The sequence below is a fragment of the Rathayibacter sp. VKM Ac-2805 genome (genome assembly GCF_009834265.1).
GTDB lineage: Bacteria > Actinomycetota > Actinomycetes > Actinomycetales > Microbacteriaceae > Rathayibacter.
Window position 1 is genome coordinate 3500457 of the sequence record NZ_CP047185.1, and the last position, 56958, is coordinate 3557414.

Sequence of the window (56958 nt, forward strand, 5' to 3'; positions counted from 1 at the left end):
CCCCGGGCCCGAGGCCCCCGTCCCGCGGTCCGATGTCCCCCGACCCGGTCCCGCGGGAGTCTCCGGGCGTCAGCCCTTCACCGCTCCGCTCATGATGCCCGCGATGAGCTGGCGTCCGGCGAGCAGGAACAGCACCAGCAGCGGGATCACCGAGAGCACGGCGCCGGCCAGCACGATCGAGTAGTCGACGTAGTAGCCCGACTGCAGCTGCGCGAGCGCCGTCTGCAGGGTGGGATTCGTGGGGCTGAGGACGATCAGCGGCCAGAGGAAGTCGGTCCAGGCCATCATGAACGTGAAGAGCCCGAGGATCGCCATCGCCGGTCGCGCGGCAGGGACGGCGACGGTGAGGAACGTCCGGAACTGGTTCGCTCCGTCCACGCGCGCCGCCTCGATCAGCTCGTCCGGGATCACGTCGACCAGGTACTGCCGCATGAAGAACACGCCGAACGCGGTGACCAGCGTCGGCACGATCACGGCGCCGAGCGAGCCGGTCCAGCCGAGCTGCCGCATCAGGATGAACAACGGGATGATGCCCAGCTGCGTCGGGATCGCCATGGTCGCGACCACTCCGATCATCAGGCCGTCGCGCCCGCGGAACCGCAGCTTCGCGAAGGCGTAGCCGGCGAGCGTCGAGAACGACACGACCGAGAGCGTGATGATCCCCGAGACGATGATGCTGTTCAGCAGCGCCGTCCAGAACGGGATCGCGGTCAGCACCTGCGAGGCGTTGGCGAGGAAGTTGCCGCCGGGGACGAGCGGCAGGGTCTCGCTGCGGGTCGCGTTCGAGCCGCTCGCCACGACGAACGACCACCACAGCGGGTAGGTCGAGCCGAGGATGAAGGCGCTCAGCAGCCCGTAGGTGAGGAAGCCGGGCCGGTCGACGCGGCCGGCGCGGGAGGCGCGGACGCGGCGCACCGGGAAGGCGGCGGAGGTGGCGGGGGCGGTCATCGCTCGCTCTCGTTCTGGCCGAGGCCGGTGGTGGTGAGCAGGGGGTCCGCGGCGGCGATCTCGTCGGCGGTCGCGGGGCGGGCGGAGCGGCGCTTCGAGCGCTGCGAGATCCGGTTCTCGACGGAGGCGATCCGCCGCGAGATCGCGAAGTTCAGCAGGCCGATCAGCACGATCAGGAGGAACAGCAGCCACGCGATCGCGGCCGCCTCGCCGAAGTTCTGGCGGAAGAACGCCATCTCCCAGAGGTAGAGGACGGTGGTCTGGAACTGCCGGTCCGAGCCGCCGATGCCGCCCGCGTTCGACACGTCGAACAGGCGCGGCTCCGCGAAGATCTGCAAGCCGCCGATGGTGGCGGTGATGATCACGAAGATCAGGGTCGGCCGGATGCTGGGGATCGTGATCGAGCGGAAGCGGCGGAACGCGTTCGCCCCGTCGATCGCGGCCGACTCGTGCAGCTCGCGCGGCACGGCCTGCATGGCGGCGAGGAGGATGAGGGCGTTGTAGCCGGTCCAGCGCCAGTTGACCATCATCGCGATCGCGACGTGGCTGGCGAGGCGGTCGTTGGTCCACTCGATCGGGCTGATGCCCACGAGGCCGATCAGATTGTTGATCAGGCCCTCCTGGTCGCTGAAGACGCTCGAGAAGATCAGCGCGACCGCGACCGGCGAGACGATGTACGGCAGCAGGACGCTCATCCGCCAGAAGGTGCTGGCCCGCAGCGCCTGGTCGAGGGCGGCCGCGAGCAGCAGCGCGACGGCGAGCTGCGGGATCGTGGAGAGCAGGAAGATGCTCAGCGTGTTGACGATCGAGTTCCAGAAGAAGCGGTCGCCGAGCACGGCCGCGAAGTTGGCGAACCCGACGAAGTCGCCCTGGCCCTGCAGCAGCTGCCAGTCGTAGAGCGACACGACGAGCGTGTAGACCAGCGGGAACGCTCCGGTGAGCGCGAAGAGCAGGAAGAACGGCGAGATGTAGAGGTAGGGCGAGGCCTTCACGTCGAAGCGGCTCGCGCGCTGGCGGAAGGTCAGCGGGAGTCGGGGCGCCGGGCGCCGCTTCCCCGCGGGGGGCGTCGCCGTGGTCGGCGGGGTGAGTGTGCTCGTCATGGCGCTCTCTTCGAGGTCGAGTCGGAGTCGGAGGGGATGCGGCGGGGCCGGAGTCTCTCGTGCGGCGGGGCCGGCCGGGAGGAGTCGCGGGCGGCGGGGCCGGAGAGGCCTCGGCCGGCGGGCGGCAGCGTTTCTCCCGTGCGGCGAGGCGGCCCGGGATGCGGGCGGCCCGGCCGCACGGGGACCGGGAGGTCCGGTGGCGGCCGGACCTCCCGGATCGGGTGGGCGTCGTCCCGGAGGCGTCAGCCCCCGGGCGTCGGCCCGACCGGATCAGTCGACGAGCTCACCGAGGAGCTGGAGCGCCTCGTTCCAGCCCTCCTTGCCGTCGATCTCGCCGCGGTCGACCTTCTGCAGGACCGGTCCGAAGACGTTCTCCTGGATCAGCGAGTCGTCCGGGCCCTTGTACTGGGCGACGACGCCCTCGGCGCGCTGCGCGAGGATCGCGCCGGTCGGGGAGTCGTTCATGCCGGGGTCGGGAGCGGCCGCCGAGGCGAGCTCCTCCTGCGCGTCGAGGGTGCTCGGGAACGGTCCTGCCGCCTCGAACGCCTTCAGCTGCTGCTCCGGCTCGCTGAGCCACGACGCGAGCGCGGCGGCCTCAGCGGGGTGCTTCGACTGGGTCGGGACCGAGAGGAACGAGCCGCCCCAGTTGGCGGGGCCGCCGGGGAAGACGTCGGCGAAGTCCCAGCCGGTGGCCTCGGCGTTCCCGCCGCCGGCCTCGACGTTGCTCTTCAGCGTGCCGAACATCCAGCCCGGGCAGACGAAGGTGGCGAAGGTCTGGTCGGTGAACGACTTGCCCTTGTTCCAGTCCCACGCCTTCTGCGCGGCCGAGAGGCCGGAGGCGGTGGCGTCGGTCAGCTGGCCCCAGCGCTCCTCGAGCTCCGGGTTGCCCTCGATGTTCAGCTCGCCGTCGGAGGTGTAGTACCCCTCGGGCAGCTGGTTGACCATGGCGTTCCAGACGAATCCGGAGTGGTCGAACCAGGCCTTGCCGGTGGCGTCGTGGTACTTCTGGCCGGCGGCGAAGTAGTCGTCCCAGGTCGCGTCCGGTCCGCCGAGCATCTCGGCGACGGCGGCGCGGTCGGTGGGCATGCCGGCGGCCTCGAAGGCGGCCGTGTTGTAGCAGAGGCCCTCGGGTCCGATGTCGGTGCCGTAGCCGATGACGCGTCCCTCGGGGTCGGTCGCCTGCTCGTACTTCCAGTCGACCCAGTCGGCCTTGCGGTCCTCGATGCCGTGGTCGCGCAGGTCGACGAACTGGTCCGAGACCTCCATGACGGAGCCGAGCCAGCCCTCCTCGATGGCGACGACGTCGGCGAGCCCGGAGCCGGCGGCGAGCTTGGTGAACGCGTCGGTCCGCGCGTTGCCGCCGGTGTCGATGTTGTTCGGGACGATGGTGATCCCCGGGTTGGCGTCCTCGTACTCGTCGTAGAGCTCGTCGAAGCCCATGGCGTTGAACGTGGTGACGGTCAGCTCGATCTCGCCGCCCTCGGAGGCGTCGGATCCCGACGAGCATCCGGTGACGATCAGGGCGAGGGCCGAGGCGCCGGCGATCGCCGCGGCGATCCTGGTGCGTCGTGAATAGGGCACGGTCACTCCTTCGTGATGGTGGTGGGGCACCCCTGAGAGCGCTCTCACGCGTGCTGTTCCGCGTATGTGAGAGCGCTCTCACGAGGTGTGCGGCGAGCTTACGCACGCCCCCGCGGAGAGGTCAAGCGTTTTCGAGAGAGCGCTCTCATCCACTTGTTGGTCCCCGCCCAGCCGCGCGCCTCCCCGCCGCCCTCGCCCCGCGAGAACGCAGAAGTCGCGGTACTCGAACGCGAGTACCGCGACTTCCGTGGATTCACCGCCCTCTGCCGATCGAGTAGCGGCTACTCGACCAGCAGGGACGCCCTCAGCCCAGCAGCACCGCGAAGCCCTGCGCGGGCAGCTGCACGGAGACGGCTCCGGACGGCGACGTCTCGCTCACGAGCGCGCCGTCCTGCGAGTAGACGCGCAGCGTGCCGGAGCCGCCCGAGACGCCGATCGCCGTGGTGCGCACACCGTCGGTGGAGTTGCGGATCAGCTCGGTGCGGCCGCCCTCGCCTCCGACGACGAGGCGCGACACCAGCGGGCGCACCAGCAGTGCGTCCAGGCGCGTCTCACCGCTCAGGGGGCGGACCTCGACGCTCGAGGAGCCTGCCGGCACGGTGCGGCGGAGCTTCTGCGGCAGCAGCGCGCCCGACGCCTCCGTGACCCCCTGCGCCCCGACGGTCGAGCGGAGCAGGTCGAGCGGGCGCGTGCCCGACGTCCAGACGCTCAGCGGCGTGCGCTCCGTGCCGCGCTGCGGCTGGTCGATGACGGCCTCCACCACGCGGTCCTGCGAGGACGAACCGATCGGGATCGACACCGAGCGGCGCGGGTCGGTGAGCGAGAGGTACGAGCCGCTCCAGCCCGCCTCCCCGGTCCAGGACGACTCCGGGGTGACGACGGTGCCGCCGCGTGCACTCTCGGCCTCGACCAGCGTCAGCCCGTCGCGCGAGCGCTCGGTGGCGACGGAGCGGGCGCGGTCGGCGAGGTCGGGCCGCTCGTCGAGCGCGAGCATCGCGAGCAGGCCGTGGATGGTGCTCTCGGCGCCGCTGTTGCGGTTGACGGAGCCGTCGGCCTGCACGCCGTCGAAGACGACTCCGGTCGCCGGGTCGTAGACCGGCGCCCCGCTGCGGTTCAGGCCGAAGAACCAGGCGCCCTGCACGGCCGCGAGGTCGGTGAAGGCGCTGGAGCCGGTGGCGTCGGCCAGGGCGAGCGAGTTCTGCAGGCGGGAGTCAGCTCCGTACGCGATCTGCACGCGGTCGGTCGGAGTCGGGTTCCAGCCGTTGTCCGGGCCGCCGGCGGTGAGCAGCTCCGGAGCGAAGCGGGCTCCGTCGACGATCGCGGGCTCGAGGAGCGAGGAGTCGTCGAGCGCCGCGGACGAGGCGGCGAGTCCGCCGGCCATCTGCGACGACCAGGAGTGCCAGAGCGTGCGCGACTTCGTCCACGGGAGGATCGCGCCGTACGGCCACGCGGTGGTGTCCGCCTCTGTGGTCGTGGTGCGGGCGTAGGCGGCGACGCCCTCTGCGAGCTCGGCCGTGCTCGTGCGGACCGCGGAGTCGTCGGGAGCGGCCTCGAGGTAGGCGGACAGGCCGAGCAGCGCCTCCGAGGTGGCGTCGGCGCCGTCGACGATCAGCCAGGCCGGCACCTTCACGCCGTCGGCCTGCGCGTACTCCCCGTAGCGCGTGAGCACCTCGCGGTCGACCGCCGCGACGCCGAGCCGCAGCCGCTCCTGCAGGAAGGCGGCGAACTCCGGATCCGTGTCGCGGAACGCCGCGTAGCCCTCGCCGAGCGCCCAGAGCGTGCGGGCGAGCCAGTAGCTGTCCTCGGAGTCGCTCGGATCCGGCAGCTCGACCGGCTCGGCGCTCGCATTGAGCTCCCCGTCGGTCTGCATCCAGAGCACCACGTTCCCGGCGTCGTCGCCCTCGGTGGTCTGGAAGTAGGCGAGGGCGCGGAGCGTCTCGAAAGCCTTCTCGCGGCTCTCGGTCGAGCCGGTCTGCTGCCAGTGGCGGAGGTAGACGACCGCGGCACGCGAGATGTCGTCGGTGTTGAACGCGCCCTGCTCGTAGTCGCCGGTCGCCGGATCGAGGCGGCCGCCGCCCACGCGCTCGAAGGTGCCGCCGTCGCGGGCGTCGGCGTAGGTCCACGGCATCACCAGGGTCGGCTCCTCGTCGAGCCGGTAGGTGGTGTGACCGGGCTCGGGCACCGGAGTGGCGGTGTCGAGGAGGAAGTCGAGGTGCGCCGTGTTCGTCAGCGGCTCGGCCGCCTGCGCGGGGGTCGCGCCGAGGGCGAGGCCCCCGACGGTGAGGGCGGCGGCGGCCAGGACGGCCGCCGATCTGGTGAGCGTGTTCGTCATCGAACTCTCCTTGGGTGGGGGATGTGGGGGGCGGATCTCGATACGCGATGCGCTGCTACTCGATCAGCACGAGGCGCGGGCGGACTCGATCCGGGGAGTCAGCCGTCCGTGCGGACGAGGCGGGCCGCGCCGATCTTCGAGTCGGCCATGCCGTAGAAGACGTAGTGCTGTCCGTCGATCTCCTCGATCGCCGTCGGGAAGACGACGTTCGGGACGATCCCGCTGCGCTCCTCCTCCGTCTCGGCCTCGAGCAGCGGCTCGGCGGTGCGCGCGATCACCCGCGAGGGGTCGTCGCCGTCGAGGAGGATCGCTCCGGCCGAGTAGTTCACGTGCTGCTGCTGCGCGAAGGCGCTGTCGATCACTCCGGTCACCCCGTGGTGGATGAGCAGCCACCCCTCGGGTACGCGCAGCGGCGCGGGTCCACCGCCGACCTTCAGCTCCTCGAACGGGAACTCCGGGCCGGCGAGGAACCGGTGCCGGGTCCAACGCGTGAGGTTCGCCAGATCCCGGTCGACCTCGTCCACCGGCACGTAGCTGATCCAGATGCTCTGCCGCGGGTCCTCGATCCCGGCCGGGAGGCGCACGCCCTCGCCCGGCCGCGTCTCGCCGAGGTCCCACATCGGCCGGTGCAGCACCGCGAACGAGCGGGTGCCGTCGGGCGCCTCGACGATCTCGGGGAAGAACACGCAGTCCTTGTTGTGGAACAGGCCCAGGTCGATGTCCAGCGCGTCGTCGTAGGCGAAGGTCACCGGGCCGAGCCGCCGCCAGTCGCGCAGGTCCTCCGACACGGCGAGCGCCGTCCGGGGCCCGAGCGGCCCGTAGGCGACGTAGGTCATCACGTGCAGGCCGAGCGCCTCGATGAAGGTGATCCGCGGATCCTCGACGCCGGCGTTGTGCGCGCCGCGCTCGAAGCCGCGGTCGGGCGCGAGCACGACGCCCTCGCGCTCGACGCCGACGGGCACGCCGTCCTCGACGATCACGCGGGCGAGACCCACGCGGGAGACGTTGCCGGCGGCGACCATCCGGGGCAGGAGGTACAGCTCGCCGTCGGGTCCGCGGCCGCTGCCGGGGTTGAGCACCCCCTCGGCTTCGAGCTCGTCGCCCGGGGCGGGCTCCATCACGACGCCGACGCGCTCGAGACGGTAGGGGACAGTGGTGAGGGTGGGAGACATGGTCAGCCTTTCACTCCGGATCCGAGATCGGTCGAGACGAAGTAGCGCTGGAACACGATGAACAGCACCACGACGGGCGCGGCGAGCACGACGGCTCCCGCGAGGATCGCCCCGAACGGGTTGTCGGTCGACGACGCCACGTTCGAGATGTAGTTGGCCAGGGACACGGCGAGCGGCTGCAGCGACGCGTCCTTGGTGATGAGGAACGGCCAGAGGAACTCGTTCCAGGGTCCGATGAAGGTCAGCAGCACGGCGGTCACCAGCGCGGGCCGCACCAGCGGGAGCGCGATGGTCCACAGCAGCTTCAGCTCGCCGGCGCCGTCGATCCGGGCCGCCTCGAACAGCTCCTTGGGGAGCTGCAGGAAGTACTGCCGGAAGATGATCACCGCCGTCGAGTTGATGGCGAACGGCAGGATCATCCCGAGGTGGCTGTCCGCGAGGCCGTAGTCGCGCGCGATCAGCACGTAGAGCGGGATCTGCAGCAGCTGGAACGGGATGACCTGCACCAGCAGGGCCAGCGCGAACACGGCGTTGCGCCCCCGCCACTGCAGCATCGCGAGCGCGTAGCCGGCGAGGACGCCGAAGAACACCGTGCACAGCAGCACGCCGCCGGTGAAGATCCCGGAGTTGACCAGGCCGGTGAGCAGGCTGATCCGCTCGTTCACGTTGACGTAGTTGTCGAGCGTGAGGTTGCCCGGCTCCGGGATCGCTCCCGCGAGGGTGGGGTCGGGATCGGTCTGCAGGGAGCCGACGATCATGTAGTAGAAGGGGAACAGGAAGACGATCGCGCCGATCGCGAGCACGACTCCGCGCAGGATCACGGCTCCGCGGCTGGAGCCGACGGGGCGCCTCCGCGGCGACTTCTCGGGGGCTGCGGCGGCGGGCACGGCCGAGGCGGCGCCTCCGGCACTGGACAGGGTGCTCATGAGTTCCTCTCCCCCGCGAAGCGGTTCTGCAGATAGGCGATGACCAGCACCAGCAGCACCAGCACCACGCCGATGGCCGAGGCCACGTCGGGCTGCCCCTGCTGGATCCCGAGCTGGTACATCAGCAGCACGGGTGAGGCGGACGCGCCGTTGGGGCCGCCTCCGCCGGTGAGGAGATAGGGCTCGGTGAAGAGGTTCGCGCCGGTGACGGTCGAGACCAGCAGCACCAGGAGGGTCGCCGGCCGCACGCTCGGCACGGTCACCGACCAGAACTGGCGGATGCGGCCCGCGCCGTCGGTCGACGCCGACTCGTAGAGCTCCTTCGGCACGTTCTGCAGCGCCGCCAGGTACAGCAGGATGTAGAACCCGAGCTGCTTCCAGGTGACGTAGAGCGCGATGATCGGCATCGCGAGCTGCTCGTTGATCAGCCACGACGGGTTCGGCGCGAGCGGCCCGAGGAGGCTGTTGACCAGCCCGTTCCCGTTGAAGAGGAACAGCCACACACCGACGACCGCGACGCTCGCCGTGACGTACGGCACGTAGAAGCTGACGCGGAGGAACGTCCGCAGGTGCACGACCTTGTCGAGCGCCGCGGCGAGCAGGAGCGAGAGCACCACCGTCAGCGGCACGTTGATCACCAGGAAGATCCCGATGTTGCCGAAGGAGCGGATGACCTGCGGGCTCGAGAAGGCCGTGACGAAGTTGTCGAGGCCGACGAACGGCCGCTCCACCTGCACGCCGGGAGCCGCGAAGAAGAAGTCGTGGAACGCGATCCAGACCGAGTAGACGACCGGGAACGCGAAGACCGCGAGCACGAAGAGGAGGTAGGGGCTGCCGAACAGCAGCCCGAGGGGCTGGGGCCCGAGGACGCGGTGCAGGAGGCTCCGCTTCCCCGGTGCCCCGGCCGGCGCGGGCCGGCGGGTGAGGGTGGTCACGGCCGGGTCACTGCTGGCCGGCGAGCCCGGTGACGGTCTCGGCCGCTCCGTCGAGCGCCGTCTTCACGTCGCCCTCGCCGAAGATGACCGTCTTGCCCCACGCGTCGCGGATCGCCTGCAGCATCTGCACCGTGTTCGGTCCCGACGGCACCTCGATGGTGCGGCTCGCCTGGTCGCCGAAGCGCTGGTAGGCCGGGTTCGCCTCGAAGTAGTCGGCGTAGGTGGTCTGCAGGTCGGTGCGCAGCGGCATCTGGCCGGTGGTCTCGAGGAGCGAGCGGTCCTGCTCCTCGCTGGTCGCGAACTTCAGCACCTCCCAGGCCGTGCCCTTGTTGGCGCAGGCGGAGTAGAGGCCGACGTTCTTCGCGTCGCTGAAGGTCCAGGTCTCCTCCGCGGGCGTGCCGTCGGGGGTGGGCACCGACACGGAGCCCCAGTTCAGGTCGTCGTAGACCGAGACCGCCCACGGGCCGACGATCGACATCGCGGCCTGGCCATCGGCGAAGGCGTCGCCCTGGTACTGCTCGCGGCCGGCGAGGCCCTGGTCGTAGAGGCTCTTCCAGAAGTCGGCGACCTCGTAGCCGGCGTCGTCGGCGAAGGTGGCCTTCCCGTCCTCGACGAGGCTCGTGCCTCCGGTGGCCGCGGCGTAGAGCGGCATGAAGTCGAACTGGGTCTGGAAGAACTCGCTGGTGGGCGCGGGCTGAATGGCGGCGGGAGCGGCACCCGACTCGACCAGCGTCTTCGAGGTGGCGAGGAAGTCGTCGTAGGTCGACAGCGACGGGTTCTCGGGGTCGAGGCCCGCCTTGGCGAAGACGTCCTTGTTGTAGAAGATGACGACCGGGTTGCTCTTCCACGGCATCTGGAAGTACTCGCCGTCGGCGTTCTGGTACTGCTCGGCGAGGTCGCCGCTGCGGGTCTCGATGTAGTCGGCGCCGCCCTCGAAGGTGGAGAGGTCGACGAGGCCGCCCTGGCGCTCGAACTGGCCGACCGCGCTGGGGGCCGTGTTGAAGACGAGGCACGGCGCGTTGCCGGCGGTGATCGCGGCTCCGATGACCTCCTCGCTGCTCTTGCCCGCGGGGATCTCCTGCCCGGTGATCTCCTCGTCCGGGTGGTCGGCGTTCCACGCCTCGACCATCGCCTTGCCCCACATCACCTCCTGCTCGTTGTTCGAGTACCAGATGGTGATCGGGCCGGTGGCGGTGAGGTCGGTCGACGCTCCGCCGCCACCGCTGCACGCGGTGAGGGCGAGGGTCGCGAGGGAGGCGGTGGCGATCCCGGTCAGCCAGCGTCTCGTCGTCGAGGGGGCCATGGTGTTCTCCTTGTCCGGCGGGCGCGACGGTGCGCCCGCGTCTTCAGTGGGTCGACGGCCGCGGAGGAGCGGTCGAGTGGCGCACCACGAGCCCGGCGGGCTCGAGGTCGACGTCGGGGGCGCTGCCGGACTCGATGAGATCGAGCAGCGTGCGGGCGGCCTCCTCGCCCCAGCGCGCGGGGCGCGTGCGGGCCGAGGTCAGCGACGGGTAGACGTGGGCGGCGATCTCGGAGTCGTCGAAGCCGGTCACCGAGAGGTCGTCGGGGAGGCGCAGCCCGCGGGTGTGCGCGACGCCGAGGCCGGCGATGGCCATCGGGTCGTTGGCGTAGACGATCGCGGTGGGCGGGGTCGGGCTGTCGAGGAGCCGCTCCGTGGCCGCCGCGCCCTGCTGCGGGCTGAAGTCGGTGGCGACGAGCGCGATGGGCTCGAGCCCCGCGTCGGTGCAGGCCCGCGTGAAGGCCTCGCGGCGGCGGGAGGAGTGGAGCAGGTGGTCCGGCCCGGCGACGTGGGCGATGCGGCGATGGCCGAGCTCCGCCAGGTGCCGGACGGCGTCGGCGATGCCGGCGGAGTCGTCCATCACGACGGCCGGTGAGGAGGAGCCCTCGAGCCGCCCGAGGGTGACGGCCGGGATCTGCAGCTCGGCGAGCAGCGCAGGCCGGGAGTCGTCCTGCCGGAGGTCGGTGAGGAACACGCCGTCGACGCGGCGGTCGGCCGCGAGCGTGCGGTAGACGGCCTCCTCGGAGGCGCCCGGGTCGACGACGCTGAGCACCAGCACCCGGCCGCGCTCGGCGAGCACCCGCTCCACCCCCGAGATGAAGGAGGGGAAGAACGGGTCGGCCGCGATGACCGCCGGGTCGCGCGCCACCACGAGGCCCACCGCGAACGAGACGCTGGTGGAGAGGGAGCGGGCGGTGAGGCTGGGCCGGTAGCCGAGCTCGGCGGCGACGCGGAGGATCCGCTCGCGGGAGTCGGGCGAGACACCGGGGCGGTCGTTGAGCGCGAACGAGACGAGCGCCTTGCTCACGCCGGCCTCACGCGCGACGTCGAGGATCGTCGGTCTGCCCGCCATGGGAGCTCCTTCACTCGTCGCCGCATCTGAACCGGTTTTGTAAACCGGTTCAGAGCACCGTAGCAGGGAGGCGGGCGGAGGAGAAGAGGGCGCGTGGCCGGGTGTCGGGCTGGGTTCGTCGGCCGTTCTGTCGCGCCATCCGGGCGGTGGTTCCCGCCTGTCCCCTCGGCGGGGACATCGCTTGTGCGGCAGGTCGCTACCGTGGCCGTCGGCCGCGTCAGGCCTTTCGCCCGCCTCCACGAGGAGCACGGGGCTCGCCGGAAACCCGCTCGTGTCGCGTCGACGGAAGGAGGAGCTAGTGGTTCCAGGCTTCTTCGGTGGACCACCCCGGCCGAGCAGTCCCGGGCGCAGTGCCGAATGGCTGGCCTTCCACGGCACTCGCGAGGATCAGTGGTGGTTCGCCGTCGTGGATGAGGACCTGTCCGACGAGGCCTTCGCCCACCTCGCGTCTCTCGGCGACCCGGGGATTGCTGGCGGCCTGTTGTCGAACCATTCGACACCGACGGCAGTCCTCCTGACCATCGCGCGGACGCACCCCGAGCTGCAGGAGATGGTGCGCATTCACGGCAATGCGCCCTTCGAGCTGATGCGGGAGGCGCCTCTGGGGCATCTGAACCAGACGGCGCTGAATCGATTCCTCCAGCACGAGCGAGCCGACGAGGAGCAGCGACGTGCGCTCTTCGCGGCGAAGGACGCGGAGGCCGGCGTGGGCGGAGAGAGCCTGAAGTCCGTCTGGAACCGGATCAGGGATCACTCCTAGGAATCGATGGGGCCCTCTCACGTGGCTCTCGCCCGCGGCGGCTGCGTCCGCAATGGCCCGGTGCTTCAGCTCGGAGCCGTTCCGCGTCGATCCTCTCGCCGTGCCAGGTGGGCGGAGCTTCACGCCTGTCCCCGACACGAGGACGTGCCGGCCGCCGTCCGCCGCTACGGTGACTGGCATCTGCGTATGGGCGCCTCCACCCGTGGCCGCGGAGCGAGTGCTCGCAGGCCGCTCACGGAACCGAGTGGCCGCGGAGCCTGAGAGCACTCCGCGACCCGGCTCCGGCTCCGCCGCGTGGTGCTGGAGTATCCCGGTGCCCGGCGACCCCGCGGTACTTCCCCGACCCGAGAGAGAGAACGATCATGGCCCGCCCCCACACCGCCAGCCGCACCACGAGCGAGCAGCGCACCGAGCACGCCGAGCAGTACTCGGCCGGAGCGCGCTACGCGTCGGAGGCGTTCGGCACCTTCCTCCTGGTCGCCGGCGGCGTCGGCACCGCGGTCTTCGCCTCCGCCTTCCCCGACTCCGGCAACGCGCTCGGAGTCGGCTTCCTCGGCGTCGCCCTCGCCTTCGGCCTCACCGTGATGGCCGGCATCTACGCCGTCGGCCACATCTCGGGCGGCCACTTCAACCCCGCCGTCAGCATCGGCCTCGCCATCGCCGGCCGCACCGAGTGGAAGCACATCCCCGGCTACATCGTCAGCCAGATCCTCGGCGGACTCGTCGGCGCCGCAGTGGTCTTCCTCGTCGCCGCCGACGGCCCCGCCGGCTACCTCGCCGCCGCCCGCGACTCCGGCTTCGCCTCCAACGGCTACGGCGCCGCCTCCCCCGGCGGCTTCGGCCTCGGCGCGGTCCTGCTGACCGAGATCGTCCTGACCGCCGTCTTCGTCGCCGTCATCCTCTCCGTCACCGCCAAGAGCGAATACAAGGCCGTCGCGCCGCTCGCCATCGGCTTCACGCTGACACTCGTCCACCTGATCAGCATCCCCGTGAGCAACACGTCGGTGAACCCGGCGCGGTCGATCGCTGCCGCGGTGTTCGCGGGGCCGGATGCGCTGGGGCAGGTGTGGGTGTTCCTGGTCGCGCCGATCTTGGGTGCTGCGATCGCGGGGGTGGGGACGAAGGCGCTGAACCGGCGGAAGTAGGGGCGCGGACGGCTGACGCCGCGGATGGGCGGGAGGCGCAACGACTTCGATGACGCTTGGGGCACACTCATCCCGCGCCCTCCAGGTATCGCCCGAGCCGTGAGTCGGCTTTAGGCCGCGGACATGGAGACAGCAGATCAGGATGGGCAGCTGGCGGCGCACTCGGCCTGCTCGTCCATGGCGACTCAGTGCCGCTGACGCTCGCAGGCGTCGAATCGCAAGCGGTCAGTCGCAGTCAGAGGCGGGTTGCGGATCCTGAACCGCTCTGGAGCGCCATCGTTGCGCGAGCCCTGGCGGTCAGCGTCGACAGGATGAACCACACCGTCGCAAGCACAGCGACCGCTATCGCCGATGCAACTCCTGTAACGATTGCCTGAGAGCTGGCCTCGTCAGCATCTAAACTCACCGCCATCGCATTACCGAGAGCTCTGGCATTGTCCTCGCGCACCTCAGCGAGGTGCCGTTCAGCGGAGTCCGCGACCTCCGTCGCCAGGATGAACGGCTCTCGCGCTGCCGCGTCTGCAGCATCCATCTTCGCCTTCAGCTCTGCGTCGTAGCTGTACCTCGCCGGCCAGACCGGAGCGGCGATCGTTCCGTTCTCGACACCGCGAGCCACCTCGAGCTCGTACGTCTGAGCGTTCCGCTGGATCGTCCCTTCCATGTTCTCTCGCTCGATGATCTCCCGGTTCTGGGCACCCTTGTGCTTGCTCTCGGCGTCGGACAAGGCATCCGACGACTGTGCGAGCGCGACATCAGCCGCTTCGGACTGGGCGGACACGTCTGCTGCGCGGACCGCGAAGACGGAGGTCAAGACGACGCCGGCGATGACCACGAGGAGGACGACAGCAAGTGCGACACGCGGAATCAAGGAGGACCTTTTCAAGTACCTGCCTACCGCGTCGTCCCGGGAGGGGTAGGAGGACACGACGACATTCTAGGCAGCCCTCGTCCCAGCGTCCCGTTGAACGACCGATGCAACGTTGCGAAGCGTCAGAGAGCACCTACCGCGTTTCGGCCGAGGTGGGTGCCGCAATGAGACCCGCAGGCTAATGGCTGTGTCGCAATGGTCAAGCGGCGCCGGACCCTTTCCTCGTTCGGCTCCCGGAACGGTCCAACGACCTTTGGAGGAACAACACTGCAGACGCCCAGGTTCTAGGGGAACCAAGATCCTGCCGATCTCACCCTTCGTGCGAAGCGTTGCGCGGGATCGTCAGTCGCTCGGGGAGGACAGAGGTGGAATCGGAGTCGATCACAAGCTTGCGCGGTGAGGTCCAGGCTTTCACCGGGAAGGTCCTCGTCGACGGCGAGTGGACCGTCCGCGAGGGGTGAATCCTGATGGCCGAGCGCGGGCGCTCTCGGCTGGAAGACCGACATGTCCAGCAAGGCCACGCTCCTGGTCTACGGAAACCTAGCCAGTTCGGTCGTGACCGACAAGACACGCCCGTACAGCAAAAGGCCGTTGTACCTCTCACCATCACCATCCCCTTCAAATTGACGCTCGTCCACCTCGTCAGCATCCCGGTGAGCAACACGTCGGCGAACCCGGCACGCTCCATCCCCGCCGAGTATTCGCGGGGCCGGACGCGCTATGGCAGGGGTGCGTGTTCCTGGTGGCGCCGATCGTGGGTGGTGCTCGCGAAGCTATTGCAGAAGTTGACGTCGAGCCGTTCACCGTAAACGCGAACGGAGTGGCCACTGGCCGCCACCATGGGGCCGCCAGGTTGCAACGTGTCCGCGTCGGCGCCAGCGAGGATCACCGTGACTTCCGTGCCCGCCAGGACGGTCACTGTTACGCGCACCTGCCGACCCTCGAGTACCCACCGACGACAGCCTCGCCGAATGCCATCGCTAGTGGCCGGTAGGGGCGGTATCCGGGACATCAGCAGGTCCGTCAATGACGACGAGCCAGGCGGGTCCGGCGGCGCGGATGCCGGCGATTTCCTCGTCGACCCAGCGGACGGACATGCCGAGCGAGTCGAGATCTCGGGACGTGGTCGGGTTGCCGTTGGCGTCGTGGCCAGCCCTGGACTCCCACATCGTGGTCGCTCTCTGAACGACCTGGCCGAGCCTGGAAGGCGGTGTCCGCTGGAGGCGTTTTCGGTGCCGTCACCGCAAGGCCGGATGTGCTAACAGCCGTGCCTCGACTCCACCGCCAAAACGTAAACATGGACGAGCGAGAGCAGCAGAACGCACGAGCGTGCGCAGTAAGTGCAACCGGCATTGATGTTCAGCACGAGAACGCGAGGGGGCTCTTCCGTCGATGCACGAGCGACCACCGGGTACAGATTCAGACGCGCGGACGCGCCCGCGCGCGGACGCGCCCCCAAGGGACCGCGACAGACGATGCGGCGAGCGCCCGCCTCGTTCCTGTGGAGACGTCGCAAGATGCGGCAAGATTGATCCGTGCCTCAAATCTTCGACAACCTGACGCCGACGTCTCGACTGGGCGCCAACATCAGAGCGACCTTCAATGACCACTTTGAGCGCGTCGACGTAGCGACCGGCTATATCGACCTTCGAGGCTGGGACCACTTGGGCCCGTCTATTCAAGAGAAGGCCTTACCGACCGATGGTTCTCCTGTCGCACGGATACTCGTCGGCATGATCACGCCCTCAGATGCCGCCGCGATCCTTGCCGAATTACAGTATCAGGTTCAAGAACCGGCGATTGGCGCAGGAATTCCAGATATCGGAAAAGCGATTGAACAGCGATCACGCTTGGTGAAGCATCTTCGAACCCAATTGATGCGGGGTCTGCCCACCCAATCAGGACTTCAAGCGCTACAACTCTTGAAGGACCAACTTGTGGAGGGCCGCGTGCAAATAAAGGTCTACACTCGCCGTCCGCTGCATGGAAAAACTTACATATTGAGCGAGGGTATTCATCAAAATTCAACATGGGGCTACGTTGGGTCATCAAATCTGACAGCCGCCGGCCTGAGCACGAACCTTGAACTAAACATCGACGTTCCCGACAACGACGCAACGGCCAAACTCTCGCAATGGTTCGAAGAACAGTGGGTAGACAAATTCTCTCTTGACATCACAAATGAAATCATTGATCTAATTGCCGAGTCTTGGGGGGATCCCGACCAACCCACACCATATGAGGTCTATCTCAAAGTGTGTCATGCACTCTCGCAGGATGCACGCGACGGGATGGGATACGTCCTTCCAAAATCTATGGAAGACCTTCTTCTTAACTATCAAGCAACTGCGGTCAAAACACTTGCCCGACGCATTGTTCGTAGAGGCGGTACCATGCTTGGCGACGTCGTAGGCTTGGGCAAAACCCTGACTGCTGTAGCGACCTCCCTCATGCTTCAATCAGCCGAGGATTACACGACCTTGATTCTCTGCCCAAAGAATCTGGTCGACATGTGGCAACGTCACATCGACGCATACGAAATGGACGGGGCACGAGTTGTACCGTACTCAATGGCACACAAGCTTTTGCCCGATTTGAAACTGTTTAAGCTTGTAGTATGTGACGAGTCGCACAACCTTCGAAACGAAAGCACCCGCGCATATGAGGCTGTTCACTCGTACATAAAACGGAACAACTCTAAGGTGCTTTTACTTACAGCAACGCCGTACAATCTCGCTTTCACTGACGTCGCAAATCAACTTGCACTGTACATTGAGGAGGACGAAGACCTCGGGATTGTCCCGTCTGCAGCTCTCGCCAAAGATCCCAAGCTAGCCGACAAAGTTGACGGAAAAACAAACACGTTGGATGCCTTCAAACTATCCGATGAAGCAGACGACTGGCGGCGCCTTATGTCAGACCACCTCGTCCGTCGTACAAGAAGCTTTGTTAAGCGGACTGCCCAGCGAGTCACGGAAACCCTCGAAGACGGAACGACCCGCACTCGCGACTACCTCAAGTTCTCAGATGGAACAAACTTCTTTTTCCCGACACGCATTCCGCACCATCTCCCTCTTGATTTTAGCCCCGACGACCCCGCCACGAAGATGCAGGATGATACGACCCTAAACGCTGTATCGTCCCTGAACCTGCCACGCTATCGCCTGGCCGACTATGAGAATCGGCGGGCCGCAAAGAGTCCGGATGACGCTCGATACATTGAGGACATTCGGTCCGGTCAGGGTAACGTTAGTGGATTTGTCCGAACCGGTCTCTTTAAGAGGCTATCGTCGTCAGGGCATTCATTCATCTTATCCCTCGAGCGCCAAAGAGCCCGAAATGAGATTTTCCTCTACGCAATCGAGAACGAATTACCACTTCCACTTGGCAGCTTCAATGAATCTCTTATCACACTGAGCGATAAGGACATCGAGTTTGCAGAAACCGCGACCGGCACAGCCGAGCAACGATACTCCCAGATCCGTCTAAATGCACCTAAAAACACCAAATGGATTAGCAGCACAATATTTACCAGTTCGCTTCGCGCGGATCTTAAAGCAGACAATAGAACGATATCGGAGTTGTTAGCTCGATTTGGGACTTGGAGTCATTCAACCGATTCTAAGATGACAAGACTTATCGAGTTGATTCAACAGAGCCACCCGAATCAAAAGGTGCTGATTTTCAGCGAGTATCTAGACACAGCAAGGTACGTGTCGGAATCGCTTGTCTCGGCGGGTCTGGAGCGTGTCGGTCTCGCATCGGGCGAATCTACCGATCCTTCAGAAATTGCACGAAGATTTGCACCAGTAGCGAACCGCCTTCCCGGGCAGCCAGTTCATTCGGTAACCGTACCGACGGACTCGATCGATATCCTCGTGGCGACTGACGTGCTGTCTGAAGGCCAAAATCTTCAAGATGCTCACGTCGTAGTGAACTACGACCTTCCATGGGCGATCATTCGTCTCATTCAACGAGCCGGACGTGTCGACCGGGTCGGACAGCAGTCCGACGAGGTTGACGTCTACATCTTTAGCCACGACAAAATCGAAGATGAGATTAACCTCAGGAACCGCATCAAGGATCGGCTCAACGCTTCCGCTGAGGCGTTCGGATCCGACGAGCAGTTCTTCGGGACAGAACGTGAGGTGAGAATCCTGGATGATTTCTACAATGGCCGAATGAACGACGATGAGGACGAACTCGACGGCGAGGCCGATGCCGTAAGCGAAGCCTGGTTGGTCTGGACTAAAGCGCAACTAGAAAGTCCCGACGCAGCCAACCGCGCTTTGAGCTTGCCCGATCTTGTCCAAAGTACTCGTTTCGAATACGCGAATGAGAGCCATGGCGGAGTCACCTGTTTCGTACGCACCGAAGGCGGAACGGAGGCCTTCGCCACCTACAACGATTCTGACGGCACCCAAAATCTTCTGACGCAATCTGAGGCACTTCGGAGTTTCTACGCGGAACCGATAACACCGTCGACACAACGTCGTGCAGATCACTTCGAGCGGCAGACCGCCCTGGTGCGAGGTCCCCTTGCAATCGAGGCCGCCGCGATGGGCAACTTGAAGGGGATCCGGAAATGGGCTTGGAACCGATTTGGTGGCTCGCTTGGGTCGGAGTCTGCGCAGGACGCATTGGGCGCGCTACACGCGCGCTCCCTGACAGCGTATGCAACAAATCAGTTGTCTCTTGCTCGCCGCAACAGGTACTCCGACAGCGATGTACTTGATCTGCTGAACCGGCTCCATTCGGAGGACCGGCTTGTCATCGGCACAACCGAAACCGACGAGATGCGAGTAGTTTGCTCAATCGGCGTAGTGAAGGCGGACCAATGAAACTGATAGAACGCGTCAATTCTTTCCATTTTCAGACCTTATTTCTAGAAGATCTCAATTGGCACGCGCCCGATCGCAAGCCAGTAACCCTGCAGCTTGAAGACGGCTCCTTTCTAATTGCTCAGAACATATCATCGTATCTTGGATTGCGAGTTTGGGTATGTGATCAACTTCCGTCGGCAACAGCACAAGCTCTATTGGACCGCCAGATCGGTCGAGAATCCACGGACCGCCTGGTCATATTCCATAACGAGATGGATCAGATATGGCGGTGGCCATCTCGTCGCGTCCTCGACAACAGCGTCGCCTCGAAATTAACGTCCCATCGCCATCGGATCGGCGAGGTGAACAACCGCTTTGAAGCGCGACTAGAAATGATTCGTCTTCCCTCAAATGAAATACTGGACGTGAACACTGTTCTGTCGAGATTGCGTCAGGCTTTCGACATTGAATCGAGAAACGAATCAAAGCAAGCGTCAAAGCTTATGGTCGATATGTACGACGCGCTTGAACGAGCGTATCCGACCGAATACAATCGCCGCATTCGGGATCATGAAATATCGGTCACGCTCGCGCGAATACTATTCCTAATGTTTGGTGACGATACGGAAATGTGGGAGCCGAACGCATTTCGCGATTACATTAGACACCAAACGGCTTCCCAGCAGGAATTCGGACTCTCCCTCACTCGACTTTTCTCGGAGTTGAACAGGGAATATTCACATTTGTCCAGCCACGGTCTGCGCTACATCAACGGAGGCCTTTTTAAAGAGGCGATTATCCTCCCAGCTCTAGGGAACGACTTACGCGAAGCGATACTTCGCGCTTGTGCCGTTGATTGGTCAACCATTAGCCCTGCAATTTTCGGATCGATGTTTCAATCGGTCCGCGACGCAGAGACAAGAAGTCAGCTTGGGGAACACTATACGTCGGAGGAGAACATTCTCCGAACTTTGAATCCACTCTTTCTAGATGAATTAAGGGCAGAACTGGGCGCTGCTCTCTCCCGAAATACCACGATAACGAGAGTAAACTCGTTGCGCCGACTGTGGACGCGTTTGGGCAAGATTCGTTTTCTTGACCCTGCGTGTGGGTGCGGAAACTTTATCATCGTGGCGTATCGCGAGTTGCGGGACATAGAGCTTCAGGTCCTAGATGCACTCTCGGTCGAAGAGGTCGGCGAGTCGGGGATCGCCTTGGACACCGACTGGACTAGCACTCTAATGGTTCGGCTCGACCACTTCTTTGGCATAGAGGTCGACGAATGGCCGGCGCGCATTGCGGAAACGGCCATGTTCATGGTCGATCGCCAAAGCGACCTGCTTTTAAAGGACCGCTTCGGAAAGGCTCCCGAACGTCTACCTCTCAAGACCCGAGCTGAGATCTTGGTTGGTCGTTCGCTGGACGCAGATTGGGGAAAGATTGTAGGTGACGGCGAAGTTATCGTCGCCGGCAACCCACCTTATAAAGGCGGCCTAAAGCTTCTACCCGACCAACAGGCAGAGCGCACTCGTCTTTACGATTCTCTTCCCGAGAGTGCTGGGTTACGCGTCGGCCGAATCGATTACGTCTGCGCATGGTTTGCCAAGGCGGCCGATTTCAGTCGACAGGTCGGAGCCCGTGTCGCGTTCGTCTCCACGAACAGCATTACACAAGGCGAGCAGGCAAGGGTTATGGGCCCGCTTATGACACGCCTGGGTGCCAGAATCGTCTTTGCGCGCCGCTCATTTCTGTGGAGCTCCGAAGCACAAAATCCGGCTGGCGTTCACGTCGTCATCATTGGGTTCTCAGCTATGCATTCGGGTCGGGCCGCGCTTTTCGTGGGCAACGAAGTAACGCCAACGCGGCACGTTGAAATAAATTGGTGGCTTACGCCAGCTCCACATGTCGAAATTCGACCTAGACGCAGCCCGTTCATCAGCGGTCTACCTCGAATGACGGTCGGCTCACAGCCGACGGATGGCGGCTTGCTGTTGTTCAACGAAGAAGAGGCCGCTCCATTCAAGGCCGATCCAATCGCGTCAAAATATATTCGACGCTACATGGGTGCCAAAGAGCTGCTCTCTGGCAGAGTCATCTGGTGCTTGTACATGGAAGGAGCAGACCCTGCCGAGCTAGTAAGGTCCTCCTTAGTCGAAGAGCGCGTGGACGCCGTAAAGAAAGAGCGCCAAAAGTCTCCGACGCCCGCTTTCCGCGCCACGCCTGGTCACTTATTCACGCACAGAAAGCATCCCAACGTCAATTACATTGCGTTGCCCCAGAATTCGACGGATAGTCGGCGATGGATCCCTGCTGAGATCTTCGGTGTGGATGTTGTGGCATCGAATAAGGCCACGATCGTTTACCCAGCAGAGTTATGGATGCTGGGGTTTCTCCAATCTCAGATGTATCAAACATGGATCAGAGCGGTCGGCGGCCGCCTCCGGGAGGATCCGACAATCACTGCCGACCTCGCGTACAACTCATTCCCATGGCCAGAGTTGCCAACATCGAAACGTTCTCACCTCGAATCCGTAACTCGAGAGATGCTGGCAATTCGCGAACCGCTACGAGGGACCTATAGCCTCAGCGAGCTTTATAAACCATCGGATACTCCCGCAGAGCTGCTCAAGGCGCATGAGGCTATCGACCGCGTGGTTGATCAGTTATATGGACTACGTAGCCCAACAGCAGCAACTCGGGAGGCCGCGCTTTTTGTCCGGTATTCTGAGCTTGCGCAGCAATCGGGCGGCGCCTGAGGGGTATGGCCTAAGAGAAGGAGTTCTTAAAAATCCGCAGCCGCCCGTACGAGGGAGAGGAGTTTCACGGGCAGCCCAAGAACATTCTCGCATGTGGCGTTGATTATATGAGTCCGCGATGATGCTACCGTTCTTCCTCTCCAAAGGGCACACAGAGCTCCGCGGCGATGATCTGCTGCTTAGGGTTAGCCAGTCGTTCCAGGAGTGCGAGTCCCTCCTTGCTGGGCGCTCAGGTGCCGTGCCACGGCGTGCGCGCCCGTGTCGACGGCCTCGGCGAGGTCGTTATAGCTGATCCGGCACCCCGGGGAGGGCATCGAGGATGGAGTGCGCTTGCAACCGGTCGAATCGTCGGGAGTCGCTAAACGGTTCGGGGAGCTGAGCGAGGAGCCACTCCTCAAGCGCAGGAACGGCTCAGATGGCTACCGCTGGCGCGGCCAGCGAGGCAGCGCCCTACTCGATGTGCAATTCTCCGCTGGTGCGAACCGCGCTGTCTGCGAACGGGATGGTGTGGTTTGGGGCGTCGGTGGAGTTCTACGCGATTGCCGACGAGCAGACCTCTCCGGCGATCGCCGGTGAGCGGTTCAGCGTCCTCGACTAGGCGCTGATCCGGGCCGTGGCTGTGGGGTTGGCTGTCTTGGGTGTGATCGAGAACCGGAAGATTTGGGCGCGGAAGACATAGAAGTCGCGGCCTCGCCGCTCGAGCGCTGGGGGCCATTCCACGCGTGCAACCGTGGGTCTTCAGGCCTCCCCCCTCGTGCGTGCCGGCTCATCTCGGGTCGGCACGCACCTACGTTCAGAGCGCGAGCTTGCGGAGCGCGAAGACGGCGGAGCCGATGGGAGGTCCGAACTCGGTGAAGTCCTGGGACGCTCGCCGGTTGGTGACGAAGTCGAGGGCGACCAACCCCTCCTCGGTCTCGTCGATCAACCGGTCGGGGCGTTGTCTTCGATTCGGACAACGGTCCGGTCTGGCTCGAGGACTCGCCAGCGTGCCTAGACTGCGGCGGCGGGGCCGATCCTCTCCTACTTGAGGACGAGGGCGGTCGCGGTAGGCCTGTCGTTCGCGGCCGCGGCAAGGATCAGCGAACTCGCGGCCCTCATTAGGGTCGTGGCCTTGGTTCCGGTGCGCTCGACGATTGCTGCAACGTTGACTCCCTCGAAGGACAGTCGCTCCCACGCGGCGGTGCGGTCCACGGTCGAGAGTTCGGCGCGCTGGTCGCCCTCGTTGATCTGCTGAACGATCGGGTTAGCCGTCGTCTCTTTAGAGGCGTAGACCGGGGTGGTGGCGTCTCTGGCCCTGTGGGCGGCGAGAGTGCCTCGCCGTCGGCGCCGACGATGACGTCCGGAACGGTGCGCTGGTCCATCTAGATCGTTGACATGGAGGCAACAGGAATGATCCTGTGACTAGGCATAGAGACGCAGGTCGCTTTCGGGTAATGGCTCCTTTTTAAGTGCGTCAATAAGCGCTCGAAGCGCGTTCAACGCAATAGTTTCCGCGTCGTCAAAATCACCAGAACTTGCGGCCTTGTGCGCGGCCCACAAGACCGCATTGTGTCTCGCATGAATGTCATTTTCCCCAAGAACGACTTCGAGCAGATCAGCGAAATCTGAATAATAGCGGTAAACCGTGCCAATGCCAACGCCAGCGCGAGCAGCAACAAGGGCTGTCGTCGCTCTCTCTCGGCCGACCTCGACGACGATCTGCCGCGCCGAAGCGAGGATGATGGCCCGCGTGCGTCGAGCGCGATCTTGCTGTGGTTCTACCGAGGTACTGCGATTGATGGAGCCTGTCATGCTCACTATTTTCTCGACAGGTCTACGATACCTGACACATACTCATGTGAGGAATTTGGGCATCCTCAGCAGAGCCGCCCGGAGCCCAGCGGGCGTCGCTGCCGACGAACACGCCGATCGTCGTGCACGCGCTCCAGGCCCGACTATGCCCTTGACGACACCCACGGCAGTCACGTCGCTGCCGCGGAAAACCGGCGGTGAGGGTTCGGTCCTCCGCAGCAGCGCAGCGAGGAGCCGGCCCGACGCTGGATCCTCGGTTGACTCAAACGGAGTGAGAGCCGTAATCACTCCCTCGGCCCTCAGCGCACGGCGCCTCCCAGTGGTGCAGCCGTTCTCGCGGCGCGACGGCATGATGCGGATGGTGTGCAATATCAGGTGGTCGAGAATCAGGAGACACTCCGCGAGCACCTTGGTCGCCGCCTCGACACTGGCGCTGAGATCATCCGCGTTAAGGCCGATCTCACCGATCCCCACGTCCTCCTCGGGCAGGTCGAGCGCGACCTCGAGAGAAAGACCGTCGCCGAGTTCCTCAAGGAGTGGCGCCCCGCTCCAGCGGGCCTGCTCAGTTGCGATCCGGGTGGCGGGTACGGTATGGCGCCGAGGCGGTCAGAGCAGGACTGCGGAGATCCGCACGCCTCGCCTCACCGACCCGCATGCACCCTGTCGCTCTCCTCACCAGCGACCACCGCCGGCACCCACGCCGTCGACAGCGAGGCTCCCCTTCCGGCGCACCTTCGCAGAAGCCTTTCCTGCCAGATTTCCCAGGCCAGCGCGGGTGAAAAGGTCGTGACGGGGGGCCTGCACACTGGTGGACAGCGGGACCCCGGCTTGACCGCGGACCGAATACAAGCGTATAACGACCCGCCGTGTTCCATCGGCGAGAAGCGGCTTACTCGAAGTAATGAGCGGACTCCGGCTGAACCAAGAGCGGCCTGTCGCGGTCGAGCATGCCGATCGCGGTCTCGTACGCGTCCGTGGACGACATTTCGCTCTGCGCGACGAGGACTTGAAGGATTTCGCAGGTGTGCTTCGTGACAATCCCTCTGCGTCGCGCCAACTGGTAAGCGGAACGATCTTCAGTTAGCCAGACAGAGTCGGAGTATCCCGGGAAATTTCCGATGACGTGAAGGGTCTGGCTCTCGCCAAGATGCTTGGTCGGCTCATCCTTTCGGCCGCCGAATCGAGCGACGCGCGTCTGTTCGACTGCACGCACGTCCGTGGGCGCATCAATGCGGATCTCCTGCCCGAACCACTGCGGCAGATCGATCTGTCGAAGATTGGGCACGAAGCGCGTCGAGTGATCGATTTCGCGGGCGACTGCTTCGACGACGCGAGCACGCGCGGACAGGAAGGTCTCCAAGAGACGCAATTGGTCGACTGCTGCGAAATTGATGAGCACCGACGTGTCGGGAAAAAATTGCGCCGGCATCCCGAGGTCAGGCCTCGATAGAGGCGGACTCGGCGGAGTCGTCCTCGAGAAGGGCGCGGGCCTGTTCGACGTCCTGATGCATGAGGTCAGCGGCCGCCTGGAGGGTCATCTCGCCCTCGAGGTATGCGTTGATGCAACGCTGGACGAGAAGCATCGGGCTACGAGGTGTTGAAGAACGGCCCGTACGAGTCAGGAGGGAAGCCCCCCGACCCAATGCCATGCCCACAGCTCGCATGGTCCGACTACCCAGACGAGCTCGTGTCGTGTCGTCGATGATGCCGAGGTTCAGTAGTCGCCACGACATCGCGCTAGGCGTCATCCGGAACGACCAACACAGATCGTTGAAGGCCTCCTCCACCTCACGAGAGCCAAGGAAGGCCCGAACATCTGAATCGCACGCTAGGAACGTGGCAGCAAATCGATCGGCGCGCTTCTCCGACTGACTGTCTGGATGCGGACTGGCGTGATCGGGTCTGTACTCCTCGATCACCTCCGTAGCGTCGCCCCAGAGGATGTGTCCGAGCTCGTGCGCGAGCGTGAATCGCTGTCGGGCGAACAACGGAGTCGTTCCCAGCACGATGATCCGGAACGGACCGTCCTGGTAAGACATGCCATCGCAGCCCGACGGAAGATCCGTCAAGACAACGTTGATCCCGAGCTTCTGCTCGATCGTGTCGATGACTTCAGGAGTCGACTGGAGAGAGATGCTGTCGCCCAGGAGGCTCTGCGCCTGTGCTGCCAGCGCGTCCGCCTGCTGCACGTACGATCGCGCAGGCCCGTGGGCAGGAAGGGCCGCCACGTCCGCGTGCAGCCCTAACGCCTCGAGAGCGTCGAAACGCTCGGCTACGGCACTGATCAATTCTGTACCGCTCGCCTGCAGCTCGCTCAGCGACTTCGGCTCCGCGCGAGCGGCGATTTGCCACGACCGCGATGGAGCGCCGGTCAGCAGCCAGTCGACGCTCTGACGTCCCTCCTGCGCGATGGCGGCAAGCTCACTGGAAGAAAAGTTGCGCTGCCCACTCAGGCTCTTCGAAAGTTTCGGCCCGTCGATCCCGACTCGCTCAGCGAACTCGGCACGTGACAGTCCGGTCATGTCCACAACCTGTCGGACACGATCCGTCAGCGAATTGGTCATGAATCGAAACTACGCGTGCTTGCGAAAATCGCAAGTCGACGCGCGCACAGACATCGACTGCTCAGCAAAGTTTAGCTTCCGGGGCGACCGCAGGTTCGAGGAGCAGATCGAGGTCCACGCGTCGGAAACTTGGACTCAGCTGGTTTGGGGGGCACCCCCAACGTCACATGCCAGAGCTGCTCTGAAGGCGTGGCACTAGGGTCCCCGACGCCTGCTGCGACCGATCCGCGTCAGGGTCTAGATCCACAACCGCACAGGGGCAGGTCCTGGCGCGGAGACCACCGCATGGCTTCCCTCCTTCAGCTCACTCGCACCCTCACGGCGCCGCCAAGCTCTCCCGGACGCGTACACCTCGCCCAGCTTTGATGAAAACGCCAGCTGCGTGCCGCCCTGCATCGTGGTTGAGAGCAGGCCGAAGCCGCGGCAACGGACGCCTGGCAAGACGGCGAAGAGCGGTCGTCTTGGCGGGCGCCCGATCCGCTTGAGCGGGTGGTCGTCGCGGCCGACGACACTGAAGTCCTCATGCACGCGCCGTCCACCCTTCGTGATGCCCTTCCGGGCCCTTAGGGCGACCTCGTCTTGGCAACAGAGGAAGGCGATGACGGTCGGGTCCTTGGCCCGCCGCGCGGCGAGGCGCTGGCCGGGCTCGGGCTCCCTCTGGGCTTCGGACGAAGCGGAAGCCATCACCGATTTCGGCGCATGGAGGCACGCCTCCGAGACGTGTGGCTTGACGTCGCCGAGGCGGACGACTTGATCCGATGACTCTGCTGATCCCGATGACCGAGGTCGGCGTCGCGGTCGGAGACTGGTTGACCTCAGGGCCGAGCTTCGCTCCGATCGTCCTGGCGGTGCGAGCCGTCGCCTCGGTCGTCACTCTGCGCCGGCACGACGCGACGTCCTACCTCTCCGCTGCGGCGGCGAAGAACCTGATCGAGGCGCCGGAGAGCCGGGCGGTGACGGTCGGCCTGCGGGACTGACCGCTTCACAGCGGCTCCCGTCATGACTCCGCCGACCGCGGGCCCGGCCAGGGGTCTGCCACCCCCGCTTCGGTACCGTCTGCCCCATGCCCGACCCCACTCCCGACACCCCCGAGGTCGCCGCCGAGCACCTCCGCGCCGAGCTGCAGCTGCGGCGCTTCGGCCGGCTCCGCCTCACGATCGACATGGCGCTCGGGAGCGGAGTCCTCGCGCCCTACGACCTCGTCGTCCTCCGCCTCGACACCGGCGCGGAGATCATCCGCGTGAAGGCCGATCTCACCGATCCCCACTATCTCCTCGGGCAGGTCGAGCTCGACCTCGAGACGAAGACGGTCGCGGAGTTCCTCGAGGAGTGGCGTCCCGCCTGACCGGGCCGGCGCAGCCGCGATCCCGACGACGGGGACAGGACGGCGCCGAAGCGACCTGAGCAGGACTGCGGAGATCCGCACCCCCTCGCCTCACAGCCCCGCAGGAACCCTGTCCCGCTCCTCCGCGGCGACCACCACCGGCACCCACGCGCCGCGCGCCGGCCGCCCCGCCAACCAGACGTACACTCCAGCGGCGACCACCGCGCCTCCGGCCGCGACCGCCCACCACGGGAACCCTGCGACGTCGGGCGACTCCCCCGCCGCGTCCACGTCCGACTGCGGCGTCGGGATCACCCTCTCGCCCGTGACGAGGATGCGGTGGGTGTTGATCCCGAGCGGGGTGCAGGTGACGAGGGTCAGGAGGTCCTGGCCGGGCTGCACGAGGAGGCTCTGCGTGTCCTCCGGCTCGACAACGAGCGTCTCGCGCACGCGGTAGGTGACCACCTCGCCGTAGACCTCGATGGTGAAGGTGTCGCCGACGTCGACGCGGTCGAGGTGGGTGAAGAGCTCGGCCGAGGCGAGGCCGCGGTGTCCGGTGAGCACCGAGTGGGTGGAGGGGCCGCCGACCGGCAGGGCGGTGCCCTCCAGGTGGCCGACGCCGCGCTCGAGGACGGGGTCGCTCGTGCCGTGGAAGATCGGCAGGTCCACGTCGATGGCGGGGATCCGGATCCGGGCCATCAGTCCCTCGGCGTCGCCGCGCAGGAGGGAGGAGTAGCGCTCGCGGTCGGCGACCTGCTCGTCGTCGGCGAGGGGAAGGCGCTCGTTCGCGGCGACGGCGGCGCCGCCGCCGCTGAGGCTCTGGTTGTAGGCGCGGGCCTCGACGAGGTTCTGCCGGAGGGTCTCGGCGCCGAGGTCGGTGATGTCCTGCGTGAGGGAGTCGATCTCGCGCGCCTGCTCGACGGCGCTGAGCCAGCTGGCGGCGACGGGGTACAGCAGCAGCGCCACTCCCGAGAGGCTGATGAGCGCGATGACCAGCGGGGCGATCGGGAGCCGCCAGCGCGGCCGGCGGTGGATCCGCCTCCGCGGAGGAAAAGGGCTGGAGACAGAGGAATGCGGGGCACCCGACGGGTGCCCCGCATTCGACTTCGTCATGGTGCGACGTTACTCGGCGGTCTGAGCAGCCAGCGCGGTGCGGCGGCGCGAGGCGATCAGGCCCGAACCGATCGCGAGGGCGAGGAGCGCGCCTCCACCGAGGGTGAACCACTGCGCGCCGCCACCGGTGAGGGGCAGGGCGAACGCCGGCACCTGGGTGTGGAGGAACTCGACGTAGTTCTGGATCGGCGCGGTGGCCGAGCTCGGTCCGGCGACGACCTGCGTCAGCACCTGGGCCGGGGTGGGCAGACGGAATCCGGCGGGCGGGGTCAGCTCGCGGACGTAGTAGTTGCCCGGCGTGATGATCGGGATCTCGACGATGCCGTTCGCTCCGGTCGTCCAGTTCTGGTTGCCGTTGATGAACACCGGGTTCTGGCCGAGGTTGGCGTCGTTCTCGGTGAGGAACACCTGGTAGACGGCACCCGCGAGCGGCACGCGGTTGGCGCCGTTGTTCTGGTAGGCGTACACGGTCAGCTGACCGATCGGGGTGCTGCCGGTGACCGTCTCCGTGGCCCCGTTCACGACGCTCGTCGCCGAGTTGGTGATGATGCCGTTGGCCGGGATGGCGGTGGCGCGGGTGAGCACCGTGAGGGTGACGACGCCGCCCTGCAGACCCTGGAGCTTGGTGAGGCCGGACTGCAAGAAGTTCAGCGTCACGTTCCGGGTCGCGGCGTCGTAGCCGAGCGTGTAGTCGGTGTTCGCGATGAACGCCGGTGCGGGCGCGGTGCCCGCGGCGCTGGTCACCGTGATGCCGGTGGGCGCGACGCCGGCCGGGCCGGTCGGCAGGTAGGTCAGCTCGGCGGGGAGCGTGTCGGTGAGGGTGAACGTGTCGAGCGTGTCACCGGCGGCGAGCACCGGGACGTCCGAGGCGATGGCCCAGCGGATGAGGTCGGGGTTGCGCGCCTCGACCGAGTTCGCCGCCGCGGGGACGCGCGTCTTGGTGAGCTCCGTGACCGCGTTCTTGGGGTAGACGTGGACGTCGTAGATCCACTGGTTCGCCGGCGCACCGGTCGGGCCCGTCGGGAACGGCAGGGTGACGAGGAACGGCGCCGCGCCGTTGGTGGCTCCGGCGGGGAGCTGGGTCTCGGTCACGAGGTAGAGGCCGAGCGGCATGCTCGCGCCGTTGTTGAACACGGCCTCGCCGTCCGTGCCGCTGGTGGCGGTGAAGGTGTCGGCGGCGGTGACGCGGGTCGCGGCGGTGCCCGGGGTCAGGTTCGCGACCTGGTTCCAGCCGTCGGGCGTGGTGAGGTCGACGCCCTGGACGCGCGCGGCGGTGAACACGGCGCCGGGCAGCGCGTCGCCGGGAACCGTGATCTCCTGGCCGGTGCCGATCGCCTGGCCGTTGTTGGAGCCCAGCGCGAGCTTGTGCACGGTGAGGGTGCGGCTGATGGTGGGGTCGATGTTGCCGGGCAGCGTGACCGCTGACGCCGGCGCGACGGCGGTGAAGACCGCCGCAGCGCTCAGCGCGAGGACGCCGGCTGCGGCGGCGAGCCGCCTGGTGAGTGAGCGGGACATGTGATCTCTCCTACTGAGGTCGTGAGTGCTGGTGTCGTGGAGTCGAAGGTGTGCGGGAAGGGGTCTGCGGGAGAGCGCCGGGGCTCTCGGTCGGGGCGTCACCGGGAGGGGCCTCGCAGCCTCCGGCGCCGCTCCCAGAGGAGGAGGCCGAGTGCGAGAGTGAGCACCGACCCCCCGCCCAGGAGGAACGCGTCGGTGCTGGCGCCACCGGTCAGCGGCAGGCGTGTGGGGTCCACGGGGGCGTTGACGAAGCGGTAGACCGCCGTCTGACCGGCCGTGGGGGCCGTGATCGTCCGCGAGGCGACCGGGGACCACGTCGTCCCGGTCAGGCGCTCGAGACGCAGTTCCTGGTAGGCGAGGCGGCGGGTCGGATCCGTCGCCGCCTCGGACAGCGTGTAGCCGTGGCCCGGTCGCACCTCGAAGGTGCTCGCCGGGTTGCCCGCGGCGACGTACTCCGCGCCGGCCCGGGTCTCCGTCGGGAGCGTCGCTCCGGCCAGTGCGGCGGGCGTCGCGGTGACGCGCCAGTCGGCGGCCTGGAAGCCGGTCTGGGGGCGCAGGACCTGCTTGACCAGGGTGATCGTCGCGCTGGCGTTGTCCACGGTGCAGGTGACGGCGGCGCCGTTCGTCGGGGTCACGTCTCCGGCCGCGCTCACGGTGAGGGCGGCGCCGGTGTCGGTGCGGCACTGCCAGGGCCCGGTCTGCACGGAGGTGGCGGGGCCCCCGGTCTCGGCGAGCCGGTAGGTCACACCCGGGGTGACGGGGATCGCCGACACGCCAGCGGAGCCTGCGCGGCCGGTCGGGCCGGGCAGGGCGCCGGTCGGGCCGGTGGCGCTGAGCGTGAAGTCGCTGGGCAGCGCGCTGCCGGAGCTCACCGTCTTCACGAGGGTGAGGGAGGCCGTGGGCCGGTTCACGATCGAGCACTCGACGACCGCCGCGGAGGCGATGCCGGTGAGGCTCGCGCTGATGACGGTCCCCGACTGCGAGAACGTGGCCGCCCGGGCGGTGCCGTTGACTGTGCAGGCGCCGCTGACGAACGCGAAGCCCGTCTGCTGCACCTCCGAGACGGTGAGCGTCGCCCGCGACGCCTCCGTGCCGAACAGGACGGTCCAGGCGGCCTGGCCTGCGGCGTCCGTCTGCTGGCGGGGCGACTGCTCCGGCAGCAGAGCGACGGTGCCCGCGGTGGCCGTCGCGGTCGTGCCCACGGTCCAGTCCACGCCGGGGCGGGTCGTACCGGAGGCGTCCCGGATCGTCTTGGTGATGCGCACCGTCGAGGCGGGGCGCGGGGAGTTGAAGAAGGTGCAGGTGACGTTGACGCCGAGCCGGTTCGGGAGGGTGACCGTCCCGGTCGGGTTCGAGCCCGTGCTCACCCGCACGCCGTCCGCGTAGCACTCGTAGATGCTCGTGTAGGCGGTGATCGGGGAGGCGGAGCCCGCGGCCATCGCCTCCGAGACCGTCACCGTGCTGTTGATCGGCGTGGGGAAGGGGCCGATCTGCGCGGTCTGGCGGCCGGTGGTGGCGCCGGTGGTGGTGGCCGTGGCGAAGGGCGACGCCGGAGAGCCGGCGGCCGCCGTGAGCTGGAACTGGTCCGCCGCGGCCAGGCGCCCGACCACGCTCTTCTGCACGGTGATCGTGGCCGGCGAGGAGCAGCCGGAGAGGTCGACGGCGTTGACGCTCACGCGCGGCGTGCCGCTGACGCGGGTCCAGGTGGTGGCGTCGAACTCGTAGGCGCTGCCGGGGATGGCGGGGACACCGTTCGCGGCGGCGACGTCGCCGTTGGCGAGGTAGACGGTTCCGCGCGGCGAGAAGGCGATGCCGTTGATGTTGGCGAAGGCGGCGTCGGTCCCCGTCACGGCCTTCGCGATCGAGGTGTTCACCGGGAGGGTGCCGCCGGTCGCCGCAGCCAGGGCGTCGGCCGGCACGGTGAAGATCGCGGCGCTGCTGGCGTTGTTGACCGAGCCCGCTCCGACGACGTAGAGGTTGCCGCGAGCGTCGAACGCCATGTCGCCGTTGCCGTTGGGGGTTCCGGAGGTGGGGAAGGAGCCGACGAGGGCGAACCGGGTGGCGACGGGGTTCGCCTCGGTGAAGCTCCAGATGTAGAACTGGCCGCTCGCGAAGCTGCCGAACAGGTACCGGCCCGTCCGGAGGTCGACCGCGCCGGCGACGATGCTGCCGGTCACCTGCGCTCCGCCGGCCACGGTCGTGTACGCGCTGTTCGCGATCCTCTGGAAGCCCGCCTCCGGCGTCCACTTGAGGACGGCGTCGACGTCCGTCGCGTCGGACGAGCGGTCCAGCGCGTACGCGAAGGCGCCGTTCGCGCCGACGCCGAGCGCGTTCGCCTCGGCGGTCCCCGACCAGCTGCCGATCGAGGTCAGGGATCCCGTGACGATGTCGGCCTGCTGCAGGGCGCCGGCCGCCGTGAGGGAGTAGAAGCGGCCGGTGTCGCAGAACAGGCGGGGCGTCTGCACGGTGTTCGTGAAGGTGCAGAGCACCTCCGCCCCCGCCTCGCTGGGGATCGTGATCGACCCGGCGGCGGAGGCTCCGGAGGCGATGACCGTGCCGCCGCGCGAGCACTCGTAGCTGTTGGAGTACCCCAGGCCCGCGCCCGCGGTCTGCGCCTCGGCGATCGTGTACGTCGCTCCGGACTGCACGGTGAGGCGGCTGATCTGCGCGGCCTGGATCCCGGTGGCGGTGCCCGTGGTGGTCGCCGACGCGAGGACGGTCGTGCCGCTGCGCACCGAGAGCGTGAACTGGTCGCCCGTGGCGCTGCGCACCGGCAGGTTCTTCCGGACGGTGAGGGTCGTCGCGGCCTGGACCGTCACCGAGGTGGGGGCGGAGGCGATGAGGCCGGTGGGAGTCGTGGTCCCGGTGCTGTACGTCCCGGCGGCGGCGGCCACCACGTCCACCGAGATCGTGCAGGAGGTCGCGCCCGCGGCGAGGTCGCCGCCGACCGTCGAGACGGAGGAGGATCCGGCGGCCGCGGTCACGGCGAACGCCGTTCCGGTGACGTCGGTGCAGGACCCGCCGACGGCAGGCGTCGGGGCCACGACGAGGCCGGCCGGGAGAGCGGTCGAGAAGCGCCAGTCCGCCTTCGCGAGGAGGTCGCTGGTGTTGGTGACCGTGTAGGTCAGCGTGGTCGGCACCGTCGCGGTCGGCACCGCCTGCGTGAAGGCCGCGTCGAGAGCGGGAGTGACGTCGAGCACGCGGAGGTCGTCGACGGCGAAGGCGCTTCCCGTGCCGGTGACCGTGTTCACGAGCTGCACCTGGGCCGCCGCGATCTGCGCCGGAGTGAGGAGCGCGGTGCTCGTGCCGGTGTAGGCGGCGGCGCGGGCGGAGGCGGGGAGCGCGGGATCGACGATCGCGCCGAGCCCGCCGACCAGCGGGAGGGTCGGGGACGTGTAGAACACGCTGCCGGTCGCGGCGCAGGGCACGACCGGTGCGGCGAATCCGGTGAGGACGGTGGACCCGCCCGACACCAGGTTGAGGGAGAGGGACGCGTTGTTCGTCCCGCACTGCCCGCCGGCGGCGTTCATGCCGACGGCGTAGTAGCGGGCGGCGGGGGCGGAGACGCCGATCCCCGCGGCGCTCTGGGCGACGGTCGTGCCGCCGGTGACGGTGGCGTAGGGGTACTCGACCAGGGCGTGGTTCGCCTGCGTGCCGGTGTTCGAGCCGTTGGCCGGTGCGGTGCTGGAGGTGGACCCCGGCACTCCGGCCGCCACCTGGCCGAGGACGTCCGCCATGCGGCGGGTCTCGCGTGCGGCCGACGATCCCGTGCCGACGGTGAGGAGGGGCCGGGTCGGGCAGAAGGCGGCGTTGGGGTACGGCGCCGTGTAGTTGACCAGGACGCCGGTGCAGTTCGTGGCGGTCGACCAGCCGGTGGCGGCCGTGTAGCGGCCGTTCGCGTAGGCGGTGAGCGCGCTCGGTGCGGTCGTCAGACCCTGCTCGAAGGTCTCCGTCCACACCTGTCGCGGGGCCTCGGCGACGCCGGCCGCGAGCGTGGAGAAGCCTCCCGCTGCTCGCGCCGTCGCGGGCGGGCCGCGGTCCGACTCCTGATCGTCGTCCGAGGCCGCCGTGGGAGCGGGCGCCGACCCGGCGGGCGCCGTCTCGACGGGCTGCTCCGTCCCTGCGGCGCCGCGGGGTGCTGCGGGATCGGGCTCGTCCTGAGCGGGCTCCTCCGCCGTCGCACTCGGCGACTCCGCGGCCTCGGCGGGCGCGGGAGAAGCGGAGGTCGACGGGGCGGACGCCGAGGGCGCGGGTGCCGAGGGGGCGGGTGCCGACGGGGCGGGTGCCGGATCGGCCTCGGGGGCTGCCGGCGGTGTCGGTGCGACCGGCGTCGGGAGAGGAGCGGGGGCGTCGCCGGCGACCGGATCCGCCTGGTTCGCGGCCTGAGCGGGAGACGAGGCGGAGACGTCGCCGAGCCCCCACGAGCCGACGAGGAGAGCGCCGATCGTCGCGAAGACGACGGCCCGCATTCCGAGGCGCGACGGCGATCGGTGCCGTGAGTGGCGGCGCCGCCGGGTCGTGAAAGCCATGGTTCTGCTTCTCAGTCGTGTTGTCGATCGTGGAGATGAGCGAAACGTCGACACGACGAACGACACGGATGTCGCAGCGAGTGCGGAGGCCCCAGACTCCGGAGGGGAGCACGCATTCCCCGCGGGCTTCCGAAGATGAACGTATAGGTCGGCCTCCCTCTCGCCATAGAGAAGTGAGCCCCCCTTGTCGGGGCCATAACCGATGAGAAAAGGACCGGGGTGAAGCCGAATACGGCGCCTTTCGACGGGTCCTCGCGAAGGAGTTCTAAGAAGTGAGCGCGCGCGACCGGCTCGGCTCACTCCTCCCGTCAGGTCCCGTGCAACGCTCGGGCCCCACCCGGCCACGTACTCGGTAGACGCCCGACCGACGAAGGATGGACCCGATGACGCGACGCACACTCGACGACCTGCTCTCCCGCAGCGACCCCGCGACCGACGACCGGGCGCCCGGCGTCCGCACCGCCCTGCACAGCGTGATCGCCGAGACCCGCGAACGCGCGCCCCGCCGTCCCGCGCGGTCGAGGGCGTGGTGGCTGGCGGCTCCCGTCCTCCTCGTCCCGGGTCTCGTGCTGGCGACCAGCGCCGGCACCGACGTCCGCTCGGTCCCCGACTTCACGATCCCGATCAGCTACACCACCGACTCCGGCGCAGCGGTGTCGTGCTCGATCGACTACTTCAACGGAGAGATCGACTACCGCGAGGTCACCACCTCCGCGACCGCCTACCTCCGCGCGCAGGACTGGAGCGGCGTCGGCCAGCGGATCCACGACGACGCGGTCGCCTACACGACCGACCCCGTATGGCTGGCCTCGGACATGAACAGCGACGGCCCCGGCCTCTCGGAGGAGACGATCCGCTGGCGGGCCTGGATCACGGCGGCGGACGACCACATCCTCGACACGATCCCCGAGGGTGTGATCGTCGAGGGCGACGGCGGCCTGGGCGGCAGCACCGACTGCACGGGAGAGCTGTGATGAGCGCCGGCGAGGCGGCGCCGTCCATGGCGCGCAGCGTCGTCCGCTCCCCCGCGCGCGACCGGGAGGCCGAGATCACGGCCCTGGTCGAGCGGGAGGCGCCGGACCTGCTCCGCTACTTCGCGCGGCGGACGGCGAGCCCCGAGGACGCCGCGGACCTCCTCAGCGACACCCTCCTGATCCTCTGGCGGAAGGAGCGGTCGATCCCCGAGGACGAGACGCGCGCGCGGATGTGGGCGTTCGGCGTCGCGCGACGGGTGCTCTCGGGCCAGCGCCGCACCGCGACCCGGAGGAGCGCGCTCGTCGAGCGGCTGGCGGAGGAGCTCCGCATCACCCCACCCGCACCCGCCGACGACGCCGCGGAGGACGTCCGCGCCGCGATCGCGCAGCTGAAGCCCGTCGACCAGGAGATCATCACCCTCGTCTACTGGGACGGCTTCTCCCTCGCCGAAGCGGCCGAGATCCTGTCCCTCCGCGCCGCGACCGTGCGGAGCCGGCACGCGCGGGCGCGGGCGACGCTGCGGGACGCGCTGGGGGCGGCGATGTGAGGAGGGGTGCGAGGCGGGCGTGCCGGCAGCACCATCCGGAACACGTGGGGCCAGGCCGGCACAACGCCCCCGCCACGAACGACGTCCGGCCCCGCCCCGCGGGCACCTAGTCGAGGAAGTACGCGTTCACCTTCTCGTCGGTGTCCAGGATCTCCTCCGAGGGCACGCCGACTCGGGCCGCGAGGTCGATCGCCCCGAGAAGTGCGACCTCGATGTCGGGAGAGAACGCCCGGTCGAGGATGTCGATGAAGTGCAGCATGCTCGTCTCGAGCTTCGCCAGGAGATCGGCGTAGTCGGCGGCCAGCTGTTGATCGAGTGAGCGCTGGTCCTCGAGATATCCGGCGATGAGCGCTTCTTCCCGGGCGGAGAGCGAGGACGACGCGACGCTGAACATGACGGAGCCGACGGTGTTGCCGATGACGGCGCCGAGGACGGGGACCGGGATGAGCACCTGCCCGACGACCGAGGACAGCGCGCTGATGCCGGCCTGGAGGCAGAGGATCTCGGAGTTCTCTATGAACTCGATCTCGGAGATGTCGCCCGCTCGCAGCCTGCTCGCCTGGCCCGCGATCCCCAGCGCGGCGGTCGTGACCGTGTTCGCCGTGGCGGCCGACGTCGCAGTGAGATTGGTGAGTGAGTAGATCGTGAGACCGCGGACACCGCCCTTCACCGCGCCGAGACCGGAGACGATCGCGATGTCCTTCCAGTCGTCGGTCGAGAACTCCTTGAGCTTCGTGCCTTCGCGGCGCTTGTCGAGGACCGCGGAGACGAACGCGGTCCCACCTTCGATCCCGGCGGCGACGACGGTGGCCTGAGCGCCCTGGCGCACCGTCGCCCGGTTCTCCCGAACGGCAGCCGTGCGGGCGGCCTCGTCGGTCGCCGTGATCCTTCTCTCCTCCGCGGCGAACGTGTCGGTGTACGCACCGAGCTGCACGTCCCGGTACTCCAGCCGGGAGGGCTCGAGTGCCGCGATGTCGATCGTCTCACTCGAGAAGAACGCCTTCACCCGGTTCCAGTCGCGGAGGGACGGGCCGTCCCCACTGCGGGAGAGCGCCTTCGCCGCATCCTCGGCGGACATAGCATGCAGCTTCTGGATGACCTCGAAGTGGTCGCTCGGGATCTGGTACCTGCCGCCGTTCCTCACGAAGTCCGGGTACCTCTCGAGGTGCTCCGTGATCGCGCCGAGGCCGAACCGCCCGCCGGCGGCGGAGAACTTCTGCTGGATCAGCAGGCCGTTCCGCATCAGATCGACAGGGCCGTTGTCGTTCACCCAGGCGTTGCCGCCGGTCTCCCCGAGCACAGCGGCACGGGCGTTGCCGATGCCGACCTCGGCGACCTCGGCGATGAATCCGTGCGCGCCCTTCACTCCACCGCGGTTCGACGAGACCACGTCGCCTATGTGCAGGAGGGCCGTATCCAGATGGTCGAGAGCCGTCGAGAGGTTCTGGTCCTGCCTGCTCAGGGCGCCCATGAGTCGATCGACGCGGACCTGGTTCAGGTAGCCCACCCAGGCGGCGACGGCCTGCTCGTGAGTGCTTCGGGCGACGTCGGCGAGATCAGGCATCGTCGGCGGCCTGCTCCACACGGGCGCTCAGCAGTGCCGCACTCGCTTTCGCGATGTTCACCAGCGCGCCGAGCTGCGACTGCTGAGCGGGAGCCAGGGTCGCGAAGTCCGCCCCGAAGAACGGCAGCGCCTCGCCGTAGACCTTCAGAAGCAGCTCTCGGGTAGAGGCGGTGCGCTGGAGGAGGTCGTCGATCTGCGCGTCCATCGCCTGCACCTGCGCGATGTTCCGCATCACGGCGGTGAGCATCTCGTGCTTCGTCTCGCGGTTCTCGAACTTCTTCTTCGTGAACAGAACGACCGAGGTGAGGACGGCGGCGCCTGCGAGGCTCCAGCCGACCGGGCCGGCCAGCGCGAGCAGCGCTCCTCCCGCGACGGTCCCTCCGCCACCGGCAGCGACGGCTCCGCCGCCGAGCCATGCCAGGGCGGCCTGGCTCGCAGCGGCACCGGACAGGGTCGAGATCGCGGTCCCGGTCGACGCGGTGCCGAACGTTGTGGCGACCCACATGGCGGCGGTCGGCGCGACGCTCGCGATCGCCGCTCCGGCGGTGACACCGGCGCCCGCTCCCGCCGCGGACTTCCGTGCAGCGACAAGATCAGCGCGGGCGATCTCCTCGGCGTCCAGGAACCGGGCTCTGTCGAGCTCGATCTGCTCGAAGTCCCTGCTGAAGGACTTGGGCGTGTTGGCGATGCTGTTCACCACGAGCTCGACGAGAGCGATCAGGTCGGTGGAGCGCTCGCGTTGCCGGAGGAGGGAGAGCCCGTCGTCGCTCATCGCCGTGAAGGCGCGGTTGTATTCGGCCGTGACCTCCTCGTACGACTGGAGGCTCCGCGGGCCGAACTTCTCGGCGGCTGCTTCGCGGAGATCGCCGGCCTGCTCCATCACCTGCGTCGTAGCGCTCCGCGCACGCTTGCTCAGATCGCCGGCAGCTCGTGCGACTCTCTCCTTCGCCCTGTCCAACTCCGGTCGCTCGACCATCACCCGTACCTGTTCCCCGTAGACGCCTTTTCCCGGCTCGACACTATCCAGCCGCGTATCGAAACGTGATCGGGAACACCGCTGCCCACGCTTCTCGGACACCCCCACCGGATGAGTTGCCCCCGCCGCTGTTCCTCCGGCTCGCGGCCCTCCGCCCCCCTTCACCCGGCACCCCGCCTGAGTAGCATCCCCCGCATGAGCAGGCTCGTCGTCTCCGTCCTCACCTCGCTCGACGGCCGCTTCGAGGGGCCGGGGCACGACCTGTCGGCGCTGCCGTTCGAGGACGCGTTCAACGATCACAATCTCGAGCTGCTCCGCCGTGCGGGCACGCTCGTCTACGGCGGCCGCTGGTTCCGCGACAACTGGGACAGCTGGAGCGCCGTCGCCGCGGACGAGACGGCGGGCGAGCGGGAGCACGAGACCGCGCGGCTCGTCACGTCGCTCGACGCGCTGGTGATCAGCGACTCCCTGGCTCCCGATCCGGAGGCGCCGTGGGCCGCCACCACCCGGATCGTGCCGCGGGAGCAGGGTCCGGCCGAGATCGAGCTGCTCAAGCAGGGCGACCGGGGTGACCTGCTGATGTTCGGCAGCGGCACGACCTGGAATCCGCTCCTCGAGCAGGGCCTGGTGGACGAGCTGATCGTCCTCGTCGGCGCAGGCCTCGCTGGCGGCGGGACGCCGCTCTACTCCGGGGCGCCGCAGCACGGCCTGCGCCTCCTCGACGCGACGGTTCTGCCGGGCTCGGAGCTGGTGCGGCTCCGCTACGACGCGAGCGGGGCCGGCGAGCGGCCGCACAACCTCCGCTGAGACAGGGCGGCCTCCCTCAGGAGCCCACGCCCCTCCTCTCAGCCGACGTCGTGCGCGCCCGAGGCCGGGGCAGCTGGTGAGAGCGAGCCTCCAGCGGACTCCTCCGGCCGGCGGAGTGCCCGAGCGCACAGTCGGACCCCCAGAAGCGCAGTCGCCGCGCCTCCCGCCAGCATCCCGGCACCCACCGCCGTCCACGTCGTCAGGCTGGAGCTCGGCGCGCCGAGCAGACCGTAGAAGAGCCCGACCCCGCTGCCGACCAGAGCGGCCGCGACCAGCGGGATCGCCAACGCCGATCCCTTCTCGGACCGCGTCCACGCCGAGCTGCAGAGAACGGCGACGGCGCCGATCAGCCAGCCGACGCCGGGGATCACCAGCCAGCCGAAGGCGAAGACCAGGGAGGCCGCGACCGCGAACCACGGGCGGTCGAGGACCGTCCGCTCGTCACCGCGATGGACTCCGGCCTCGACTCCGCTCGTCATGCGTCGGAGCCTACGGAGACGGCCCGGACCGCGGCACGAAGTGGCGCGGGATCAGCCGGACGGCGCCGCTCCCTCCTCCGCTCGGTGCTGAGGAGCCGGTCCTGCCGAGCCGGTCCTCGAGCGCTGACACTCGGCCCACCTGAGGCGCCTCCCGCCCTCCGCTCACCCCGCGACTGTCAGCGACACCTCGACCGCCACGTCCTCCGGCCCCTCCCCCAGCACCGTCTGCCGCACCTCGACCCCGTCGAGCCGGAGGCCGCGGTCTCCGGCGGCGTCGAAGAGCGCGACGATCGCCGGATGCAGGGTCCCCTCGGGCAGTTCCTCCCCGTCGCGAGGCCGCCAGGTGGCGACCAGCTCGGTGCGCGCCGGGAGGACCGCGGCGAGATCAGCGAGGTCGCCCTCCGCCTCCGCCGACGTCGGCCAGCAGCAGACGAGCTCCGCCGAACCCCGCTCGCCCGCCCGGAGCGCCGTCCAGAAACGTCCCGTCGGCCCGAGCCCTGCCGCGTGCACTCGGGTGGCGAGCGCGCCGAGGATCTCGTTCGCCTCGTCGTCGCCCGGCCCGTCGGCCTCGTCCAGGGCGATCGTGAGGACCTGGCCGACGTACGGCTGCGCCGGCATCGTCCGCTCGGCGACCTCGACCGGCACGGCGAGCGCCCGCAGCGCCACCTCGGCGGCCTCGAACGCCCGGTCCTCCTGCTCCCGCTCCGCGAGCACGCGCTCCCGATGCGCCTGCAGCGCCTCCGCCGCGGTGCCGGCTCGAGTCGCCGCCGCGACCTCGGGCAGCGGGACCCCCGCGCTCCGGAGCGCGCCGATCACGACTCCGACCCGGACCTGCGCGTCGGCGTACCGGCGGTACGACGACCGCTCGTCGACATCCGCCGGGACCAGCACGCCCTTCTCGTCGTAGTGCCGGAGCGCCTTCACGCTCAGACCCGTGATGCCTGCGTACTCCCCGATGCCCACCATGCCTCCAGCATCCCGTCTCCCCCGGCGGGAGGGTCAACGGGCGGGAGGGTCAACGGGCGGGAGGGTCGACCGACCGGCCGGTCGACCGGCGGAACGGGTCGACCAGCGGGACGGCCAGCAGCGGAGCCGGGCGGGAGGCGACGCGACCGGCGTCGGCGGACCCGACCCCGCATCACGCCACGCGCCGACGCCTCAGCCCGCGCGCCTCACCGCGAGCTCACCAGCCCTCGGGCCCCGCGCTCCCCGCCTCGTACTCGTCCAGCGGAGCGTCGCCCGCGGCCCAGGCGGAGAGCACCGGAGTGATGATGCGCCAGCACTGCTCGGCCACGTCGCCCGGGACCGAGAGCAGGGTGTCGCCCTGCAGGATCCCGGCGAGGACCTGCGCGTAGGGGTCGAGCGTGGCCGCGCCGGGCTGCGCCGTCAGGGTGGTGCGCTCGAGATCGGTCAGCTCGTCGGCGCTGTTCACGACCAGGTCGAGGCTGACGTCGCCGCCCTTGAGGCCGATCCGGAGGACCGTCCCGGCGTCGCCCTCGGCCGCCTGCAGGCCGCGCGGGGGCGTGGCGGCGCGGAAGTGGATCGTCACCTCTCGGCGCGGGTCGCCGATCGCCTTGCCGGAGCGGAGGACGAAGGGGACGCCCGCCCAGCGCGGGGTGTCGACCTGGAGCAGCAGCTGCGCGAGGGTCTCGGTGCCGGTCTCGGGGTCGACGTCGGGCTCGTCGACGTAGGAGGGGAAGAAGCGGCCGTCGACGCGGCCCTCGGTGTAGCGGGCGCGGCGGGCGGAGGAGGGGTCGTCGCGCCAGAGCCGCACGGCGCCGAGCACCTCGGCCATGCGCGCGTGGACCTCGTCGGGCGCGACCTCGTCGGGGCGCTCCATCGTGGTCAGCGCGAGCACCATCAGGAGGTGGCTCTGCAGCATGTCGCGCAGCGCGCCGGTCTTCTCGTAGAAGGCCGCGCGGCCCTCGATGCCGAGCGTCTCGTCGTAGACGATCTCGACCTTCTCGATCCACTCGGCGCTCCAGCTCGCCTCGAGCAGGCTGTTGCCGAAGCGCAGGCCCAGCATCCCCAGCACGGTCGCGTTGCCGAGGAAGTGGTCGATGCGCCAGAGGCGGCTCTCGGGGAGGACCTTCGCGAACGCCGCGTTGAGGGCGATCGCGTCGTCGAGGTCCTCGCCGAACGGCTTCTCGATGGCGACGACCAGCTCCTCGGGGAGGTCGAGCTCGGCGAGCGAGGCGGCGACCTTGTGCCCCATCGCCGGCGGCAGGGCGACGTAGAGCACCGGAGTCGACGGGCAGGCGTCGAGGAGGGCCTTCAGCTGCTCCGGGTCGGAGGCGTCGGTGGCGACGAAGCGCGCGCGCGACGCGAGCGCCTCGACCGTGTGCGCGGCGACTCCGGCCGCCTCGAGGCTGCGGCGGACGAGGCCCTGCCACTCCTCGTCGGTCTGCGGCGTGCGCGCCGCGCCGATCAGCGTGAGCTCGAGGTCGCGCGCGAGCTCGGCCACCCGGCCCAGGCCCGGCAGCAGCAGCCGCTCGGTGAGGTCGCCGCCCGCTCCGAGGATCGCGATGCTCCGCTGCTCGCTCCCCAGCGCCGCGGCCTCGGGGATTCCGATCTGCTCCGTCATGGTGTCTCCCTCGTAGCCGTCGTGAGTCAGCGGCCACAGTACGCGCCGGGCCCTGGCGCGAGGCCGGGAGCCGGGAGGGGTTGAGGAAGCGGGCGCGGAGTGGCAGGGCGGCGCGGTCGGGAGCGAGAGAGCTGGACAACCTCCGCTGAGACGCGGCCTGCCGTGTCGGGGCAGGGACCCCCCTTCTCAGCCGACGTCGGGCCGCGACCCACGACGCCCGGCCCGCCGCAGCCGTCCCGCACAGCACGTGATCCCCCCTCCACTGCTTGTCCGGCGGTACCCTGCCCGCATGCGCCTGCGCCAGGTCGTCCTCGACGCGGAGGACGCCCGCGCCCTCTCCGCCTTCTACCTCGCCCTGCTCGGCGGCGAGTACCGCCCCGGCGACGAGCCGCCCGCGGACGGCTCGGACGACGAGGCGGAGTGGGTCGCGATCGTCACCGCCGACGGCGCGAAGCTCACGTTCCAGCGGGTGGCCGCCCTGCCGCGCGCGACCTGGCCGGAGGGGCCCGTCCCGCAGCAGCTGCACCTCGACTTCATGGTCGCGGACGCCGACGAGCTCGACCGGCAGAAGACCCGGGCGCTCGCCCTCGGCGCCGAGCTGATCGAGGACAGGAGCGACGACCCGGAGGAGGCGCTCCACGTCCTCGCCGATCCGGCCGGCCACCCGTTCTGCGTCTTCGTCGCGCCCGACTACCCGGCGGAGTAGGGGCGCACGGCTTCAGCGAGTCGCACGCGTCGGATCACATGCCGGTGATCGTGACCGTCGTCGTCGCCGCGATCACCGCGGCTCCCGTGACGCTCGCGGCGGTTCCCGCGAGGACGGCGGCGGCCGCCGGCCCCGCCCAGTGCTGCGCCGCGAGCGACCGGATCGCCTGCCGGTCCGGGATGCCGGGCCTCGGCGAGAGCGCTCCGGCCGCGTCGAGCAGGCCGATGAGCGCCGCGTCCGACGGAAGGGGCGCCGTCCGAGCCGCGAGGACCTCGGCGACCCGGATCCGCAGCCGCTCGTCCTCTGCCGGCTCCACGGCGGCGACCCGCTCGAGGAGGGCGGCATGCAGCTCCCTCCGCGTGAGGCGGGCGATCCACCAGGAGACGCTGCGCGGCGCTCGCTCCGCTGCGATCCACCCGAGTGCCCCGTCGAGCACGGCGTCCCCGAGCGCGGACCGCTCCGGCCCGAGGGCGACGGCTCCGGCGTCCACCTCGACGCGCCGCTGGAGGGAGAGCTCCGCGAGGACGGAGGCGGCTAGCACAGTGTCAAGGGCGCCCGACGAAGCCGCGGGCCGCCCGTCGCTCCGCCGCAGCAGGAGGAGGAGAGCAACGGGGAGGGGCGGCTGCCCGGCTCCGGGAGGCGCAGCGGCCGGCGGGGCAATGGTAGCAGGCTGTTCCGAGGAGTTCCGTGTCGAGTCGTCCATCCCTCGAGCCTGACACCGACCCGTCGAGACCGCATCCGCCGGGCGACGGGTCCTCCGTCGTCCGACCGATCGACCGGCCGGACCCGCGACAGTGTCCGAGAGGACCGGGGCCGGCCGGACCCGCTCGGCGTCTGATTGACTGCCACGGGCGCCGGGGGGCGATCGGCGGGGAAGGCACGTCGTCACCGCCGCGCCGCCGAGGAGGACGATGTCGAACGACGACTACAGCGGGCGGATCACCGAGATCTACGGCCTGCTCTACCCGATGCCGGCCGAGGAGCACGACGCCCTGCACTCGCTGCTGCGGCGCTTCGCTCCGGGGAACCGCGTCATGGAGTACGGGATCGGCGAGGGTCGCACCGCCCTGCCTCTCGCCTCGGCGGGCTTCGACGTCGCCGGGATCGACATCTCGGCGCCGATGCTCCGTCTGCTCGCCGGCGCCGACTCCGACGGCCGGATCGACGCGCGGCACGGATCCTTCACCGAGCCGGGCCGCACGGGCGACTACGACGCCGTGCTCCTGATGATCAACACGATCTTCTTCGCGAAGAGCCTCGAGGAGCAGCGGGCGGTCTTCGCCAACGCCTTCGGCGAGCTGCGGCCCGGCGGCGTCTTCGTCGTGGAGACCTTCAATCCGATCCACTACCACTCGAGGACCAGCCCGTCCTCCTCGCTGCGCCACCTCGACCCGGGCACCGTCCTGATCGAGCAGTACACGGTCGAGCCGGTCCGCCAGCTCCTCGTCGCCGAGAACACGGTGATCGGGAGGGGCGACCTTTCGGCCTCGCGGCCGGATCGGCCCGTTCCCGGGGCACGGCCGCCGGACGAGGACCGCGTACCACTCCGCGGACGGGAGCCGGAGGCCGAGGGAGCGCGACAGCCCCTCGGCCCGACCGGCGTCAGACCACCCCCGCCGCCGTCCCCGACACGATCAGGTCGGCGCGGTCGCGAGTGGCCTCGATCAGCAGCGCGTTCCGCCCGTCGACCTCGGAGGCCCAGGCGGAGGCCGCCTCGGGGGCGCGGCCGAAGGAGACGTGGCGGTCGACCAGGCGCTCGAAGCGCTCGGTCTCGGGAGTCGCGCAGAACCAGGCCTCGTCGAACTCGGCGCGCAGCAGCGCCCACGGGCCCTCGTCGACGAGGAGGTAGTTGCCCTCCAGCACGACGAGCGACGCGGAGGGGTGCACGGCCAGCGCGCCGGCCACTCCCTCGTCGACGGTGCGCTCGAAGGTGGGCGCGTAGACGACGTGGTCGGTCTCGGCGCGCAGCCTCCGCACCAGGGCGAGGAAGCCCCAGCCGTCGAACGTGTCGAGGGCGCCCTTGCGGTCGTGGCGGCCGAGCTCGTCGAGCGTGGCGTTGGCGAGGTGGAAGCCGTCCATCGGCACGAAGGCGGCGGTCCCCTCCCCCGCGAGCTCGTTCGCGCGGGCGACCACGGCCCGGGCGAGCGTGGTCTTGCCGGCCCCGGGGCTGCCGGCGATCGCGACGATCGCGCGGCGGCCCGGCGAGGTCAGCGCGAGCGCGCGCCCGGCCAGCTCGTCGAGGCCGGGCCGCACCGCGTCGGGCGCGACCTCGGTCTCAGGCCTCGCCACGGCTGCTCTCCAGCGCGTTCACCAGGAAGCCGTGGGCGTGGCGAGCGAGCGCGGGGCCGTCGTTCCAGAGGTTCCGCCACACGGCCAGGTCGTTCGAGAGGGTCGGCGAGACCACGGCCGACGAGAACGACTCGAAGGTGATGGGTCCGCGGTAGTCGATCGCGGCGAGGGCGTGGAAGAACGTCGTGAAGTCGAGGTGGCCGCTGCCGAGGTAGCCGCGGTGGTTCTCGCCGATGTGGACATACCCGAGACGATCCCCGACCAGCAGCACCGGGCGGAAGAAGTCGTCCTCCTCGATGTTCATGTGGTACGTGTCCAGGTGGATCAGGACGTTGTCGGCGCCGATGTCGTCGGCGAGGCGCAGGGCGTCCGCGGCGGTGTTGATGACGTTGGTCTCGTAGCGGTTGCAGATCTCGAGGCCGAGGGTCATGCCCTTCGTCGAGGCCTCGGCGGCGAGATCGGTCAGCACCGAGACGACGTTCGCGCGGCCCGCGGCCGAGAGGGGCGCGCTGTACTTCCCGAGCGCGCTGTAGAGGGCGCCGGTGAAGTGGGTGCCGCCGAGCGCGTGGGTGGTCTCGAGGGAGTCGGCGAGCAGCTTCGCGCCGCGGGCCACCACCTCCGGGTCGTCGCTGGAGACGTCGGCCGAGAAGGCGAGGCCGCGCGAGCAGACGATGCCGAGGTCGTTCGCCTCGAGGGCGGCGCGGGCGGAGGCGGTGTCGAGGTTCTGCACGTCGTGCAGCGAGAGCTCCAGCAGGTCGAATCCGGCCGCCTTGGTCTGCTCGATCGTCGCGGTCACTTCGTCGGGGGTGGTGCCGCCGGCGAAGACGAGGGCGTGCACTCCGAGAGGGTTCGTGGTCATGGTGGTGCTCCTTGGTTCGAGAGGTTCAGGGGCGGCGTCGGGCCGCGGGGTCGGTGTCGAGCAGGTCCGCGAGGAATGCGTGGCCGGAGGTCGCGAGGGCGACGGGGTCGTGCCAGAGCTCGCGCCAGAGACCCATGCCCTCGGCCGAGGCCGGGGGCTGGACGGCGGGCGAGAAGCTCTCGAGGGTGAGCGGACCGCGGTAGCCGGAGTCGGCGAGCGCCGCCGCGAGCCCGGTCCAGTCGGTGCTCCCGGTGCCCAGCTCTCCGCGGTGGTTCTCGGAGGCGTGGAGGTAGCCGAGCAGGTCGCCGGCGTCGCGGACGGCGCTCGCGAGGTCGACCTCCTCGAGGTGGGCGTGGAAGGTGTCGAGGTGCAGGAGCACGTTCGGCGCGTCGAGCTCGCGGAGGAACGCGGCGGTCTGGGCGGCCGTGTTCAGCAGGTTGCTCTCGTAGCGGTTCACGTACTCCGCTCCGACGACGACGCCGGCCGGAGCGGCGGCCGCGGCGACCCTCCGCAGCACGTCGAGCGAGCGCGAGCGGGCAGCCGCGTCGGCCGCGTGCTCGTACTTGCGCATGGCCGAGTAGGTGACTCCGCCGACGTACCGCGCGCCGATCGCCTCGGCGAACCGCACGGCCGCCAGCAGCCGCTCCTCGCCGCGGCCGGCCGTGGCCTGGTCGGTGATGTCGGAGTCGGCGTCCAGCGCGAGCGAGACGACCGCGTCGATCCCGTGCTCGTCGAGCAGGTCGGCGGTCCACGCGGAGGCGTCGGGGTCGGCGGGAGCCGGGATCTCGATCAGGTCGAAGCCGATCGAGGCGGCGGCGCCGATCGCGCGGCGCCCCGACTCCGGCGTCCAGTCGCCGACGAGCAGACCCGCGTGGACCCCGATCGGCGACGAGCGCTCCGTGCTCCCGCGGTGCAGGAACTCGGGGTGCATCAGGCGGCCTTCGCGCCCGTGATCAGCGAGACGAGCTCGTCGCCGCTGGTCTCGGCGGTGCGGCGGCCGGCGACGGCGAGGCCCGCGCGCATCACCCACACCTGGTCGCTCAGGCGCATCACCTGGTCGAAGTTGTGGCTGATCAGCAGCACGGCCACTCCGGCGTCGCGCAGCTTGAGGATGATCTTCTCGACGCGCGCCGTCTCCTGGACGCCGAGCGCCGCGGTCGGCTCGTCCATGATCACGATCTTGCTGCCCCAGCCCGCGGCCCGGGCGATCGCGACCGCCTGGCGCTGGCCGCCCGAGAGGCGGCGGACCTTGCTGGTGACCGGCGGGACGTTCACGGCGAGGTCGCCGAGAAGCTCCTGGGCCGTCTTCTTCATCTGCGTCCGGTCGAGGAACCGCACCCCGGGCACGCCCTTGGTGAGCTCCCGGCCGAGGAAGAAGTTCTGCCACACGGTCAGGTCCTCGACCAGGGCGAGGGTCTGGTGCACCGTCTCGATGCCGCCGTCCCGGGCGCCGAGCGGAGTGGTGAAGTGCACCACGTCGCCGTCGAGGGTGATGGTGCCGGAGTCGGCGGGGTGCACCCCGGAGAGGCAGCGGACGAGCGTGGACTTGCCCGCGCCGTTGTCGCCGATCAGGGCGGTGATCTCGCCGCGGCGCATCGACATCGACGCTCCCTTGAGAGCGTGGACGCCGCCGAAGGACTTCTTGATGTCCCGCGCTTCGAGCAGGATGTCGCTGGTCATGGCTGGGCTCACTTCTTCTGGTAGCGGGTGATGAGGGCGGCGAGCACGACCACCAGGCCGACGGCGAGGGGCTGGTAGAACTGCGAGACGCCGAGCAGGGTCAGGCCGTTGGTCAGCGCGGTCAGGAGGAACGCTCCGATGATCGGGCCGACGATCTTGGCCTTGCCGCCGGTGAGGCTCACTCCGCCGAGCACGACGGCCGCGATGGAGTTGAGCAGGTACTGCGTGTTGATGGCCGGCTCCGCGGCGCCGACGCGGGCGACGAGGAGGAGCGAGCCGACTCCTGCGAGGACGGCGGCGATGATGTATACCGCGATGCGCACGCGTCCGGCCTTGATGCCGTTGGCGACCGCGCTCTCCTCGTTGCCGCCGACCGCCTGCACGTGCAGGCCGAAGCGGGTGCGGAACATGACGACCCAGGCGACGACTCCGATGACCGCGGCCAGGATGATCGGGTAGCCGATGATCCCGATCGAGCCGGTGGTGAGGCGGAGCAGCTCGGGGCTGCCGACCGTGATCGGCTTGCCGTCGGAGACGATCAGCGCGAGGCCGGTCGCCACCGAGAGCGTGCCCAGTGTCGCGATGAAGTCGGTGACCTTGCCCTTCGCGATCAGGAAGCCGTTGATCACTCCGATCAGCCCCGCGAAGAGCAGGGCCGCGAGCGCCGAGAGCCAGAAGCCCCAGCCGGCGCTCCAGCCGATGCCGAAGCCGACCGCTCCGACGGTCATCGTCGCCGAGATCGAGAGGTCGATGCCGCCGGTGGTGATGACGAAGGACTGGCCGATCGAGAGGATGACCAGGATCGCGGCGGCGACGAGCATCGCCTTGATGTTGCCGAGGCTGAGGAACGTCGGCGTCGCGATCGAGAACACGATCACCAGGGCGACCAGCCCGATCGGTGCGGCGTTCTCGGCCCAGAAGCTGAGCTGACGGAGGTTCGACAGCAGCGGGGAGGCGCTGGCCGGGGGTCGGGCGGTGACTGAGGTCATGGTCGCTTCCTGGGTTGCCATGGGCGGGAGGTCCTACTTGCCGGGGACGAGCGCGGCGAGCGGGTTGTCGAACTCCTCGAACGGCTGGGGGAAGGCGCCGAGGGCCTGCTCCGCGGTCTCGGAGGTCACGAGCGCGGTGGGCGACTCGATCTCGGCGGGGATCTCCTCGCCGGCGCCGACGGCCTCGCACGCCTGCACGCCGAGCTGGCCGATCGCGTAGGGGTACTGGGCGACGGTGGCGGTGAGGCCGCCGTCCTTGACGGACTGCAGCGCGTCCTCGTTGCCGTCGACGCTGACCACCTGGACGGAGCCGGTGAGGCCCGCGTTCTCGACGGCCTTGACGATGCCGAGGCCCATGTCGTCGTTCGCGGCGAAGAACGCCTTCACGTCGGGGTTGGCGGCGAGGATGTCGGTCGCCTTGGTCAGCGCGACCTCGCGCTTCCAGTCGGCCGCGGCCTCCTGGACGACGGTGAGGTCGGAGCCGATCGCGGCGGTGAAGCCGTCGACGCGGGCGGCGCTGGTGACGTCTCCCGAGACTCCGCCGATGACGGCGACCTCGGAGCCGGCGGGCAGCTGCTGCAGGAGGAAGTCGCCGGCCTTGCCGCCGGCGGCCTCGTTGTCGGTGCCGATGTAGGTGGTCACGTCGAGGTTCGCGGCCTCGACCGCGTCGGGGTCGAGCGGGCTGTCGATGTTGACGATCGTCTTGCCGGTGGCGGAGGCGAGGGCCTGCACCAGGTTCGTGCCGCTGATCGGGTTGACGATGAGGCAGCCGAAGTCCTGGCCGGCGACGGTGGTGAGCTTGTCGGCCTGGCCGGTGGTGTCGCCGATGTCGGCGGCGGCCTGCACCGAGACGTCCACGGAGTCGTCCTTCGCGGTGTCCTCGATGCCGTTCTCCATCGCCTGGAAGAAGGGGTTGTCGAGGCCCTTGATGACCGCGGCGACCTTGGTCGATCCGGAGCCGCCGGCGGCCGTGTCGCCACCCGAGGCGCAGCCGGTGAGGAGGAGTGCGAGGGCGCCGACCGGTGCGAGAACCGGGAGGAGGCGGCGTGCTGTGCGGTTCATCGTCATCCTTGAGGATCAGTGGCACCACTGCGTGCCGGTGTGTGAAAACTACCGGGGCTTTCGCGTTATCGCAATACGAAAGTCGGGGAACTTCAGGTTTCCCGTCGGCAGGCATGTACGCTGACCGTGACAAGAGGGGGAGCGATGACGGGGTACTCCACCGGCGAGGCCGGTTCGCACGTGGCCGACGTCCTCGCGCTGTTCCGCGAGCAGGGCGAGGTCTCGCGCAACGCGGTGATGGAGCAGACGGGGCTCTCCCGCTCCACCGTCAACCAGCGCCTCGCGACCCTCGTGGAGCTCGGCCTGATCGCCCCCACCACCGGCGGCGAGTCGACCGGCGGGCGCCCCTCGAGCATGTTCGCGATGAACCTGGTCGGCACGGTCTTCCTCACCGCCGACATCGGAGCGAGCGGATTCGTCGCCGCCGCCTGCGACCTGCGCGGCACCCCCCTCCGGCACGAGAGCGGCGTCGTCGACGTCTGGGAGGGACCGGACGCCGTGCTCTCGCTGGTGATCGCCGCGTTCGAGCGGCTGCAGCAGGGCGACGCGGTCGCCGGCATCGGCGTCGGAGTGCCGGGGCCGGTCGAGTTCGCCGCCGGGCGCGTGCGCAACCCGCCGATCATGACCGGCTGGGACGACTTCGACATCGCCGGCTACTTCGCCGAGCCGTACAAGGGCGTGCAGGTCGTCATCGAGAACGACGCGAACGCCCGCGCCCTCGCCGAGTCGCGCCACCACGGCTCCGACAACCTGATCAGCCTGAAGCTCGGCACCGGCATCGGCTCGGGCCTCGTCTTCAACGGAGCGACGATCCGCGGAGCCGTCGGCGCGGCCGGCGACATCGGCCACACCCGCGCGGTCACGGGCACGGTCGACGCGGATCCGCTGCCCTGCCGCTGCGGCAACGCCGGCTGCGTGGAGGCGTACGCGAGCGGCTGGGCCCTCGTCCGCGACCTCTCGGCCGACGACCCCTCGATCAAGCACGTCGCCGACGTCACGGCCCGCGTGCTCCGCGGCGACATGCGCGCGACGCAGGCCGTGCGCCAGGCCGGCCGCGTCCTCGGCGAGGCGGTCGCCGACCTCGTCAACATCCTCAACCCGCGGACCATCGTGATCTCGGGCCAGCTCGGCGACTGCGGCGAGGTGCTGATGTCGGGCCTGCGCGAGCGCGTCTACCTGCGCACCCACCCGCTCGCCACGCGGCACCTGACCATCCACACATCGGACCTGGGCGAGCTGGCCGGCGTGATCGGCCTCGCCCTGACGACAGCCGACCAGGTCTTCAGCCGCGAGCGCTTCGACCGCGAGGCGAGCGCCGAGAGCCCCCGCGCGGCGGCCGCCGCGAGCTGAGCGGGAGCGCCCTGCCGCGCCCGGCAGCGGCGGGACCGGCGTGAGCGACCCCCTCCGCCCCGCGCACTGTTACGCCCGGCGACGAAGGGTTACGCCGGGCGACGCGGGCCGGGACGGGCGGGCCCGCGGTGCTCCATCATCGTGTCCGGGACGACGCGGAGAGGCCGCGGCCGCCCGACCCGTCCGAAGGAACGCGATGATCCGGCTCGAGCAGCTCAGCAAGTCGTACGGTCCGGCGACCGTGCTCGACCGCCTCGACTTCTCGGTCGCGACCGGCGAGATCTTCGCCGTCGTCGGCCCGAGCGGCGCGGGCAAGAGCACGCTCGCCGCCTGCGTGAACCTCCTGGAGCGGCCCACCTCGGGCACGGTCGTCGTCAACGGGGAGGCGCTCTCGCAGCTCTCGGAGGAGCGGCTGCGCGTCGCCCGCCGCCGCATCGGCACCGTCTTCCAGTCCGACGGACTCTTCAGCCGCCGCACGGCAGAGCAGAACGTGGCCCTGCCGCTGGAGTACCTCGGCGTCACCGCCGCCGAGACGAAGCGCCGCGTCGCGGAGCTGCTCGAGCGCGTCGGCCTCTCGGACCGCGCCCGCTACTACCCGCACCAGCTCTCCGGCGGTCAGCGCCAGCGCGTCGGCATCGCCCGCGCGCTCGCCCTCCGCCCCTCGGTGCTGCTCTCGGACGAGGCCACCTCGGGCCTCGACCCCGCCTCGACCACCGCGATCACCACGCTCCTGAAGGAGCTGCGCGACGACCTGGGCCTCTCGATCCTCTTCATCACCCACGAGATGGAGACGGTGCGCCAGGTGGCCGACTCCGTCGCCCGCCTCGACCACGGCCGCATCGTGGAGTCAGGCCGTCTCGTCGACCTGCTGCGCGACCCCGCGTCCCCGCTCGGCCTCGCCCTCAACCCGGTGCGCCCCGCCGTCGCGCCCGGCCCGGGCCTCGGCGAATGGGTGGTGGGCTACTCCCGCTCCGGAGTGCCGACCGACTGGGTCACCCGGCTCGCGGAGGCGGTCGGCCCGGTCGCGCTGCTCGGCGCGGCGATCGAGACGGTGGACGGGCAGGCGGTCGGCCACGCGACGATCGGGCTCGGCCCGGTCGACGAGGCGCGGCTCACCCGTGCGGCGGCCGAGCTCGGCCTGTCGGTCCGGCCCGCCGGCGTGCGCGTCCTCGCCGAGGAGGTGGCGGCGTGATCCTCCACCTCGACAACAAGGTCCCGCTCGAGCAGATCCCCGCGCTGGTGCTGCCGGCGCTCGGCGAGACGCTGATCATGGTCGGCATCGTCATGGCGATCGTGGTGCTGGTCGGCGTGCCGCTGGGCGCTCTCGTGCACAACCTCGCTCCGGGCGGCCTGGCCGAGAACCGGGCCGCCCACCAGGTGCTCAGCGCCGTCATCAGCGTCGGCCGCTCGCTGCCGTTCCTCATCCTGATGGCGTCGATCATGCCGTTCACGCGCCTGATCACCGGCACCAACATCGGGATCGCGGCCGCCGTCGTGCCGATGTCGATCGCGGGGATCGCCTTCTTCACCCGGATCGTCGAGAACGCGCTGCGCAGCGTGCCGCTCTCGCTCACCCGCGTCGCCCGCGCCTCCGGAGCGTCGCGGCTGCAGGTGGTGCGGACCGCCCAGCTGAGCGAGGCGGTGCCGCAGATCATCGGCGGCCTGACGATCAACACGATCGCGATGATCGAGTACTCGGCGATCGCCGGCACGATCGGCGCCGGCGGCATCGGCTACGTCGCGGTGACCTACGGCTACCAGCGCTTCGACACCACCGTCATGCTCGCCACCATCGTGATCCTGGTCGCCACCGTCGCGACCGTGCAGCTCACCGGCGACGCCCTCGTCCGCGCGACCACGCCCGGCGCCTCCCGCTCGCGGCGAGCGCCCCGGGTCGCGGCCGCCGTCTAGAACCACCACTCCTCCTCCTGCGCCCTCGGGCGCCCCTCCCGCGCGGCCGCGCACCCCCTCTTCGAAAGGCACCGCCATGTCCACTCCCGACGACCTCGGATTCGATCTCACGAAGAAGCGCCGCTGGCCCTGGATCGCCGGAGCGGCCGTCGTCGTGGTCGGCGTCGCCTCCGCGATCGCCGTCCCGCTCCTCTCCCCCGCCGTCTCGGCCAACGAGCAGGAGGGAGCGACGCTCTATGTCGCGACCGCCGAGGGCAACGCCTCCGAGCAGGCCCTGGTCGACTTCGTCGCGAAGGAGGTGGCGCCGCGCTACGGCATCACCGTCGCCTTCAAGGGGCTCTCGGACAGCAACACCATCAACCGCGCGGTGAGCGAGGGCGAGGTCGCGGCCACGGTCTACCAGCACAAACTCTGGCTGGGACAGGTGCTCGAGGCCAACCCCGACTTCGAGGAGGAGGCGGCCACCCCCGTCTTCCGCTGGGGCTTCGGGCTCTGGAGCGACAAGTACTCCGACGTCTCCCAGATCCCTGACGGCGGCACGGTCTCGCTCTACTCCGACCCCGCCAACGAGGCGCAGGGCCTCTGGCTGCTGCAGAACGCCGGCCTGATCACGCTGAAGCCGGGCACGGAGCCGGGCACCGCGACCCAGGACGACATCGCCGAGAACCCGAAGAACCTGCAGTTCACGCTGCTCGACTTCGCCGCCCAGTCGCGCGCGCTGCCGGACCTCGACGCGGCCGTCGGCTACACCGAGTACTACCTCGCCGCCGGCATCCCGATCGAGCAGCAGATCTTCGCCCCGCAGGCCCCCGACGACTTCGCCGGGCAGCTCACCATCGGCTCGAAGTACCGCGACACCGAGAACGTGAGGAAGCTCGTCCAGGCCTTCCAGGACCCGGCCGTGCAGGAGTTCCTCGCCACGGACGAGACGGTGAAGGGGATCCTGCTGCCGATCGACGGCTGAACAGGGCCGGAGCGACGGGGTCGCCTGAGGAGTCGCGCGCGGCTTCTCGGGCGACTCGGCGTCTGCGGACGTAGCGTGGGCTCATGAACACGTTCACTCTCCACAACGGTGTCGAGATCCCCGCCCTCGGACTCGGCGTCTTCCAGACTCCGCCCGACGAGACCCGCGCCGCCGTCGCCGCCGCGCTCGACGCGGGGTACCGGCACATCGACACGGCGGCGGCCTACGGCAACGAGCGCGAGGTGGGCGAGGCGATCGCCGGCCGCGACGACGTCTTCCTCGAGACGAAGGTGTGGATCAGCGACTACGGCTACGACGAGACGCTGCACGCCTTCGACAAGAGCGCGGGCAAGCTCGGCGTCGAGCGGATCGACCTGCTGATCCTGCACCAGGCCCTGCCCGAGGCCTTCGACCGCACCCTCGACGCCTACCGGGCGCTCGAGCGGCTGCTCGCCGACGGGAGGGTGCGGGCGATCGGCGTGAGCAACTTCATGGTCGAGCACCTCACCCGCCTGCTCGCCGAGACCGACGTCGTCCCCGCGGTGAACCAGCTCGAGGTGCACCCGTACTTCCAGCAGCGGCGGGTCGAGCGCTTCGGCTGCGAGAACGACATCCTCACCCAGGCCTGGTCGCCGATCGGCGGCATCACCGCCTACCGCGACTCCCCGCGCCGCAGCTTCGACGACCCGGTGCTCCTCGAGCTCGGCGCCAAGTACGGGAAGACGGCCGCGCAGGTGATGCTCCGCTGGCACCTGCAGGAGGGCCGCCAGGTCATCCCGAAGTCGACCCGCCCCGAGCGCATCGCCGAGAACATCGACGTGTTCGACTTCGCGCTCTCCGGCTCGGAGCTCGCCCGCATCGACGCCCTCGAGGCCGGCGTGCGCGGCGGACCGGAGCCCGAGGCCGTGACGCTGGAGGCGTACGGCCGCGACATCCCCGAGGCGTGAGGAAGGCGCCCGCGACGGGAACACCGGAGCCGTCGCGGGCGTTGCCCTCACCATGAGCGTTCCCCTCTCCATCCTCGACCTCGCCCCCATCGCCCCCGGTGAGACCGCTCGCGACAGCTTCGCCGCCTCCGTCGCCCTGGCCCAGGAGGCCGAGCGGAACGGCTACCGCCGCGTCTGGTACGCCGAGCACCACAACATGGCGAGCATCGCCTCCAGCGCGACCTCGGTGCTCATCGCGCACGTCGCCTCGCAGACCTCCACGATCCGCCTCGGCTCCGGCGGCGTCATGCTGCCGAACCACTCCCCGCTCACCATCGCCGAGCAGTTCGGCACCCTCGAGACGCTGCACCCGGGCCGGATCGACCTCGGACTCGGCCGCGCCCCCGGCAGCGACCAGGCGACCTTCCGCGCGCTCCGCCGCGACCCCGACTCCTCCGAGCGCTTCCCGCAGGACGTGCTGGAGCTGCAGGCGTTCCTCGCCGGCGAGTCCCGCATCCCCGGAGTGAGCGCGACGCCGGGCGCCGGCACCCGCGTCCCCCTCTACATCCTCGGCTCCTCGCTCTTCGGCGCGCAGCTCGCGGCCGCTCTGGGCCTGCCGTACGCGTTCGCCTCGCACTTCGCTCCGGACGCGCTGCACCAGGCCGTCGCGGAGTACCGCCGCGGCTTCCGCCCCTCCGAGCAGCTCGACGCGCCCTACGTGATCGCCGGGATGAACGCCATCGCCTCCGACACCGAGGAGGACGCGCAGGAGCAGTTCGCGCAGATGAAGCGCGCCCGCCTGATGATGCTGCTGCGCCAGAGCGGGCAGATCCCCGTCGGCCAGACCTTCGACGATGAGGAGCTCGACGCCCTGCTCAGCGCCCCGATCGGCGCCCACGTCGCGAGCATGACCACCTACACCGGTGTCGGCACCGGCGACCGGGTGGCCGACTACGCCGCCGACTTCGCGCGCTCCGCCGACGCCGACGAGGTCATCGTCGCCCATGCGTCGCTGCAGACGGAGGCGCGCCTGCGCTCGGTCGCGCTCCTCGCGCAGTCGAACGCGCGCGTCGCCGTCTGACGGGCGGGCGGCCCAGTCCGTCGACGCCGCCGCACGGGCCCCGTGCGCGACCGGGGCCGCGCATCGGCGGGCGTGCGGCGCGCATCGGCGGACTCCTGTGAAAGTGAGCCTCTAACGGGGGCCACCTCACAGGGGGCGACCTCGGGAGGAGCGCGTCCGCGGTGCCAGGCTGAGCCCTGTGTCGACGATGACGGGCAAGCGGCGTGAGCCCGGGGACAGCCCTGCGCGGTCAGCGGCCCTGCTGCTGCGGGTCTGCGCGGGCGACCGGACCGCCTTCCGGCAGCTCTACTCGCTCACCGCGGGCCGGGTCGTCTCCGTCGCGGACGCCGTGCTCGACGACCGCGCCGCCGCCGAGGAGGTCGCGCAGGAGGTCTACCTCGAGCTCTGGCGCACCGCGCGCTCGCTCGACCCGGGACGTCCCGTGCTCGCCTTCCTGGCCCAGGTCGCGCACCGCCGTGCCGTGGACCGCGCCCGGGCGGACCGGTCGGCGCGGCGCCGGGAGCTGCAGTACACGGTCCTCGACCGGCCTCGCGATCACGAGTGGGAGCGCTCGGACGTCCGGCTGGCCCTGGCGCCCGCGGCCGGCGCGATCCGGCAGCTCGCCGCGATCCACCACGACGTCCTCTACCTCGCCTACGTCCGCGGGTACAGCCAC

Annotated in this window: 49 protein-coding genes and 1 pseudogene (1 of these 50 cut by a window edge); 19 read left to right on the forward strand and 31 right to left on the reverse strand. The window is 69.1% G+C overall.

Translation table 11 applies throughout. The features are described 5' to 3' along the window. Positions 1 to 69: 69 nt before the first annotated feature. The 9 genes from GSU40_RS16400 to GSU40_RS16440 form a co-directional block, all read right to left on the reverse strand. Entirely contained in the window at positions 70 to 948 is an 879-nt protein-coding gene (locus GSU40_RS16400) for a carbohydrate ABC transporter permease (protein WP_104274034.1), read from the reverse strand. Further along, positions 945 to 2048 (reverse strand): sugar ABC transporter permease, encoded by a 1104-nt coding sequence (locus GSU40_RS16405; RefSeq protein WP_160035939.1) that lies wholly within the window; start codon positions 2046 to 2048, stop codon positions 945 to 947. The genes GSU40_RS16400 and GSU40_RS16405 overlap by 4 nt, the downstream gene beginning before the upstream one ends. Before the next feature lie 270 nt (positions 2049 to 2318). Continuing rightward, the gene (locus GSU40_RS16410) at positions 2319 to 3629 is read right to left on the reverse strand and encodes an extracellular solute-binding protein (protein ID WP_160035941.1); all 1311 of its coding nucleotides are present in this window, start codon (positions 3627 to 3629) and stop codon (positions 2319 to 2321) included. Positions 3630 to 3933: 304 nt separating this feature from the next. Further along, complete coding sequence (locus GSU40_RS16415) at positions 3934 to 5961, reverse strand: hypothetical protein (protein ID WP_160035943.1); 2028 nt, start codon at positions 5959 to 5961, stop codon at positions 3934 to 3936. A 98-nt stretch (positions 5962 to 6059) separates the two neighbouring features. Then, on the reverse strand, positions 6060 to 7133 hold the full coding sequence (locus GSU40_RS16420) for a glycosidase (protein ID WP_160035945.1): 1074 nt from the start codon (positions 7131 to 7133) through the stop codon (positions 6060 to 6062). 2 nt (positions 7134 to 7135) lie between these two features. Further along, on the reverse strand, positions 7136 to 8059 hold the full coding sequence (locus tag GSU40_RS16425) for a carbohydrate ABC transporter permease (RefSeq protein WP_159940401.1): 924 nt from the start codon (positions 8057 to 8059) through the stop codon (positions 7136 to 7138). Further along, entirely contained in the window at positions 8056 to 8994 is a 939-nt protein-coding gene (locus GSU40_RS16430; protein WP_104223956.1) for a sugar ABC transporter permease, read from the reverse strand. The genes GSU40_RS16425 and GSU40_RS16430 overlap by 4 nt, the downstream gene beginning before the upstream one ends. Before the next feature lie 7 nt (positions 8995 to 9001). Beyond that, a complete protein-coding gene (locus tag GSU40_RS16435) occupies positions 9002 to 10297 on the reverse strand; it encodes an extracellular solute-binding protein (protein ID WP_160035947.1) in 1296 nt (431 codons plus the stop codon). 43 nt (positions 10298 to 10340) lie between these two features. Beyond that, positions 10341 to 11366 (reverse strand): LacI family DNA-binding transcriptional regulator, encoded by a 1026-nt coding sequence (locus GSU40_RS16440; protein ID WP_160035950.1) that lies wholly within the window; start codon positions 11364 to 11366, stop codon positions 10341 to 10343. A gap of 298 nt (positions 11367 to 11664) precedes the next feature. Here GSU40_RS16440 and GSU40_RS16445 point away from each other — a divergent pair, with 298 nt between their 5' ends. Beyond that, positions 11665 to 12126: a hypothetical protein gene (locus GSU40_RS16445; RefSeq protein ID WP_160035952.1), complete on the forward strand. Its 462-nt coding sequence runs from the start codon at positions 11665 to 11667 to the stop codon at positions 12124 to 12126. 362 nt (positions 12127 to 12488) lie between these two features. Then, positions 12489 to 13271 carry an aquaporin Z gene (gene aqpZ / locus GSU40_RS16450; protein WP_160035954.1) on the forward strand — a complete coding sequence of 261 codons (783 nt, stop codon included), beginning with the start codon at positions 12489 to 12491 and terminating at the stop codon, positions 13269 to 13271. Positions 13272 to 13506: 235 nt separating this feature from the next. On the opposite strand, the gene GSU40_RS16455 is transcribed toward aqpZ, so the two are convergent. Then, entirely contained in the window at positions 13507 to 14196 is a 690-nt protein-coding gene (locus tag GSU40_RS16455) for a hypothetical protein (RefSeq protein ID WP_160035956.1), read from the reverse strand. A 1478-nt stretch (positions 14197 to 15674) separates the two neighbouring features. On the opposite strand from GSU40_RS16455, the gene GSU40_RS16465 reads away from it, so the two are divergent. From GSU40_RS16465 to GSU40_RS16475, 3 genes are all read left to right on the forward strand, one after another. Then, the gene (locus GSU40_RS16465; RefSeq protein WP_160035958.1) at positions 15675 to 18980 is read left to right on the forward strand and encodes a helicase-related protein; all 3306 of its coding nucleotides are present in this window, start codon (positions 15675 to 15677) and stop codon (positions 18978 to 18980) included. Then, complete coding sequence (locus tag GSU40_RS16470) at positions 18977 to 21718, forward strand: DNA methyltransferase (RefSeq protein ID WP_160035960.1); 2742 nt, start codon at positions 18977 to 18979, stop codon at positions 21716 to 21718. Before GSU40_RS16465 ends, GSU40_RS16470 begins: the two co-directional genes overlap by 4 nt. Positions 21719 to 22133: 415 nt before the next feature. Further along, positions 22134 to 22316 (forward strand): hypothetical protein, encoded by a 183-nt coding sequence (locus GSU40_RS16475; protein ID WP_160035962.1) that lies wholly within the window; start codon positions 22134 to 22136, stop codon positions 22314 to 22316. A 195-nt stretch (positions 22317 to 22511) separates the two neighbouring features. Here GSU40_RS16475 and GSU40_RS17180 read toward each other — a convergent pair whose 3' ends face one another. The 6 genes from GSU40_RS17180 to GSU40_RS16500 all read right to left on the reverse strand — a co-directional run bounded on the left by GSU40_RS17180 (position 22512) and on the right by GSU40_RS16500 (position 26073). Next, positions 22512 to 22643, reverse strand: a complete 132-nt coding sequence (locus tag GSU40_RS17180) for a hypothetical protein (RefSeq protein ID WP_279630833.1) — start codon at positions 22641 to 22643, stop codon at positions 22512 to 22514. A gap of 95 nt (positions 22644 to 22738) precedes the next feature. Further along, entirely contained in the window at positions 22739 to 22909 is a 171-nt protein-coding gene (locus tag GSU40_RS16480) for a hypothetical protein (protein WP_160035964.1), read from the reverse strand. Positions 22910 to 23119: 210 nt separating this feature from the next. After that, entirely contained in the window at positions 23120 to 23509 is a 390-nt protein-coding gene (locus tag GSU40_RS16485) for a TetR/AcrR family transcriptional regulator (RefSeq protein ID WP_160035966.1), read from the reverse strand. A 42-nt stretch (positions 23510 to 23551) separates the two neighbouring features. Further along, entirely contained in the window at positions 23552 to 23983 is a 432-nt protein-coding gene (locus GSU40_RS16490; RefSeq protein ID WP_160035968.1) for a hypothetical protein, read from the reverse strand. A 415-nt stretch (positions 23984 to 24398) separates the two neighbouring features. After that, positions 24399 to 24938 (reverse strand): hypothetical protein, encoded by a 540-nt coding sequence (locus tag GSU40_RS16495; RefSeq protein ID WP_160035970.1) that lies wholly within the window; start codon positions 24936 to 24938, stop codon positions 24399 to 24401. A gap of 7 nt (positions 24939 to 24945) precedes the next feature. Further along, positions 24946 to 26073, reverse strand: coding sequence for an XRE family transcriptional regulator (locus GSU40_RS16500; RefSeq protein ID WP_160035972.1), 1128 nt, complete (start codon positions 26071 to 26073; stop codon positions 24946 to 24948). 758 nt (positions 26074 to 26831) lie between these two features. On the opposite strand from GSU40_RS16500, the gene GSU40_RS16510 reads away from it, so the two are divergent. Together GSU40_RS16510 and GSU40_RS16515 are read left to right on the forward strand one after the other, a co-directional pair. Further along, on the forward strand, positions 26832 to 27050 hold the full coding sequence (locus GSU40_RS16510; protein ID WP_104238942.1) for a hypothetical protein: 219 nt from the start codon (positions 26832 to 26834) through the stop codon (positions 27048 to 27050). 86 nt (positions 27051 to 27136) lie between these two features. Next, positions 27137 to 27418 carry a hypothetical protein gene (locus GSU40_RS16515; protein WP_160035976.1) on the forward strand — a complete coding sequence of 94 codons (282 nt, stop codon included), beginning with the start codon at positions 27137 to 27139 and terminating at the stop codon, positions 27416 to 27418. A gap of 90 nt (positions 27419 to 27508) precedes the next feature. On the opposite strand, the gene GSU40_RS16520 is transcribed toward GSU40_RS16515, so the two are convergent. The 3 genes from GSU40_RS16520 to GSU40_RS16530 form a co-directional block, all read right to left on the reverse strand. Then, positions 27509 to 28510, reverse strand: coding sequence for a class C sortase (locus tag GSU40_RS16520; RefSeq protein ID WP_160035978.1), 1002 nt, complete (start codon positions 28508 to 28510; stop codon positions 27509 to 27511). 9 nt (positions 28511 to 28519) lie between these two features. Beyond that, positions 28520 to 30025 carry a SpaH/EbpB family LPXTG-anchored major pilin gene (locus tag GSU40_RS16525; protein ID WP_104288025.1) on the reverse strand — a complete coding sequence of 502 codons (1506 nt, stop codon included), beginning with the start codon at positions 30023 to 30025 and terminating at the stop codon, positions 28520 to 28522. A 98-nt stretch (positions 30026 to 30123) separates the two neighbouring features. Further along, complete coding sequence (locus GSU40_RS16530; protein WP_160035980.1) at positions 30124 to 34554, reverse strand: LPXTG cell wall anchor domain-containing protein; 4431 nt, start codon at positions 34552 to 34554, stop codon at positions 30124 to 30126. A gap of 383 nt (positions 34555 to 34937) precedes the next feature. Between GSU40_RS16530 and GSU40_RS16535 the strand changes: the two genes are divergently transcribed. Together GSU40_RS16535 and GSU40_RS16540 are read left to right on the forward strand one after the other, a co-directional pair. Continuing rightward, the gene (locus tag GSU40_RS16535) at positions 34938 to 35528 is read left to right on the forward strand and encodes a hypothetical protein (protein WP_104288027.1); all 591 of its coding nucleotides are present in this window, start codon (positions 34938 to 34940) and stop codon (positions 35526 to 35528) included. Next, positions 35528 to 36076, forward strand: a complete 549-nt coding sequence (locus GSU40_RS16540) for a sigma-70 family RNA polymerase sigma factor (protein ID WP_208543336.1) — start codon at positions 35528 to 35530, stop codon at positions 36074 to 36076. The genes GSU40_RS16535 and GSU40_RS16540 overlap by 1 nt, the downstream gene beginning before the upstream one ends. 106 nt (positions 36077 to 36182) lie before the next feature. On the opposite strand, the gene GSU40_RS16545 is transcribed toward GSU40_RS16540, so the two are convergent. Beyond that, positions 36183 to 37640: a hypothetical protein gene (locus GSU40_RS16545; RefSeq protein ID WP_160035982.1), complete on the reverse strand. Its 1458-nt coding sequence runs from the start codon at positions 37638 to 37640 to the stop codon at positions 36183 to 36185. Next, positions 37633 to 38520: a hypothetical protein gene (locus GSU40_RS16550; protein ID WP_208543337.1), complete on the reverse strand. Its 888-nt coding sequence runs from the start codon at positions 38518 to 38520 to the stop codon at positions 37633 to 37635. The genes GSU40_RS16545 and GSU40_RS16550 overlap by 8 nt, the downstream gene beginning before the upstream one ends. 291 nt (positions 38521 to 38811) lie before the next feature. Between GSU40_RS16550 and GSU40_RS16555 the strand changes: the two genes are divergently transcribed. Continuing rightward, positions 38812 to 39423 carry a dihydrofolate reductase family protein gene (locus GSU40_RS16555; protein ID WP_160035986.1) on the forward strand — a complete coding sequence of 204 codons (612 nt, stop codon included), beginning with the start codon at positions 38812 to 38814 and terminating at the stop codon, positions 39421 to 39423. A 38-nt stretch (positions 39424 to 39461) separates the two neighbouring features. Here GSU40_RS16555 and GSU40_RS16560 read toward each other — a convergent pair whose 3' ends face one another. The 3 genes from GSU40_RS16560 to GSU40_RS16570 form a co-directional block, all read right to left on the reverse strand. Next, positions 39462 to 39902: a hypothetical protein gene (locus GSU40_RS16560; protein ID WP_160035988.1), complete on the reverse strand. Its 441-nt coding sequence runs from the start codon at positions 39900 to 39902 to the stop codon at positions 39462 to 39464. 162 nt (positions 39903 to 40064) lie between these two features. Beyond that, complete coding sequence (locus GSU40_RS16565; protein ID WP_160035990.1) at positions 40065 to 40868, reverse strand: MerR family transcriptional regulator; 804 nt, start codon at positions 40866 to 40868, stop codon at positions 40065 to 40067. Between the two features lie 217 nt (positions 40869 to 41085). Further along, positions 41086 to 42486, reverse strand: a complete 1401-nt coding sequence (locus GSU40_RS16570) for a glucose-6-phosphate dehydrogenase (protein WP_160035992.1) — start codon at positions 42484 to 42486, stop codon at positions 41086 to 41088. A 289-nt stretch (positions 42487 to 42775) separates the two neighbouring features. Between GSU40_RS16570 and GSU40_RS16575 the strand changes: the two genes are divergently transcribed. Further along, entirely contained in the window at positions 42776 to 43192 is a 417-nt protein-coding gene (locus GSU40_RS16575) for a VOC family protein (protein WP_104255238.1), read from the forward strand. A gap of 34 nt (positions 43193 to 43226) precedes the next feature. Here GSU40_RS16575 and GSU40_RS16580 read toward each other — a convergent pair whose 3' ends face one another. After that, positions 43227 to 43895, reverse strand: coding sequence for a GPP34 family phosphoprotein (locus tag GSU40_RS16580; protein WP_160035994.1), 669 nt, complete (start codon positions 43893 to 43895; stop codon positions 43227 to 43229). Between the two features lie 265 nt (positions 43896 to 44160). Here GSU40_RS16580 and GSU40_RS17125 point away from each other — a divergent pair. Beyond that, positions 44161 to 44523: pseudogene (locus GSU40_RS17125) on the forward strand (class I SAM-dependent methyltransferase); the annotation flags it as partial. A gap of 271 nt (positions 44524 to 44794) precedes the next feature. Here GSU40_RS17125 and GSU40_RS16590 read toward each other — a convergent pair. Genes GSU40_RS16590 through GSU40_RS16615 form a run of 6 tightly spaced genes read right to left on the reverse strand, consistent with a single transcriptional unit; the run spans position 44795 to position 50071 of the window. Continuing rightward, positions 44795 to 45481: a nucleoside/nucleotide kinase family protein gene (locus GSU40_RS16590; RefSeq protein ID WP_208543338.1), complete on the reverse strand. Its 687-nt coding sequence runs from the start codon at positions 45479 to 45481 to the stop codon at positions 44795 to 44797. Continuing rightward, complete coding sequence (locus GSU40_RS16595) at positions 45468 to 46340, reverse strand: sugar phosphate isomerase/epimerase (RefSeq protein ID WP_104225811.1); 873 nt, start codon at positions 46338 to 46340, stop codon at positions 45468 to 45470. Before GSU40_RS16595 ends, GSU40_RS16590 begins: the two co-directional genes overlap by 14 nt. A 25-nt stretch (positions 46341 to 46365) precedes the next feature. Next, positions 46366 to 47271, reverse strand: coding sequence for a sugar phosphate isomerase/epimerase (locus GSU40_RS16600; protein WP_104329713.1), 906 nt, complete (start codon positions 47269 to 47271; stop codon positions 46366 to 46368). Next, the gene (locus GSU40_RS16605) at positions 47271 to 48020 is read right to left on the reverse strand and encodes an ATP-binding cassette domain-containing protein (protein ID WP_104222715.1); all 750 of its coding nucleotides are present in this window, start codon (positions 48018 to 48020) and stop codon (positions 47271 to 47273) included. The genes GSU40_RS16600 and GSU40_RS16605 overlap by 1 nt, the downstream gene beginning before the upstream one ends. A gap of 8 nt (positions 48021 to 48028) precedes the next feature. Next, positions 48029 to 49009, reverse strand: a complete 981-nt coding sequence (locus GSU40_RS16610; RefSeq protein ID WP_104225809.1) for an ABC transporter permease — start codon at positions 49007 to 49009, stop codon at positions 48029 to 48031. A gap of 33 nt (positions 49010 to 49042) precedes the next feature. Beyond that, positions 49043 to 50071: a substrate-binding domain-containing protein gene (locus GSU40_RS16615; RefSeq protein WP_104323863.1), complete on the reverse strand. Its 1029-nt coding sequence runs from the start codon at positions 50069 to 50071 to the stop codon at positions 49043 to 49045. Between the two features lie 144 nt (positions 50072 to 50215). On the opposite strand from GSU40_RS16615, the gene GSU40_RS16620 reads away from it, so the two are divergent. The 7 genes from GSU40_RS16620 to GSU40_RS16650 form a co-directional block, all read left to right on the forward strand. Next, positions 50216 to 51421, forward strand: coding sequence for an ROK family transcriptional regulator (locus GSU40_RS16620; RefSeq protein ID WP_160035996.1), 1206 nt, complete (start codon positions 50216 to 50218; stop codon positions 51419 to 51421). Positions 51422 to 51617: 196 nt separating this feature from the next. Beyond that, positions 51618 to 52613 (forward strand): ATP-binding cassette domain-containing protein, encoded by a 996-nt coding sequence (locus tag GSU40_RS16625; RefSeq protein WP_104266552.1) that lies wholly within the window; start codon positions 51618 to 51620, stop codon positions 52611 to 52613. Next, the gene (locus GSU40_RS16630) at positions 52610 to 53332 is read left to right on the forward strand and encodes a methionine ABC transporter permease (protein WP_104222708.1); all 723 of its coding nucleotides are present in this window, start codon (positions 52610 to 52612) and stop codon (positions 53330 to 53332) included. Before GSU40_RS16625 ends, GSU40_RS16630 begins: the two co-directional genes overlap by 4 nt. A gap of 76 nt (positions 53333 to 53408) precedes the next feature. Beyond that, entirely contained in the window at positions 53409 to 54296 is an 888-nt protein-coding gene (locus GSU40_RS16635) for a MetQ/NlpA family ABC transporter substrate-binding protein (RefSeq protein WP_160035998.1), read from the forward strand. Between the two features lie 83 nt (positions 54297 to 54379). After that, positions 54380 to 55243: an aldo/keto reductase gene (locus GSU40_RS16640; RefSeq protein ID WP_104222706.1), complete on the forward strand. Its 864-nt coding sequence runs from the start codon at positions 54380 to 54382 to the stop codon at positions 55241 to 55243. Positions 55244 to 55295: 52 nt separating this feature from the next. Then, positions 55296 to 56303, forward strand: a complete 1008-nt coding sequence (locus tag GSU40_RS16645; protein WP_160036000.1) for an LLM class flavin-dependent oxidoreductase — start codon at positions 55296 to 55298, stop codon at positions 56301 to 56303. 187 nt (positions 56304 to 56490) lie between these two features. After that, positions 56491 to 56958 carry the 5' portion of a sigma-70 family RNA polymerase sigma factor gene (locus GSU40_RS16650; protein ID WP_244229683.1) on the forward strand. It continues 144 nt past the right edge of the window, so only the first 468 of its 612 coding nucleotides appear in the window; it begins with the start codon at positions 56491 to 56493; its stop codon lies beyond the right edge, outside the window.

Coding starts and splice junctions, on each gene's coding strand:
- GSU40_RS16550 (WP_208543337.1), bottom strand. CDS start 38,520: ATGGAGCAGGCCGGCGATCTCCGCGAAGCAGCCGCCGAGAAGTTCGGC.
- GSU40_RS16600 (WP_104329713.1), bottom strand. CDS start 47,271: ATGCACCCCGAGTTCCTGCACCGCGGGAGCACGGAGCGCTCGTCGCCG.
- GSU40_RS16415 (WP_160035943.1), bottom strand. CDS start 5,961: ATGACGAACACGCTCACCAGATCGGCGGCCGTCCTGGCCGCCGCCGCC.
- GSU40_RS16570 (WP_160035992.1), bottom strand. CDS start 42,486: ATGACGGAGCAGATCGGAATCCCCGAGGCCGCGGCGCTGGGGAGCGAG.
- GSU40_RS16640 (WP_104222706.1), top strand. CDS start 54,380: ATGAACACGTTCACTCTCCACAACGGTGTCGAGATCCCCGCCCTCGGA.
- GSU40_RS16635 (WP_160035998.1), top strand. CDS start 53,409: ATGTCCACTCCCGACGACCTCGGATTCGATCTCACGAAGAAGCGCCGC.
- GSU40_RS16625 (WP_104266552.1), top strand. CDS start 51,618: ATGATCCGGCTCGAGCAGCTCAGCAAGTCGTACGGTCCGGCGACCGTG.
- GSU40_RS16555 (WP_160035986.1), top strand. CDS start 38,812: ATGAGCAGGCTCGTCGTCTCCGTCCTCACCTCGCTCGACGGCCGCTTC.
- aqpZ (WP_160035954.1), top strand. CDS start 12,489: ATGGCCCGCCCCCACACCGCCAGCCGCACCACGAGCGAGCAGCGCACC.
- GSU40_RS16565 (WP_160035990.1), bottom strand. CDS start 40,868: ATGGTGGGCATCGGGGAGTACGCAGGCATCACGGGTCTGAGCGTGAAG.
- GSU40_RS16510 (WP_104238942.1), top strand. CDS start 26,832: ATGACTCTGCTGATCCCGATGACCGAGGTCGGCGTCGCGGTCGGAGAC.
- GSU40_RS16560 (WP_160035988.1), bottom strand. CDS start 39,902: ATGACGAGCGGAGTCGAGGCCGGAGTCCATCGCGGTGACGAGCGGACG.
- GSU40_RS16440 (WP_160035950.1), bottom strand. CDS start 11,366: ATGGCGGGCAGACCGACGATCCTCGACGTCGCGCGTGAGGCCGGCGTG.
- GSU40_RS16500 (WP_160035972.1), bottom strand. CDS start 26,073: ATGACCAATTCGCTGACGGATCGTGTCCGACAGGTTGTGGACATGACC.
- GSU40_RS16405 (WP_160035939.1), bottom strand. CDS start 2,048: ATGACGAGCACACTCACCCCGCCGACCACGGCGACGCCCCCCGCGGGG.
- GSU40_RS16645 (WP_160036000.1), top strand. CDS start 55,296: ATGAGCGTTCCCCTCTCCATCCTCGACCTCGCCCCCATCGCCCCCGGT.
- GSU40_RS16580 (WP_160035994.1), bottom strand. CDS start 43,895: ATGGACGACTCGACACGGAACTCCTCGGAACAGCCTGCTACCATTGCC.
- GSU40_RS16535 (WP_104288027.1), top strand. CDS start 34,938: ATGACGCGACGCACACTCGACGACCTGCTCTCCCGCAGCGACCCCGCG.
- GSU40_RS16520 (WP_160035978.1), bottom strand. CDS start 28,510: ATGACGAAGTCGAATGCGGGGCACCCGTCGGGTGCCCCGCATTCCTCT.
- GSU40_RS16425 (WP_159940401.1), bottom strand. CDS start 8,059: ATGAGCACCCTGTCCAGTGCCGGAGGCGCCGCCTCGGCCGTGCCCGCC.
- GSU40_RS16575 (WP_104255238.1), top strand. CDS start 42,776: ATGCGCCTGCGCCAGGTCGTCCTCGACGCGGAGGACGCCCGCGCCCTC.
- GSU40_RS16435 (WP_160035947.1), bottom strand. CDS start 10,297: ATGGCCCCCTCGACGACGAGACGCTGGCTGACCGGGATCGCCACCGCC.
- GSU40_RS16595 (WP_104225811.1), bottom strand. CDS start 46,340: ATGACCACGAACCCTCTCGGAGTGCACGCCCTCGTCTTCGCCGGCGGC.
- GSU40_RS16615 (WP_104323863.1), bottom strand. CDS start 50,071: ATGAACCGCACAGCACGCCGCCTCCTCCCGGTTCTCGCACCGGTCGGC.
- GSU40_RS16545 (WP_160035982.1), bottom strand. CDS start 37,640: ATGCCTGATCTCGCCGACGTCGCCCGAAGCACTCACGAGCAGGCCGTC.
- GSU40_RS16610 (WP_104225809.1), bottom strand. CDS start 49,009: ATGACCTCAGTCACCGCCCGACCCCCGGCCAGCGCCTCCCCGCTGCTG.
- GSU40_RS16420 (WP_160035945.1), bottom strand. CDS start 7,133: ATGTCTCCCACCCTCACCACTGTCCCCTACCGTCTCGAGCGCGTCGGC.
- GSU40_RS16475 (WP_160035962.1), top strand. CDS start 22,134: ATGGCTACCGCTGGCGCGGCCAGCGAGGCAGCGCCCTACTCGATGTGC.
- GSU40_RS16470 (WP_160035960.1), top strand. CDS start 18,977: ATGAAACTGATAGAACGCGTCAATTCTTTCCATTTTCAGACCTTATTT.
- GSU40_RS16400 (WP_104274034.1), bottom strand. CDS start 948: ATGACCGCCCCCGCCACCTCCGCCGCCTTCCCGGTGCGCCGCGTCCGC.
- GSU40_RS16515 (WP_160035976.1), top strand. CDS start 27,137: ATGCCCGACCCCACTCCCGACACCCCCGAGGTCGCCGCCGAGCACCTC.
- GSU40_RS16485 (WP_160035966.1), bottom strand. CDS start 23,509: ATGACAGGCTCCATCAATCGCAGTACCTCGGTAGAACCACAGCAAGAT.
- GSU40_RS16620 (WP_160035996.1), top strand. CDS start 50,216: ATGACGGGGTACTCCACCGGCGAGGCCGGTTCGCACGTGGCCGACGTC.
- GSU40_RS16540 (WP_208543336.1), top strand. CDS start 35,528: ATGAGCGCCGGCGAGGCGGCGCCGTCCATGGCGCGCAGCGTCGTCCGC.
- GSU40_RS16530 (WP_160035980.1), bottom strand. CDS start 34,554: ATGGCTTTCACGACCCGGCGGCGCCGCCACTCACGGCACCGATCGCCG.
- GSU40_RS16525 (WP_104288025.1), bottom strand. CDS start 30,025: ATGTCCCGCTCACTCACCAGGCGGCTCGCCGCCGCAGCCGGCGTCCTC.
- GSU40_RS16605 (WP_104222715.1), bottom strand. CDS start 48,020: ATGACCAGCGACATCCTGCTCGAAGCGCGGGACATCAAGAAGTCCTTC.
- GSU40_RS16495 (WP_160035970.1), bottom strand. CDS start 24,938: ATGCCGGCGCAATTTTTTCCCGACACGTCGGTGCTCATCAATTTCGCA.